Below are 54,635 nucleotides of genomic sequence, written 5' to 3' on the forward strand. Positions count from 1 at the left end.
CGTGCTCGATCACCGCGTCTTCGTCGTTGCTCGTACAGAGCCGGCATCGTCCCGCCATATCGAATCCTTGCAAGTTTGTTCCCGTTGCGTTCCATAAGCAGATGCACCGGCAAACGCGAATCACAGTCGACTTGGCGGTCCAGATCCTGCGGGATACGCTGGCGGAAACGTCGAACGGTCGCGTCGACACTGTTCCGGTGCGTTTGGCACTGCGATGCCTATGGACACACTGCCCTGAGCGCTGGCCTCTCGTGATGTTCTGGGAGGGCGCGCAGCAGGATAATCAGATAGGACGAAGCCAGAGCGTGACCGCCTCGTTCAACGGGATCATCCGCCAACTGAGACGATCCGGCGCCTACTCCGAGACAAGTACGTAATTACTGAAGAGGAGCGTCGACGATCGCGTCTACCGCTGAGGCAATCCGGCGCCAGTCTTCTACAGCCATGTTATCGTCGATGACATCGCCCAGCTGCGAGATGATGTACTTCGCGGTCAGTGTGCCATGCTCGGCAACAATCGCCCCGGCCTTCACCCATATATCTCGGTCGCTCATCATATGTCGAGGTTGCGTCCAGCGATCTTGGCAAGCAACGCGTTGGCGACCATGTCATTCGCCCGCCCCGTTGTCTGCTGGTATGCCCGAAGCAGTTCGGCGTCTGCCATCTCGCTAGGCTTTGATGTCGGTTCGTCCATTTGCGAAGCCTATGCGCGGTCGACCGATTCGGGCAACCGCTCAGCCGGCCTTCATGTTCGACGACGCATTGTTGAACGTCTTGTTGAGGCTGCTACCCAAGCCCTGCATTGCAGCGATCGCAGCAACAGCGATAAGCGCGGCGATTAGGCCGTACTCGATGGCGGTGGCCCCGCGGGAGTTCCTAAGAAGTGCAGTGATATAGTGGCGCATATTCGTTCCTTCCTTGGCGGGAGTGGACGACAAGTGTTAAAATCGGATTTGCGCGGATTGCTCCTATCTCCCTCGCAGCGGTTTGGTACGGAATGAGATGGACGAACTCACCACCTCGCGGCCGTTACGAGCGGCCTTTGCTCAGGAGTTCGGCACGCTCAGCATGCTCGGCGAGTTCGTCTAGCTTCGCAGCTGACGCCAATAACGAGGCCTTCTTTTTAGCCAGCGGCTCCTCTTCCGCAGCTGCGCGATCAACGGCCGCACGGTTGCGAAAATCCTGGCTCACTATGCTCATACTGGAGGGCTACCTTTTCAGATTATCTCGACGGGCTATGTAGTGCGCATGGACGAGCTCACCACCTCCATCGTCGGCATAGACTTCCCGAACGAGGATAAGTCGAAGAGTAACAGGCGCATGGAGTGCATGCTCTGCGCCCCGGGTGACGTCGTTGAGCTACGCCTCGAGCCGAAGAACCCGTTCGACGCGAACGCCGTTGCCATCTTCAGCGATCGCGGCACGCAGCTGGGCTACGTCAGCGCCGAGCGTGCACCCCTAATCGGCAAGAGGATGAAGGAAGACGACGCGACCGCGGTCTTTCAGGCGATGCACGGCAGCGGGGCCTATATCAGGATCAGGTTCGGAGGCGGGTTACCTACCCTGCCCGACCCGGTCCCTGATGTTCCGAAGCCCCAGCCTCCCCGCCAGATGCGGCCAGCTCAGCGACCGGTGTACGATCCCCACGCCTTCTACCCTGACGAGGAGGGGCCAGAATGGGGAGCATGAGCGATTTAGATCGGGCGCTTCAGAAGGAGTACTTGCAACTTTCGGCAGTCTGGGACGACTTTGACCGTCGTATCCTGACGATCAAAGGTTGGACTTCTGTAGGCAGCATCGCGGCAATGTTCGCATGGGCATCGAAGGCAGAGGCGAGCATGGGTTTCGCAGTCGGGCTCGCTCTGCTGATCATATCGATGTGGGTTCTAGAAGCTCAGTGGAAGGTGTTCCAGCACTCGAACGGGCCGCGGATCGACGCCCTGGAAGCTCATTTTGCGGGCACAGATGTAGTTAGGCATCCGTTCCAAAGTCATCTCAAATCCCGACGGATCCAGGAGGGGTGGGGACCGGGAGCGCTTCTCAAGTGGTTTTGGAAGCCGTTCGTTTGGATTCCCTACCTCCCCCTTTTGATAATGATCCTACTGACGATCTACGTTCGGTAATGAGGAAGACCGCGAGTTCGGCGGTTAGCAGCCGTAATAAGTCTCTTCTTCGTAAAGGGTCGGCGTGCCGTTCTTGAAGAACGTCCCATCACAGAACCGGATCGATTGCCCAGAGATCTGAGTATAACTTTCGTCCGTATACCGGACGACCCGCGACTCCTGCTTCTTCCCCTGTGCTTGAACGGGCGCGGTAACCCCGACGGCACAAAACGCTGCAAGGGCGGCTGCCGTCAGAACTTTATTGAACATGACTATCTCCCGAGTCGTGAGAGCGACATGAGAACTTTCTTACAAAGCGCTGTCAACCTCGTCAGCTCTACCATCGTACGATTTGCCTATTGCCTACCTTTCATCAGGGTGAGGAGGACCCTGCGTTCGGCGCCTGGCCGACCGCAGCATGCTGCTGCAACCGTGCTGACCCGCACGCCGCAAGCAGTCGGTCTGAAAACAAAGAGGCTGCGTCGATATCAAGCGTGGCGACGATACCGGGTGCCTCGACCAGCACCCTCCCCTCGAAAGCTGTGATCTCGAACTCATTCGGTCTCAGTACGTCAGCCATTCTGTTTCTCCCGTTGCCGGGGAACGGTCATCGACCCGAAACGGTCCCGCATGATGTTAAGACGGCGTAGTATGTTTGACAGCGGGTGCTGATCGCAACGGGTCATGTTCCGTAAAGGTCGCAGAACTATTTTAGCCGCATGACCAAGACACCGGAGCAGATGCGCCAACAGGCACAGGAATACCGTGACCTTCACTCGCACATGACAGGAACCGTGCTGAGCGAGGCGATTGAGCAGGTTGCTCTTGCGCTCGACCGGTCCGCTGACGCCCTCGAGGCGGAACTAGCTGGCACTGCCTAACTGGCTTCGCTGCGATCAGCATTGCGATGCGCAGTGGGTCGGGCCAAGCTGAAGTATCAATCGCCCGGAGAGCTTGAATGTCCGATTTCTCGTGGACCCAGACCTGCACGATGCACGATCCCTCGCGTGACGTAGGCATCAAGACGACCCTGAACGCCGTTCCTGCTGCTTATAAAGCGCTGTCGGCATCGGATAAGACCCGAGCTTCTGTGACGATCGATGACCCGATTGACCTTGGTGATGGCCGCGGCAACGTCACTGAGATCGAAGGCGACGCCCTCAACCGGCTTTCCGACCTGTTCAGGCGATACCAGGCATCACTAGCACGGTAATTGAGGCGGCCGGGGCGGCATTTGCTCGAGGTGAGTCCATCTTCCGGCCGCGATCCCCACGCGTTCTATCCTGATGAGGAGGGTCCGGAGTGGGGTGCCTAATTACGGGTAATTACGACCATCCCAGGTAGTGAGCGATGCCGTCTCCCCCTACTCCGACAAGCAATGCGCCCGCCCCGCCCAATATATAGGAGAAAGGCGCGCGCTCGTACCAGGGCGGTCGCGTCTGACGTATCGCTTCGGCTACGAGGCGAATGATTGCTGCATCGTCTAATGTGACGACATCCATGCCATTGACCGTGATGCTCATGACGAACGATTGTCCTACGATCGCCGGGATCGCAACCGCGTTCTATCCTGATGAGGAAAGGCCGGAGTATGCCGCCTAGTCTGATATTCCGCGCCGCAACGCACAGCTGAGAATTTTGACCTAGCAAGGGACGGTTGGGCGCCGCAGCCTCAGCTGAGACGCCCCGCCTCATGATATCGTCTAGTTAGCTAAAAGAGTTGTGGGAAACGAAAGAGTCCGCTCCGCCTTGAATTGAGCGGCATCGATCGGCCCCCCATTCTCACATACAGCGCGCTCGACCTGATAACATTGAGCACGCGAGCTGTAGCCGAGCCCTTGCCATTTATCGCCGGCGCATGTCGTAACGGCATAATACTGGCATCCCTTCTCGTACTGAGCGGTGGCAGCCGTACTTTGGATGGATGTTAGCGCAACGGTAGCAAAAATTGCCGCTGCGGTCCGACTTGAACGCTTGTTCATCATCTTCACACTCCCATGCCAACGAGTCGTTGGTAGGTCATTCTTGTTGTCTAATTCGCGCTTGGCAAGGCCGACGGACTAAACCCAGAAATTCGCTGCAAGACGAGTGCGGTACGTCTGACCAGTGGGCGAATAACCCAACGCTGACGGGCTTGTTTTATGCGGCTGCTCAACTTTCCGGAACCCCGAACCCATTCCGACAAATGAAGCCACCCCTCGGTAGGGTAGCATGGTACGGATGCGGAATATGTCGGAGACGGCATTGAAAACATTGGAAAAACGGCTGACTCTTAATCAGCGGGTCCTTGGTTCGAGCCCAAGTGCGTCCACCATTTTCTTATAGCGCTAGATACTGGCACCGATTGGTCGCATCGGCGAGTGGCCTGCGTCAGGCAACTTCCGCAGAGCGGCGCGTCGCGCTATCGGTTGGCATGGCGCGTGTCCAGAAGTTGAAGGTGTACCGGACCGTAGCGGGTTTCTACGATGCGTATGTCGCTGCGCCGAGTCAGAAGGCGGCACTGGAGGCGTGGGGTAGCGACCGCGACTTGTTCGCGCGGGGCATTGCCGAGCAGGTCACAGATCCCGCGTTGATGGCGGAACCACTGGTCTCCCCTGGTACGGTCGTGAAGCATTCGCGTGGGACGACCGCTGAACAGATTGCGGCGCTGCCCGAACAGCGGGCGCCTGCCGCGCCGCGCGATGCCGATGCCGATGCCGATCCGAAACCTGCCGCGAAACCTCAGGCTAAACCCAAACCCAAGCCGCGGCCGAAACGCGACGAGCTTGATGCGGCTGAGGAGGCTTTGACGTCGTTACAAGCAGATTTTGACCGGAAGAAGAAAGATCTCGCCGAACGCGAGGCTGCGCTTGCGCGGGATCGTCGCGCTTTGGAGCAGGTTCGGTCCTCCAGCATCGAGGCTGCGAAGGACGCGCTGCGCGGGCAAAAGCAGGCGTATGAGGAAGCCGTGCGTCGGTGGCGCGCGTCCCAAGAGTGACACCTGCTCTCGGATATCGGGCGAAGGGCGTCGGTAGTTCCGTATGTTCCGTCCGGGGGACGCCCTAGGGGGCGAATGTCCTTGTCGGGTCGACGTCGCTACCGCGATGCCGGTTCACGCTTCAGAGGTCTTGTGTAGAGCGCGCGCATTGCCGCCTCCATCTTCTCACGGTCGACGCGAAGTACGACGGTCTGCGCGCGTTCGCCGAGATGTGGGCGGTATGCGTCGTGCCACGACAGGGTATCGCCGTATCCGGCGGTCTGGCTCGTGTCGAAATCGATGTAGAGCGTCTCGGCGCGCGTGACGATGGCCGGCTCCAGCCAGGCCATCGCCGCGATCTCGTCCCACATCGGAAACCCCGGTTCGAGCCCGGTCTGTAGTGCATCGGTGAGCGCCGTGCGGGCCGGCTTGAGGCTGTCGAGGAAACCCCGCGTCCACTGCGTGCCCGTCGACGGGTCGATCGGGACCATCGTCACCTTCGGCCACGCGCCGTGCGCCATGATCCGTGCGGCTTCGGGATCCCAGCGGATGTTGAACTCGCGCCGGGGCGTATTGACGAACTCGCGCGCGAACTCTGCGGCGGCGGGCGTGTCGAGACACTGCTGCGGATTGAGGCTGCCGCCCATGTAGACGAGTTCCTTCACGTTCGCGGCGAAGCTCGGGTCGAGGCTTTGCGCGAGCGCGATGTTGGTCATCGGACCGGTGGCGAACAGCGTGATCTGGTGCGGGTGCGCGCGGACCATGCGGACGAGGAACGCGGCGGCGATCTCGCCGGACGGCTTGGTGACGGGATCGCCGATCGGCAGGCTGGGCACGACCGAAGGCGACGGTGTCCCGGGGGTGGACTGGCCCGCGCCGGCGGACGCGGGCTCCGTCCAAGGTCCCTTGAACTCGAGCCGCCCGTAGAGCCCCTCCCACCGCTCGGTCGCAGCCTCGCTGTTCACCAGCGGATAGGTTGCGCCCGGCACCACCGGTACGTCGGTCCGCCCGAGGATTTCGACGGTCCGCAACGCATAGGCCGTAGCGGTATCGCGCCAGACCGAACCACTGGTCGTGGTGATCCCCAGTACCTCGACGCCCGGTGCCTGGAGCAGCAACGCGGGCGCGCCGTTCAGACCGACGACATCGTCATCGATCAGGACGAGCCGCTTGGCTGGCGCTCCCTTCGCCGCGATGGCGACGGGCATCGCGAAAGCCAGCAGACCGAGGCCGACCGTAGAGAAGAAACGAAAGGCCATCGCGCAATTCCCTGCCTGACCGGCTAGCCCGTCGCCTCATGTAAAGGCCGCGCGGAACCGACCGGTCACGCTCTCCGATCAGATCAGCACCTTGTCCAGCGTGATCGGCAGGTCGCGCACGCGCTTGCCGGTGGCGTTGTAGATCGCGTTCGCCACCGCCGCGGCAACGCCGGTGATGCCGATCTCGCCCACGCCGTGCGCGCCCATCGGCGTGTGCGGGTCGGCGATGTCGGTCCAGATCACGTCGATCTCAGGCACGTCGAGGTGCACGGGCACGTGATATTCGGCGAGGCTCGGGTTCATGATGCGGCCATTGCGCTCGTCGAACTGCGTCTCCTCCATCAGTGCCATGCCGAGGCCCATGACGATCCCGCCGCGGAACTGGCTGCGCGCGGTCTTGGGATTGAGGATACGCCCGCAATCGAATGCGCCCAGGAAGCGGCTGACGCGCGTCTCGCCGGTGACCGCGTTGACGCGGACCTCGCAGAACAGCGCGCTGTGCGAATGCATCGACCAGTGCATCAGTTCGAGCGGCTGCGACGCTTCTTCGCTGACGACGACGCTCTCGCGCTGCGCCCGTTCGAGGATCGAGACATAGCTCTCGCGGCGGGTCGGATCGTCGAGCTTGGTCAGTCCGCCATCCTCGCTGCCGACCTCGTCGGGCGACAGGCCTGCGAGTGGCGAATCATTGCCCGCGAGCTTCAGCAGTTCGGCGACCAGCGCATGATGCGCGGCGATCACGGCGGCGCCGATCGCCGCGGTCTGCTGCGATCCACCGGCCAGGATCGCGCCGGGAATGATCGAATCGCCATAGCCGACCGACACCCGGTCCAGCGGTAGCCCGAGGCGATCGGCGGCGACCATCGCGGTCGTCGTGGACGTCCCCATGCCCATCTCATGCGCGGCGATCTCGACAAGGGCATGCCCGTCACGACTCAGCGTGATCCGTGCGGCAGCGCCTGGCATACGGTAATAGGGATAGGTCCCGGTCGCGCAGCCCATGCCGATCAGCCACTCGCCGTCGCGACGTGTTCCCGGCTCAGCACGACGGTCGCTCCAGCCGAACCGCTCAGCACCACTCCGCCACGCCTGGACGATGTGGCGTGACGAGAATGGCAAGCCCGTGGTCGGATCCCTGTCCGGCTCGTTGCGGATGCGTAGCGCGATCGGGTCCATGTCGAGTTCGACCGCCAGCTCGTCGATCGCCGACTCCAGTGCGAACGTGCCGACCGCCTCGCCGGGTGCGCGCATGAAGGTGTTGGCGAGCATGTTCATCGTGACCGTCTCGACGGACAGCTTGAAGCTGTCCGCCGCATAGCCGCCGCGCGTGCCGAGGATGAACGGTTCGGGCATGTTGTTGTGCGGGGTCATCGCGGCGATGCCGGTGTGGACCAGCGCCTTGAAGCGACCATCCGCGTCCGCGCCGATCGCGACCCGCTGCTCGGTCAGCGTACGGCCGCCGACGACGCGGTACACGCCCTCGCGCGACAGAGCGATGCGGACCGGGCGCCCAGCGAGCTTGGCCGCCGCGGCGCCGAGGATCTGATGATCCCACAGGCATTTCCCACCGAACCCGCCGCCGACGAACGGCGATGTGACGCGCACCTGTGCCGCCTTTAAGTCGAACACGTCGGCGATCGTCTGCGCCTCTGCGGTGACGAGCTGCGTCGCGTCGTGGACGACCAATTCGTCGCCGATCCACGCGATCGTCGCGGCATGCGGCTCGATCGCGTTGTGATTGTGACGCGGCGTGCGATAGACCTGATCGACCTTGTGCGGCGCCGCTGCCAGCATCGCATCCGCGTCGCCGATCTCGTTGAGCAACGGCTGGCCCATGAACAGGCCCTGCTTGGGTCCTTCAGCCTTGGCTGCAGCGAGCGACGTCGTCGAAGGCTCGGCCGCGTAGGTCGCGACGATCAGCGACTTGGCATGATCGGCCTGCTCCTGCGTCTCGGCGAGCACGACCGCGATCGGCTGGCCGTTCCAGTGAACGCGGTCGTCCTGCATGACCGGCAGGTCCGCCGGTCCCGCCGCTGTGGGGGAAGAGCCGAACACCGCGGGCGGGTTCATCCGGGGCGCGTTCAGGTGCGTCATCACTACCACGACGCCCGGCGCCGCCTCCGCAGCCGCGGTATCGATCGCCGCGATCCGCCCGCGCGGAATCGTGGCATAGGCGAGCGCAGCGTAGACCATGTTCTCCAGCGGAAACTCGGCCGCGAAGGTTGCCGCACCGCGCACCTTGAGCGGGCCATCGAGCCGCGAGACCGACGTACCGATCAGCCCGTGCTGCTGGCGGATCAGCGGATCGGGCACGCCGCCCGGAACCCAGCTGTCGGGAGCGAGCGGCACCAGCTTGCTTATTGCGCCCTGGACCAGGCCCTGCGCGGTTTCCTTGACCGTATCGACGATGCTCATGCTGCTGCTCCGGCAAGGTCGCCAAGGACGGCGACGAGGGTGCGCTTGGTCAGTGCGATCTTGAAACCGTTGTCGCGCAGCGGCACGGCGTCCGCCATCTCGGCGACGGCAGCGGCGAGGAACGCCTCCTCGGTCGCGGGGCCGCCTCGCAAGGCCGCCTCAGCCTTCGACGCGCGCCACGGCTTGTGCGCGACCCCGCCGAGCGCGATCCGTACGTCCTTGATGACGCCGCCATCGATCTCCAGCGCGGCTGCGATCGAGACCAGCGCGAAGGCGTAACTCGCCCGGTCGCGCACCTTGCGATAGGTCGAGTTGGCCGCGAAATTCAGCGGCGGCAGTTCGATCGCGGTGATGAGTTCGCCCGGCTCGAGCACGGTATCGAACTCGGGATGATCGCCCGGCAGCCGATGAAGCTCGGTGAAGGGCAAGGTCCGTGCCCCACCCCGCCCGTGCAGATGTACGGTCGCATCGAGTGCAGCGAGCGCCACGCACATGTCCGACGGGTGCGTCGCGACGCACGCCGACGACGCGCCGAGAATGGCGTGTCCCCGCGTGAAACCCTCGATCGCGTCGCAGCCCGACCCCGGCGCGCGCTTGTTGCAGCGCGATCCGTCGGTGTCGTAGAAATAGGTGCACCGGGTCCGCTGGAGCAGGTTGCCGCCGACCGTCGCCATGTTCCGGATCTGTGCCGACGCTCCCGCCAGGATCGCGCGCGACAGTACCGGATAGCGCGTCCGCACCGCCAGATGCTCGGCCAGCGCGGTGTTGCGGACCGCCGCGCCGATCATCAGCCCACCGCCCTCGGTCTCCTCGATCTCGTTCGACAGTCCGGTCACGTCGACCAGCGCGCTTGGCTTGGCGACAGTCTCGCGGATCAGGTCGACCAAATTGGTGCCGCCGCCGAGATAGGCCGTCGCATTCGCCTGCCCGAGCCGGAGCGCGTCGGCCGCGTCTTCGGCCCGTGCATAGGTGAAGGGGGTCATGCCGCCATCTCCGCTGCCACGGTTTCGCGGATCGCGTCGATGATCCCGTTGTGCGCGCCGCAGCGGCACAGATTGCCGCTCATCCGCTCCTGCAATTCCTCGCGGGTCAGCGTCACGTCGGCGGTGAGATCGGCGCTGACATGGCTCGGCACGCCGCGCTTCGCCTCCGCCGCCATGCCGACCGCCGAACAGATCTGGCCGGGCGTGCAATAGCCGCACTGGAAGCCGTCGTGATCGATGAACGCCTGCTGCAACGGATGCAGCGCATCGCCGTCGGCCAGCCCCTCAATCGTCGTTACCTTGCGCCCGTCATACTGCACCGCGAGCGCGAGGCAGGACACGATCCGCTCGCCATCGACGAGCACGGTACAGGCGCCGCACGCGCCCTGGTTGCAGCCCTTCTTGGTACCGGCCAGATGCAGCCCCTCGCGCAACAGATCGAGCAGCGAGACACGGGGATCGTCGGGCAGCGCCACCGCTGACCCGTTGATAAGTATCGACATCGCCACTCTCCTGTTGAGCCGGCGGTGTCGTTGCAACCGCCGAGTCCGTATTTCAGTACCGAGCGGTATAGTCGCGCCCGGCGGGGTCTGCCAAGCGCCTGGCGGTGCGATCGTGAAGATAGATCGATGCCCTCTTGCCGCCGCGTCGCGCATCGGCGAGCATCACGCATCAAAGGGGGAGAATGTGATGATCAAGGCATGGATGATCGGGCTGACGGCAATCGTCGCGGCACCGGTAATGGCGCAGGGCAAGCCGTCGACCACGACCTATATCCAGGCGGGCACTGTGCTCGACCGGCCCGGCCAGGCACCGCGCGGCAACACCACGATCATCGTCCGCGACGGGAAGATCGTCGAGCTGCGCGATGGCTTCGTCACGCCGGAACAGGGGGCAAGGCTGATCGACCTGCGTACCGCGTTCGTACTGCCCGGGATGGTCGACATGCACGTCCATCTCTGGGGCATCGGCGGCGATCCGATGCGCGCGCGGCTGGAAGCGCTCAACCGCGATCGGTTCGACGACGAGATGACCGCGGTTGCCAACGCCCGCACGACGCTGGCGGCAGGCTTCACCTCGGTTCGCGACCTGGGCGGCGATCCGCGCGGTATCCGGGCGCTGCGCGATGCGATCGATGCCGGTACCGTCGAAGGGCCGAGCATCACCAATGCCGGCGAGATGATCTCGGTGACGGGCGGGCACGGCGACGGCGGCAACGGGCTGGCGGAGGAGTTCGCGGACATGGTGCACGCGAAAGAAATGAACCTGTGCGACGGCCCCGACGATTGCCGCCGCGCCGTGCGCGCGCAGGTCGCGTTGGGCGCGCGAGTCATCAAGTTCGCGGCGACCGGCGGCGTGCTGTCGAACGTCAGCGGCGGCCTCGGCCGTGCGATGACGCCGGAGGAGATGCGCGCGATCATCGAGACTGCGCATGCGCTCGGCCGCAAGGTCGCTGCGCACAGCCATGCCGCCGAGGGCACGAAGGCCGCGCTGGAAGCCGGTGTGGACTCGATCGAGCACGGCACGTTCCTCGACGACGAGACGATCCGGCTGTTCAAGACCAAGGGCGCCTATCTGGTGCCGACCGAGATCGCACCCGTCGCGGCACTGGCCCAGGCACGCGGCGGTGCATTGCCGCCGGCGACGATCGTCAAGGCCGAGGCGGCGGCCGCGGCGATGGCGGCCAGCCACCGCCGCGCCTATGCTGCGGGGGTCAAGGTCGCGTTCGGCACCGATACCGGCGTGTCGAAGCACGGCGACAACGCCACCGAGTTCGCGCTGATGGTCAGGAACGGGCTCACCCCGACCCAGGCGATCGCCGCCGCCACGGTGGGGGCCGCAGACCTGCTCGGGCGCGACGACATCGGCACGCTCGCACCTGGCAAGACCGCGGACATCATCGCCGTTGCGGGGTCTCCGCTGCAGGACGTCACGCGGCTGGAACACGTCGAGTTCGTCATGCACCGTGGGACGGTCGCCAAGACGCCTGCGACCGGCATCTGATTGGCCGCCGCTCAGCGCGCGCTCAGCCGATTAGCATGCGCGCGCCGAGAGCGGCGAACAGCGCTGGCGGCATCACCACCGCGCCGACCTTCAGGAATCGCCAGAAGCCGACGTCCTCGCCCTCGCGGCGGATCGCGGTCAGCCAGAGGATGGTGGCTAGCGAGCCGGTGATCGACAGGTTCGGGCCGAGATCGACGCCGATCAGCAGGCCGTCGGTGACGATCTGCGGAACGTGGGCCTGTTGCAACGTGGTGCTGGCGATCAGTCCAGCCGGAAGGTTGTTCATCAGGTTCGAACCGAATGCCAGGATCGTCCCCGCAACGCCTGCGGTCGTCGACGGCGTTTGCGCCGCACCCGCCGCAAGCCAGCGCGCCAGCATCGTGATAACGCCGGTGCTCGCCAGTGCCTCGACAAGCACGAACAGGCCCGCGATCAGCGGCAGCACCGCCCAGGATACCGAGCCTAGCGTCGTAAACGGCGACTTGCGCTCCCCGATGCAGATCGCGGCCATCGTCGCGATACCAGCAAGGCAGGTCGGCAGTCCTAACTCATACCCCTGCGCCGACGCGGCGATCAGCAGAACTGCGGTCGCGACGATCCCGCCGAGCGCGATCTTGCCGCCACGCGGCAGCGTGCCGGTCTCGACGACTGTCTCGCACTGCCCGGTAAGCCGCTCGCGCTCGACCCAGCGCAGCATGAGGAAGGTAACGCCGATCGACACCAACGACGGCAGCGCGAACGACGCCATCCACGCCCCGAGCGACGGCATTTCGCCACCGTACAGCACGAGGTTCGCCGGGTTGGAGATCGGCAGCACGAAGCTCGCCGCATTGGCGATCAGCGCGCAGGCGAACAGCATCGGCAGCGGGTCGGCCTTCGCCTTCTTCGCCGCGGCGTAGACGGCGGGGGTCAGCACCACTGCGGTCGCGTCGTTCGAGAGGAAGGTCGTGACGACGATGCCGACGCCGAAAACCAGCGCGAACAGGCGGCTGGTCGATCCCTTTGCAAGCCGCACCGCGTGCTCGGCGACCCAGTCGAACAGCCCCTGCTCGCGGGCGACCTCGGATAGCAGCATCATGCCGATCAGGAACAAATAGACGTCGCCACCCTTCAGCACCGCCGCCCATGCAGCAGCGGGCGACATCAGCCCGAACACGAGCAGCACCGCAGCGCCCGCGACCGCCCAAACCGCTTCGGGCAGCTTGAACGGACGCGTGATAACGCCGAACGTCGCGACGAAGCAGATCGCCCAGATCGCGTAGGTGTGGAGCGTCATGCCGCGGGCATCCGCGAGTTGAGACGCGGGACCATCGTCATCGTTGCCGTATTCACCAATCGAGTCCGTTCTTGTTCGGGCCGCGTTGCGCGCCGTCGATACCACGATCGAGCCAAGCACCGATCGCGTTCACGTCGCGGCCTAGCGCTACGGGAGGATTGCGCTTCGGTCGTGGTCCTGTGTTGCGGACGAGGATCTCGATCCGGTCCTCGGTCCCGTCACAACGGACGGCGAGACGGTGGAGGCCATCGGCTATGCCGTCGACCGAGGCGTTCCAGAGCGAGGGCACTCCGTCGACGCGCGTAATCTGGATGGCTTGGCCGTCATCGACGTGCAGCGATACTGTATCTGCGGCGCCGAATATCTTCGCGCGGACCGTGAAGGCGCTGCCGGGCACGTTGTCGGCGCGCGCTGGGTCGGTGATCAGGCGGCGGTCGGCGGGGCTGGTGATCTGGACGAGCGGCCAGGGATCGTCGATCGCCTGGAACCGCCAGCTCGGCACGCCGTCGTCGAGCGTGACGATCGAGAAACCAGGTGCGCCCTCCTCGATCTGGCCGGTCGAGCGGGTCGCGCCGTAGATCACGCGGCCGTCGTTGAGCAGCTCGTTGTAATGCGTGTGCCCGGTGTCGACGAACGCGACGCGGTGCGCGGCGAACAGCCCGGCGATACCGTCGGGATCATCGCGCAGGTCGCCGGGATAGGCATGCATGAACACCGCGACCGGTTCGCCAGCCACCGCAGCGGTGCTCAGTTCGCGTTCTATCCAGGCACGCTGGGCCGGGTCGATCCGGAAGTCGGGACCGCCCTTCCCCGCCGAGACGATATCGAGGAACAGGCAGCGATAACCCGCGATCGTCTCTGCATAGGGCGCCATCTTCGCGGTGATCGCGCGAATCGCGGTCAGGTCGCCGGGTTCGAAATCATGATCGCCTGCCAGCACGTGCCACGGCAGCGACAGCCCCGTCATCGCGTCCGCAATCCGCGCATATTGGTCGTCGGTACCGTGATTGGCATTGTCGCCGGGCAACAGTGCGAAGTCGACCGCGTCGCCCAGATGGGCCTCGGCGCTAGCGATCAGCGTGCGAAACCGAGACAGTCCTTCATACCCATCGGCCTCGTCGACATGCAGATCGCCAAAGTGAATCCAGGTCAGGCATCCTGTCATTAAAGCTCTTTCAAGTCGTGTGGCAGATGATCCGCCGATGCAGCCCATAGCGAGGCTAAGGGTTCATCGTTCCGTGACAATAACTTCATGATTTGAGACTTAACGGGCTCGTTCAGTTTCGGTTTAGCTTTTGACTTCACTGGATAATATCAGGCCGAACAATATTTCCGCGGCGTGGAAACTTTGCCCGGTGCCGCAGCTTTAGCGATCCGACGGCGCGCAGGTTTCCCGCAGGGCACCGCGTTCGACTACACCGATATTCAGGGAATTCTCATGGCCACGACGGACACGGCATCCGCCAACAGCGGCAAGGCCAAGGGCGGGTCGGACGCTACATCCGCACCCAAGAAGACGCTCGACGCGCTGAACTTCTTCCTTGCCGACGTTCGCGATGGGCTCGGGCCGTACCTCGCCATCTACCTAGTCGCAGTGCGTGGGCCTGCGCATGGCTGGAACGAAGCGACGGTGGGGATGATCCTGACGATCGCCGGGATTGTCGGCCTGATCTCGCAGACGCCCGCGGGCGGCCTCATCGATCGCAGCCGGAACAAGCCGCGGATCGTGATGATCGCCGCGCTGCTCGTGACGCTCAGCAGCGTCTCGTTGCCGATCGTCAGCGGGTTCACAGCCGTCGCGGTAACCCAGTCGATCGCAGCGGTCGCTGGTGCTGTATTCGCGCCGGCGATCTCCGCCATCACGCTGGGGCTGGTCGGCCCGAAACTGTTCGCCAAGCGCGTCGGTCGCAACGAGGCGTTCAACCACGCGGGCAACGCCGTGTCGGCGGCGCTGGCTGGCGTGCTCGCGTGGAGGTTCGGACCGGTCGTCGTCTTCTACCTGATGGGCGCGCTGACGGTTGCGAGCATCGTGACCGCGTCGCGGATCAAGAACGACGACATCGACAACGCGGTCGCGCGCGGTCTCGATTGCGAGCCGGAGGACGATTGCGAGGAGCCGAGCGGGTGGAAGGCGCTGGTCGAGAACAAGCCGCTGATGATCTTCGCGGCGACGGCGTTCCTGTTCCATCTCGCCAACGCGGCGATGCTGACGTCGGTCAGCCAGTTGCTCGCGCGCACCGTCGGCAAGGACCAGGCGACGTCGCTGACCGCCGCGTGCATCGTCGCGGCGCAGCTTGTGATGGTACCGGTCGCAATCGTGGTCGGCCGCAACACCGAGAAATGGGGCACCAAGCCGCTGTTCCTCGTCGCCTTCGGGTTCCTCGCAGCGCGCGGCGCTTTGTATACCGTGTCGGACAACCCGTGGTGGCTGGTCGGCGTGCAGGCACTGGACGGCATCGGCGCGGGCATCTTCGGCGCGCTGTTCCCGGTCGTGATCGCCGACCTGACCAAGGGGACAGGGCGCTTCAACGTCAGCCAGGGCGCGGTGGCGAGTGCGCAGGGCCTGGGTGCGGCCTTGTCCGCGACACTGGCCGGCGCGATCATCGTCTGGGCGGGCTACAGCGTGAGCTTCCTGACCCTGGCCGTCGTGGCTGGCGCTGGATTCATGCTCTATTTCTTCGCGATGCCCGAGACGAAGCAGAAGGCGGGGTAAGCCCCCTTCGCCTCACCGGTCGACGGCGATGGTCGGTAAATACCGCGGCGCCGACCGGGCCTTGGCACGCTGTTCATAGGCATAGCCGGCACGCAGCACGGTCTGATCGGCGTACTTTGTGGCGATGAACGACAGGCCGACCGGCAACCCCCGCACGAGACCCATCGGTACGGTCAGATGCGGATAACCGGCGACCGCGGGCAACGTCGCGGCGGAGGGTCCAGCGTAGGTATCGCCGTAGACTGGGTCGCTCAGCCATGCCGCATCATAGGTCGGCTCGACTAGGATCTGCGCACCCGCCGCACGCAGCATCGCGTCGATTCCTTGCGCGCCCGCCAGCCGAAGCGATGTCGCGCGCGCGGCCTTGTACGCGGGATCGTCGAGCCCCTTGGTCTTGTCCGCATCCTCGAACAATTCCTGCGCGAAGAACGGCATCTCGGTCGCGGCGTTCGCGCGGTTGAAGTTGATCACCGCGCCCAGCGTCTTCGTCTGTACTGCCGCTGGCGTGGTCGCGAGATAGGTGTTCAGGTCCGCCTTGAGTTCGGTTTTTAGGACCATCAGTTCCGCTTCGCCCAGTCCGTCGAGCTTCGGCGTCTTTACCTCGACCAGCACGGCACCCGCTGCGCGCAGCACGTTCAGCGCCGCCGCGTAGCGACTGGTTAGATCCGCGGACATGCCGTCGGGCCGGACGACGCCGACCCGCATGCCGGACAACGCGCTGGCTGAGAGTCCCGCGGCATAATCCCTGGTCACCGCCGCCGCCGTCACGCGGTCCGCGGGATCCGCACCGACCATGCCCGACAACAGGAGCGCGACGTCGGTGACGCTGCGCGCCATCGGCCCCGGCGTATCCTGGCTGTGGCTGATCGGCACGACATGCGTACGACTGACCAGACCGATCGAAGGCTTGAACCCGACCAGACCGTTCAGCGACGACGGGCACACGACCGAACCGTCGGTCTCGGTACCGATTGCCGCCGCGGCGAAACTCGCGGCGACCGCTGCTCCCGATCCCGACGAAGACCCACACGCGGTCCGATCCAGCGCATAGGGGTTGCGCACCAGCCCGCCGACCGCGCTCCAACCGCTCATCGAATGGGTCGAGCGGATGTTCGCCCATTCCGACAAGTTGGTCTTGCCGAGGATCACCGCACCCGCGCGGCGCAGATAGGCGACCAGCGGCGCGTCCCGGCGCGTCATGTTGTCGCGCAATGCGAGGCTGCCCGCGGTCGTCGGCAGCAGATCCGCGGTCTCGATATTGTCCTTTATGAGGATCGGAATGCCGTGCAGCGGACCGCGCACATGCCCCGCCTTGCGTTCGGCATCGAGCGCCTTGGCCTGCGCGATCGCATCGGGATTGACCGCGAGGACGCTGTGCAGCGCCGGTCCCTTGCGATCCATCGCGGCGATCCGCGCGAGATAGGCCCGGGTGATGTCGACGCTGCCCGCCGCGCCGTCGTTCATCAGCGTCCTCAACCGATCGAGCGACACTTCTTCGACGACCACCGTCTTGGCGAGAACGGGCGTGGCGACGCAGGCAAGCAGTACCGCAGTGATGAGACGACGCATGAGACCCCCGTAGACAATGTCGCAGGATGGTCCCGAGCCGTGCACCGATGCAAGCGGCATCTGCTCGACGCGTATCCCGCTGACGGCAGGCGATAAACTGCCGCCAGCGGGATGCCCGGTCAGGCTGCGACTAGGCCCGGCGCATAGTCCATCGCTTCCAGATCGGCGATCAATCCCGGACCGGTCGGGTTCCAGTCGAGTTGCGCGCGCGTCCAGTCGCTGGAGGCGAGCATGTCGAGCGAGGCGAACATCCCGAACCAGCCGAAATGATCGTTCGCCTGCTCCTGGGTCAACGATAGCGTGGGCAGGCCCAACCCTGCCGCAACCACCTCGGCGATCGCCCGGGCGCTGACGCCCTCCTCCGCAACGGCATTGTACCGCGCGCCCTTCTCGCCCTTGTCGAGGACGAGCGCGTAGAGTTTCGCCACGTCCAGCACGTGCGCAGCGGGCCAGCGATTGGCGCCGTCACCGACATAGGCGACCACGCCCTTCTCGCGCGCGATATCGATGTAGGGCGTGATCAGCCCCTGCTTGACGGTATCGTGGACCTGCGGGAGCCGCATGACACGGACGTCAAGGCCTGCCTCCAACAGCGCCTGCCCCGCCTTTTCCGACGCGATCCGCGGGTTGGGATAATCGGGATTGAACGCGGACTCGAGCGCAGGCTTGCCCGGGCCGGTATCGCCGATCCCGGTACCCGACGTGATGATCAAGGGACGATCGCTCCCCTTGAGCACATCCCCCATCGCGCCGATCACGCGGCGGTCCTTTTCGCAGTTCGCGACGAAGTTGGTGAACTCGTGGTCGAACGCCGTGTGGATCACCGCATCGGCCTGCTCCGCTCCGCTGCGCAGGCTGTCGAGATCGACGAGATCACCGCGATGTACGTCGGCGCCAGCCTCTACCAGCGACCGCGCGCCGGCATCCGACCGGGTAAGACCCAAGACCTCATGTCCGGCGCTCAGCAGTTCCGGCACGATACGCGACCCGATGAAGCCCGTCGCACCCGTCAAAAATACACGCATCCAAACTCTCCGATATTGTCCGGAGGAAGACTTGGGCGTACTTCAACACCTGTAAAAGTAGTGACCTTATCATGGTATAATCTTCAACAGGATGTCGATGTCTATCGAGACTGACAATGCGCTCGGCACGTTCCTGCGCGATCGCCGGGCACGCATGGACGCCGCGGCGTTCGGGTTCAGTGGCGGCCGGCGCCGGACGCCCGGCCTGCGCCGCGAGGAAGTCGCCCAGCGCGCTAACATCTCGGCGACCTGGTACACCTGGCTCGAACAGGGCCGCGGTGGCGCGCCGTCGGCCGACGTCCTCAACCGCATCGCCGGCGGCCTGATGCTGACCGAGCCGGAGCGCGAGCACCTGTTCGTCCTCGGTCTCGGCCATCCGCCCGAAGCGACCTATCGCGCCTCCGACGAAGTCACACCCCGGCTTCAGCGCGTACTGGATGCGCTCGAATTCAGCCCGGCGATCGTTAAGACGCCGACCTGGGACGTGGTCGCGTGGAACGCGGCGGCGGCGACGCTGCTGACGGACTATGCGACGTTGCCCCGCGACCAGCGCAACATCCTGCGCCTGATGTTCACCAATGCGAGCATCAAGGCAGCGCAGGAGGACTGGCTCAACGTCGCCCGCTATGTCGTCGGTACGTTTCGCGCAGATGCCGCGCGTGCTGGCGCGGGCGCGGAGATCAGCCAACTGGTCGAGGAACTGTCGCGGCTCAGTCCCGAGTTCGACGCATTGTGGCGCGACAACAACGTTGCCCGGCATGCTGACGGCCTGAAGCGGCTTCACCACCCGGTACACGGCCTGCTCGAGCTCGAATTCTCGGCGTTTGCGGTCGACGGTCGGCCGGACCTCGGGATGATCGTCTACAATCCGGCAACCCCGGAAACGGCGCGGCGTATCCGGTCGTTGACGGCGCCGACCGCCTGAGCCTTTCGCGCGCGGATCGGCAGCCGCTTCTTTATTTCGACGTGCCGTCCGAACTTCTGTCGGCGCTTCCCCAGCCCGCCGCCTTGCGCAACACGCGCGACAGTTGCTCGACCGAATACGGCTTGTGGAGCAGTTCGAACCCGTGCGTGCCGTCCTGCGCGAGGATATTGCTGTATCCCGACGTCAGCACGACCGGCAGGCTCGGATGATCGGCGCGGATCGCCTTGCCGAGTTCGATGCCGTTCATCCCCGGCATCACCACGTCCGAGAACACGATATCGAAGCGCGAGGCATCCTTGCCCAGCTCCGCCAGAGCCTCCTGCGCATTGGCCGCCCACACCGTCACATAGCCAAGCTCGGCCAGCGACTGCGTGGTGAACGTCCCGACTTCCCTGTTATCCTCGACGACCAGCACACAGGTTCCGTGACCGTCGGCCAGCGTCTGGACGTTGTCGTCCTCGACGGGACGGTCGCTCTCGTCGACTTGCGGCAGATACAAGGTGAAGGTCGCGCCCTCGCCCGGCGGGCTTTCGACCACGATGTCGCCCTCGGACTGTTTGGCGAACCCGAACACCTGGCTGAGACCGAGACCGGTGCCCTGCCCGACGCCCTTGGTCGTGAAGAACGGCTCGAAGATCCGCTCCAGTTTCTCGGGTTCGATGCCGGTACCGCTGTCGGTCATCGAGATCGCGACATAGCGCCCCGGCACGGCCGGGTGCGAGCGAACGGCGGGGATGAACGACGCCGACCGCACCGCGATCAGGATATGGCCCGCGCCGTCCATCGCGTCGCGCGCGTTGACCGCCATGTTCACGAGTGCGGTATCGAGCTGGCTCGGATCGACGTTGGTGAACAGCGGCGTCTCGGGCACGTCGATGTCGATGACGATTCGCGAGCCCGTCAACGTGCCCAGCATATCGGCGATGACGCGCAGGCTATGCCCGACGTCGATCACCTCGGGCTGGAGCGCCTGTCGCCGCGCGAAGGCGAGCAGCTGCCCCGTCAGTTTCGCGGCACGATCGGCGGTATCGGAGATCGCGTCGATATAGCGTTCGCGCCGTTCCGCGCTGAGGTCCGGACGCTTCAGCAGGTCGGTCGCCGAGCGAATGACGGTCAACAGGTTGTTGAAATCATGCGCGACGCCGCCGGTGAGCTGGCCGACCGCTTCCATCTTCTGCGATTGGCGCAGCGCGTCCTCGGCATGCTGGAGCTCGCCGGTCCGCGCCGCGACCTGCTGTTCGAGCGACGCGGCCAGAGCTGCAAGCTCCTGCTCCGTGCGCCGCCGCTCGGTTGCGATCCGGGTGCGCTCGGCCACTTCGCGAACGAACGCCACCTCGTCCGCACGCCACTGCCGCGCACGGCCGCTGCCGAGGTAGAGCATCGCGACCAGCCGTCCGTTTTCCATGATCGGCATGTTGACGATCGCGCGCACGGAAATCGCCTCGAGCGCGGCGACCGTCGACCGCGTTCGCGGATCGGTGTGCGCGTCTTCGATACACACTTCGTCGCCATTTTTCAGATCGTCGATGTACGTTCCGAAGCTGCGTAGATCGAAGCTGCCGAAAAGGGGCGCGACGCGCGGCGCACTCCAGTCGCGCATGATCGTGAGCGTGTCGGCGTCGATCTCGCCATAGCCCGCTCGGTCCGCCCCAACCGTTTGGCCAATGATCCGCGCCGCCGCGAACGAGATATCATCCGGTTCGTCCGTGTCACGAAACACGTCGCCCAGTTCGACGAGCGCCGCGCGCATGATCTCGCTGCGACGCTGGTCGGTGATGTCGGTCGAGACGCCGGCGATCCGCAACGCCTCGCCCTCGGTGTTAAAGAAGGGCTGGCCGCGCGAGGCGAGCCAGCGCAGTTCTCCATCCCGGCGATAGATGCGGTAGATCACGTCATAGTCGGTGCCCTCCGCGACGCAGCGACGGACTTCGGCAACGCTTTTCGCTCTATCCTCGGGATGGATCGCCTCGAGCCGGTCCTCGTAGGTGAAGGGCTCGTGGCTAGGGCGGCCGAAGATTTCCTTGCACGTATCGGAGGCAGTCAGCTGCTTGCTGGCGATCTCCAGGCTCCAGGTTCCGAAGCGGGCAGCCTTCAGCGTGAAGGCCAGCTCGCGCTCCTGCTCCTGCTGCATCCGCAATCGGTCGGTCAGCTCGGCCAGAAGCGCGGCATTGCTCGATTCCAGGCCTTGCAGCCGTTCGCGCTCGAGCGTCACATCGACCTGGCTCGCGAAGAAATAGGCGAGCACGCCTTCGGTATCGTAGACCGGCGCCAGCAACAGGCGGTTCCAGAACAGCTCGCCGTCCTTGCGGTGGTTCTGGATGTCGATCTCGATCGGCCGGACCTGCCGCACCGCCTCGCGAATCTTGACAACGGTCGCGGGATCGGTTTCCGGCCCCTGCAGGAAGCGACAATTGTGGCCGAGTATCTCCGCCCGGCTATAGCCGCTCAACCGGCAGAACGCGTCGTTGGTGAAAACGACCGGATTGTCGGGCAACCGGGGATTGGTGATGATCATCGGCATCCGCGTGGCCCGCACGGCCGCGACGAACGGATCGGTGCCGACGTCCTGCGCGATAATCTCGGCCGCGATCCGCTCGGCATCCGCCGTCATTTTCGGGGCGCTTTCGACGGCGCTGTCGATGATATCAGTCAAAACAGTCTACTCATCGATGATCACCAATCCCGATATCTAGGGTAGCAACCAAATCATCGCAACGCCGACCATCAGATACTGAGCCAAATCAGCTGCATAGGTGGCAATCGAAATTCCGGTTTTACCTTTTCGACAGGGCTCGAAGCGAGGTTTGGCACGTTCGATCCGGTAGGGAATTCGAGAGGATGACATGCTTTTCAAATATTCGGCCGCAATCCTGGCTCTCTCGCTGGTCGCCGCGCCCGTCGCGGCACGGACGCCGCCGCCCGCCGGGATCTGGGCCAACCCGCACAACACCGTCCACGTGACTTTCAAGCGCTGTCGCGATGCGATCTGCGGGACGGTCGTGTGGGCGAGCCGCACTGCGATCGAGGACGCGCAGCGCGGCGGCGTCGACCAGCTCGTCGGCGAGGAACTGTTCCGCGATTTCGTCGAGGACGAGCCTGGGCGATGGAGCGGCGAGGTCTTCATTCCCGATGTCGGCCAGACCGTGTCCGGTACGATCACGCAGATCGATGCCCGCACGTTGGTCGGCGAAGGCTGCATGTTCGCAGGGTTCGGCTGCAAAACGCAGTCGTGGAAGCGCATCAAGTAGCGGATCGCAGCCGCTCGCGACCGGTGTAAAAAATTTCGCTCGGCAATCTTGACGACCTCGGACGCGAAATTATTTCCCCGGTCGCCGGACGCGTCGATCGGTCCGGCGACTGAGGGCACCGGCTTTACCGGTGCTCCTCGTGCTCAGATTGCTCATGAGGAGGATTTGGATATGAGGACGAACTTCGACTTTACGCCTTACCGTCGTTCCACGGTCGGTTTCGACCGGCTGTTCGACTTGCTGGAAGCGACCGCACGGACCGATACGGTCGATGGCTACCCGCCGTTCGATATCGAACGCGAGAGCGAGGACAGCTATCAGATCACGCTCGCCGTCGCCGGGTTTCGCCCCGACGACATCGAGATCGTCGCGCAGAACAACCAGTTGACGGTCAGCGGGCGCAAGCCCGACGAACGCGACGATGGCCGCTTCGTCCACCGCGGGATCGCCACCCGTGCGTTCGAGCGCCGCTTCCAGCTTGCCGACTTCGTGCAGGTCCAGAATGCGAGCTTCGACAACGGCCTGCTGCGCATCGCGCTGAAACGCGAAATTCCCGAGGCGATGAAGCCGCGCCGGATCGAGATCACCGGCGCCGCAGCCAATGATCGCAGCGGCGATCGTCTCGAAGACAAGCAGGCGGAACGCTCCGCTGCGTAACGGGAATGACGACTGCCAGCCCAAATGCTGGCAGTCGCTATTTTGTTCGGGCGCTATGTATTCAAGGCGCCCGGCTTAACGCGGCGGCGGCATCTGGACGTGAATATCGGCCGCCGAGGGCACGACATGGTTCGGTCGAGCGGTCATCCGCAGCCATCCGCCGCGGACCATGACGAGTGCTACGCCCGCGGCGATAACCGCCAGACCGAACTCGATCTTGCGGAGCGTATCGCGGTTGCGATCGTCGGTATTCCAGACCTTGTCCCAGTCGTCGTCGGATCGCTGATCGCGGTGTCCCACGACGAGGTTGGAATCGTAATCGGTTTCGTAATCCGTATGATCCGTCATGCGGGTCTCCTCTCCGAAGTCCGATCGACATAGTTCTTCGGCAGCGCGACCGTGGATCACGGTCCGCACTTGCAGCGAATTGGTGTTGCGTGGTTCGCGATAAGGTCGCCGGATATTCGATCGACCAGCCGCGGATTATTTATCGGTAGCGCAACGATCGAGTGCGCTTGGCGTCGTACGTCTTCGGTAACGCGAGTAACGGTATAGCGGCGGGAGCGATCATGCGCCCCCGCCGCGACACGCCGTGGCTTACTTGCCGCGGAGCGTGTTGATCAGGGCGATACCCAGTACACCGGCAACCGCTGCGGCGGTGAACGGACGCTCCTTCGAGAACTGGCGGACATAGTCGACCAGCGGACGGATGTTCTCTTCGACGACGTCCTTGGCTTGGCCGACCGTCTTCTGGACGGTACCGGTCAGCTGATCCGCTGCGCCTTCGCTCTGCAGCGACTTGTCGCCGATCGCGCCGCCGAGGGTTTCCTTGACCTTGCCGCTGACGTCGGTTGCTGCGCCGCTGAGGGTGTCGGTGTTCATGAATGATCTCCTTCGATACGTGGATGATGTGGCTTCAAACGACGAAGCCGGCGGGAATATCCCGCGCTGCTCCGCGCTGGTGAAAACGATGGGGTCGCACGGGCAAAGGAGTTCGCGCTCCGGCAGACCCGAAACTCATATTGCCCAGAGACATAACCCATCGGACCGCGGATGTTTCCGCAGTATTCCTGCACCTGAATCAGGTACTAAACTACTATCCCGGTGATGACGGCCGGGCGTGGGAGGCCGATCAGGACGAAAGCCGATCCCGCCGCATCGTCAGCGTGATGATCACCCCGCCCGTCGACCATTCATAGGCGATCGAGCCCCCAAGCTGCCCGGCAACGGTACGGCGAACGAGCTTGCTGCCGAAGCCTTCCCCGGCATTCGGGCTTTCGACTTCCGGACCGCCGCGTTCGAGCCAGGTCAGGATCACTTCGTCGTCGGTCGCGGTGCTGGACAGGTCGAGCGTTCCGGTCGGTGCCGACAAAGCGCCGTATTTCATCGAATTGGTCGCGAGCTCGTGGATGATCAGCCCCAGCCCGGTCGCGGCGTTTTCCCCGACGCCCATGCGCTCGACCGCGACGCGGATGCGGCCCTTGAAGGCGCCCATGTCGTCATACGGGGCCAGCAACACCGAAAGCAGGTCGCCGAGCAACGCCGCGTCGCCCTGCCCGCCCGGCAACGGTCGGACGAGATCGTGCGCCCGCCCCAGCGCGCTCAACCGTTCGGTCAGTTCGCGTGCCATGTCCTGCGTATTGGGTGCGGTGCGCGAGGTTATCGTGGTCAAACCGCTCGCGATCGCCAGCAAATTCTTGACGCGGTGGCTCATCTCGCCGGCGAGCAGTTCGTTGCCCTCCTCCGCCTGCTTGCGGCCGGTGACGTCGAGGAAGATGCCGAACATCGTCCGTCCGACGATCCCGACATCCTCGCCCTGGCCGCGTGCGGAGATCCAGCGGACCTCCTCGCCGATCATGATCCGGAAGTCGGTCTCGTAGCTGCCAAGCACCGCGCGGGTGGCGGCGAAGGCGGAGTGGACGCGGTCGCGATCGGACGGATGAATATGCGCCGACAATTCCTCGAACGTGACTTCGGCGCGCCACGGGAGGCCCCAAAGCTCGAAGCCCCGCTCGTCCATCGTGAAGGCGTCGGTGTCGACGTTCCATGCCCACAGGGCAACGCCCGCGGCGGTGACCGCAAGCCGCAGATGGTCGGGGTCCCACGCATGCGCCTTGGGTATTTCGGCAGTTCCGTCCGCAATCACTTCGGCAATCCCCCGTCCGAGCGCAGAGCCCGGCCACCATGCCTAATACACACCGCGCGCGCTTTACGTTAACTTCGCGCAAGTGGCGGTGTTCGCCGCACTTACGGGTCCGCGGCCGCAGTTGAGGTCATCCGACATCGCCAATAGAAATGCGGACCACGATGGCAGATCGGCGTGCTACTCGACCGGGCACCAAGTGAACGAGGGTAGCGAAATGGACAGCATGACAGGCGATGCGCCGCGGGACACGCCGGTGTTCGCCGATGTCGTCATCGTCGGCGGCGGGCACGGCGGAGCGGCGTGTGCGATCGCGCTGCGCAAGATCGGCTTCGAGGGATCGATCCTGCTCGTCGGCAAGGAGGCCGAGCTTCCCTATGAACGGCCGCCCTTGTCGAAAGAATATCTGTCGGGCGAGAAGATCTTCGGCCGTATCCTGATCCGACAGGCGACGTTCTGGACCGAGCAGCGCATCGATCTGCGACTGGGATCGCGCATCGTATCGGTCGATCCGGTCGAGCACAGCGCGACGACGGAGGACGGTACGACGATCGGCTATGGGCGGCTGGTCTGGGCGACGGGCGGGACGCCGAGACGACTGGCCTGCGCTGGCCATCATCTCACCGGCGTCCACACCGTGCGCGACCGCGCCGACGCCGACCGGATGCTCGCCGAACTGCCGGATGTCGGAACCGCGGTCGTGATCGGCGGCGGGTATATCGGGCTCGAAGCCGCAGCGGTGCTGCGCAAGTTCGGCAAGTCCGTCATCCTGATCGAGGCGCTCGACCGGGTACTCGCGCGGGTGGCGGGCGAAGACCTGTCGCGGTTCTTCGAGGCGGAGCACCGCGCGCACGGCGTCGACGTGCGGCTGGGGCAGTCGGTCGACTGCATTCTGGGCGATGACCGCGTCACCGGGGTCCGGCTGGGGGACGGCACCGTCATCGCCGCCGACATGGTGATCGTCGGCATCGGCATCCTTCCCGAAGTCGCGCCCCTGATCGACGCTGGTGCGGCGGGTGGCAACGGCGTGGCCGTCGATGGCGTATGCCGGACGAGCGTGCCGGACGTGTATGCGATCGGCGACTGCGCGTTGCACGCCAACCGGTTTGCCGGTGGGGCGGCGGTGCGCGTCGAATCGGTGCAGAACGCGAACGACCAGGCGACCGTCGTGGCGAAGGACATCGTTGGCCAGCCGGCGGTGTATGACGCGGTGCCGTGGTTCTGGTCGAACCAGTATGACCTGAAGCTGCAGACCGTCGGATTGTCGACCAGCTATGACGACACGGTCCTGCGCGGCGATCCGGCGACGCGCAAATTCTCGGTCGTGTACCTGCGCGACGGCCGCGTGATCGCGCTCGACTGCGTGGGTGCGGTCAAGGATTACGTCCAAGGGCGCAAGCTGGTTGAAGCCGGCGCGGTGATCGACCGGGCCATCCTCGCCGACCCCGACATCATGCTGAAGGACATGATGCCGCTGGAGCCGCCGACGCTTTCTTGACTCCGGTTCGGCATCGGTCGCACCTTGCGGCCGAACAGCGCGGATATCGGATCGCATGGCAATGATGAGTATCGGCGCATGACTGCGCTGGCGGGCCTGCGGGTCGTCGAGTTCGCCAGCATCGGGCCGGGCCCGCATGCGGCGATGCTGTTGTCGGATCTCGGTGCGGAGGTGCTGCGGATCGAGCGGGTCGGCGGTGGATTTCGCAATCCCGTGCTGGACCGTGGCCGCGCGCGGCTCGCGCTCGACATTCGCACGCTTGAGGGGCGCGAGCAGGCGCTTGCGATCACGGACCGCGCCGATGTCGTGATCGAGGGGCTGCGACCGGGCGTGATGGAGCGGCTCGGCCTCAGTCCGGAGGTGATGCTCGAACGCAACCCGCGGCTCGTTTATGGGCGGATGACCGGTTGGGGACAGACCGGGCCGCTCGCGCAGGTGGCGGGCCACGATCTCAATTACATTGCCCTCAGCGGAGTGCTCGCGGCGATCGGCGCGCCGGGAACGCCGCCGCCGGCGCCGCTCAACCTGATCGGCGATTTCGGCGGCGGGTCGCTGTATCTCGTTACCGGTATCCTCGCGGCGCTGCTCGAACGCGCACGATCGGGACTGGGCCAAGTCGTCGATGCGGCGATCGTCGACGGGGTCTCTTCAATGATGGCGCTGTTCGCGGGAATGGTCCCGGCCGGCGTCATGTCGATGGACCGCGACCGCAATTTGCTCGGCGGCGCAGCGCCGTTCTACCGCTGTTACACCTGCGCCGATGGGCGGTACGTCTCGGTCGGCGCGATCGAGCCGAAATTCTATGCCGAGCTGCTCGGTCGGCTGGGGCTCTCCGCCGACCTCGCGGCGGAGCAGATGGTCGTCGAGCGCTGGCCCGAAACCACGCGACGCTTCGCCGCGGTGTTCGTGACCAGATCGAGGGACGACTGGTGCGCCGCGCTCGAAGGCACCGACACATGCTTTGCGCCCGTGCTGGAACTCGACGAGGTGCCGACGCACCACCACATGGCCGATCGCGGTGTCGTCGTCGACGGCATCTGGCAGGCGGCCCCTGCCCCGCGCCTGTCCCGCACGCCGGGCCGGATCGCCCCCAGCTCCGATGGCACGGCGCTGCTGGCGGAATGGGGCGTTGGCTAAGACGACCGGATCACGCGCGCCCGACTTGCCGCAACAGATGCTCCGCGCGCGACAGATACGGTCGGTCGAGCATGCCGCCCTTGTAGCCGATCGTGCCGACGCCGGGGTTGGCCGCGAACAGATCGACGATCGCCTGCGCCTCGGCGATCTCCGCCTCGGTCGGCGTGAAGGCGGCGTTGATCACGTCGACCTGCGCCGGATGGATCGCAAGCATCCCGCGGTAACCGTCACGCCGGACCTGCTCCGCGCGCGTTTTCAACGTGTCGAGATCGCGGAAGTCGCCCTGGATCGTCTCGATCGCGGTCACGTCCGCCGCCGCGGCACCCAGCAGGCACATCGACCGCGCGAGTTCGTAGGTGAAGCGATAGCTGCCATCCGGATTGCAGTTCGCGCTCGCGCCGATCGAGTCCGCCAGATCCTCCGCGCCCCAAGTCAGTGCGACCACGCGAGGCGCGCCCTTATAGTCGCCCGTATGGAACATCGCTTCCGCCGTCTCGGTGATCAGCACGATTACCGGGGTCGACCCGATCGCGATGCCGTTCGCCGCCTCGAACGCGGAGAGGTAGTGGTCGAGCCGTTCGACATCCTGCCGTCCGGCGACCTTCGGCAGCATGATCCCGCCCGGCCGCGCCGGCATGATCGCAGCGAGATCGGTCAGCGTATATGGTCCGTCGAGCGGATTGACCCTCACCCACATTCGCGCGCGATGTGCGACATTTGCGGTCAGCACGTCGTGGACGGCCTGGCGGGCGAGCGGCTTGTTCTCGGTGGTCACCGCGTCTTCGAGATCGAACAGGACGATGTCGGCGCTGCCCTCGACCGCCTTGGTCATCTTGCGTTCGCTGTCCCCCGGCGCGAACAACCAGGAGCGCATTTTCAACGAAGCAACGGACATGGCGGCATGGTCCCAGACGGATCGAAACAGGTGCGTTGCGTACGGCGTCGATCGCGAGCGGGCAACTGCGGCGCAGGGTTCGCCGCGAAATCGTGCATGGTGCGCGGTGCCGTCATTGGCGGCATGAGATAGCGAAGCGTTCCCCGACCGAAGAATGCATTGATTGCCGACACCGCCCTGCGCCGGGCAAACGGCGCCGCGGAGACACATCATGGCGAAGACACTCACCCATCTGGAACGGCTCGAGGCGGAGGCGATCCACATCCTGCGCGAAGTCGTCGCCGAGGCCGACAAGCCGGTGATGCTGTATTCGGTCGGCAAGGATTCGGCGGTGATGCTGCACCTCGCGCGCAAGGCGTTCTACCCGTCGCCCCCGCCCTTCCCGCTGCTGCACGTCGACACGACCTGGAAATTCCAGGAAATGTACAAGTTGCGCGACCGGATGGCGGCGGAAAGCGGCATGGAACTGCTGGTCTACCAGAACCCCGAAGCTGCCGAACGCGGGATCAATCCGTTCGATCACGGTGCGCTCCACACCGACATGTGGAAGACGGAGGGCTTGAAGCAGGCGCTCAACCTGCACGGCTTCGACGCGGCGTTCGGTGGCGCGAGGCGCGACGAGGAGAAGTCGCGTGCGAAGGAACGCATCATCTCGTTCCGCACCGCGACGCATGGCTGGGATCCGAAGAACCAGCGCCCCGAATTGTGGAACCTCTACAATGCCCGGAAATCGAAGGGCGAGAGCATCCGCGTGTTCCCGATCTCGAACTGGACCGAGCTCGACGTCTGGCAATATATCCAGCTCAACGACGTGCCGATCGTGCCGCTCTATTACGCGGGCGTCCGCCCCACGGTCGAGCGCGACGGCATGCTGCTGATGGTCGACGATGATCGCTTCCGCCTCGAACCCGGCGAAGTCCCGGTCGATCGATCGATCCGTTTCCGCACGCTCGGCTGCTATCCGCTGACGGGCGCGGTCGAGAGCACGGCCTCGACGCTGTCCGAGATCATCCAGGAAACGCTGCTGACGACCACCAGCGAGCGCCAGGGCCGCGCGATCGACAAGGATGCCGGCGGCGCGGGCATGGAAAAGAAGAAGCAGGAGGGGTATTTCTGATGAGCGACATCGCAATCCAGGAATCGGCCTACCAGACCGACGCGCTGATCGCCGAAGATATCGACGCGTATCTCGACCAGCATCGCAACAAGACGATGCTGCGGTTCATCACCTGCGGATCGGTCGACGATGGCAAGTCGACGCTGATCGGCCGGCTGCTGTATGATTCCAAGATGATCTTCGAGGATCAGCTCGCCGCCCTCGAAGCGGACAGCAAGCGCGTGGGCACGCAGGGCGGCGAAATCGACTTCGCGCTGCTCGTCGACGGGCTCGCCGCCGAGCGCGAACAGGGCATCACGATCGACGTCGCCTATCGCTTTTTCTCGACTGAAAAGCGCAAGTTCATCGTCGCGGATACGCCGGGTCACGAGCAATACACCCGCAACATGGTGACCGGTGCCTCGACCGCCGACCTCGCCGTGATCCTGGTCGATGCGCGCAAGGGCGTGCTGACGCAGACCAAGCGCCACAGCTATCTCGCGCACCTGATCGGCATCCGGAACCTCGTGCTCGCCGTCAACAAGATGGACCTGATCGGCTACGATCAGGCGCGCTATGACGAGATCGTCGGGGACTATGCGGCGTTCGCGAAGAGCATCGGCATCACCGCGTTCACGCCGATGCCGATCTCGGGGTTCAAGGGCGACAACATCTCCCTCAGGTCCGAAACCATGCCGTGGTACGATGGCCCGACGCTGATGGAGCATCTCGAAGCGGTCGATGTCGATGTCGACGACGACCAGGCCAAGCCGTTCCGGATGAGCGTGCAGTGGGTCAACCGCCCCAACCTCGATTTCCGCGGTTTCTCGGGCCAGATCGCAGCGGGCACGATCAAGCCCGGCGATGCGATCCGTGTGCTGCCCGGCGGCAAGACCTCGACGATCAGCCGGATCACGACGCTCGACGGCGATCTCGACGAGGCGGTCGCGGGCCAGTCCGTCACGCTGTCGTTCGCCGACGAGATCGATTGCTCGCGCGGCAACGTCATCGCCGCGTCGGACGCGCCGCCCGAGACCGCCGACCAGTTCGAGACGACGATCGTCTGGATGGACGACGAGCCGCTGATCGTAGGTCGCTCCTACTGGCTGAAGCTCGGTACGCAGATGGTGTCGGCCACCGTTCGCGAGCCGAAATACCAGGTCAACGTCAACACGATGGAGCGGCTCGCGACCAAGACGCTCGAACTCAACGCGATCGGCGTGGCGGAGATCACCACCGATCGCGCGATCGTGTTCGAGGCTTATGCGCAGGAGGGTGCTGCGCCGAACAAGGTGCTCGGCGGGTTCATCCTCATCGACAAGATCACAAATGCGACGGTCGCGGCGGGGATGGTCCATTTCAGCCTGCGCCGCTCGCAGAACGTCCATTGGCAGGCGACCGATATCGGCCGCGAGGCGCATGCCGGGCTGAAGAACCAGAAACAGGCGGTGCTGTGGTTCACCGGGCTGTCGGGCGCGGGCAAGTCGACGATCGCCAACGAGGTCGAGAAACAGCTCAACCTGATGAACCGGCACACCTTCCTGCTCGACGGCGACAACATCCGCCACGGGCTGAACAAGGATTTGGGCTTCACCGAGGCGGATCGGATCGAGAATATCCGGCGCGTCGGCGAGGTCGCCAAGCTGATGGCGGACGCCGGGCTGATCGTGCTCACCGCGTTCATCTCGCCGTTCCGTGCCGAGCGCGACATGGTGCGCGCGATGCTGCCGGCGGGCGAGTTCATCGAGATCTTCGTCGACACGCCGCTCGATGTGGCGGAAGGTCGCGACGTGAAGGGCCTCTACAAGAAAGCACGGGCGGGCGATTTGAAGAACTTTACCGGGATCGACAGCCCTTACGAGGCGCCACTCAACGCGGAAATCCGCGTCAACACGGTCGAGATGACGCCGGTCGAGGCGGCCGCGTTTATCGTCCGCCAGATCATGCCGCTCAAGTGACGGTCATAGAAAGCGACGTCCGCCTTGCCGAACGCCTCGCCACCGAGGCGGGGGAGATATTACTCGCGTTGCAGAAAAGCAGTGGGCTGACCGGCAAGGATCTCGGCAAGGCGGGCGACGAGCAGGCCAACAGGTTCCTCATGCGGATGCTGCGCGCGGCGCGGCCCGACGATGCGATTTTGTCCGAGGAAGAGAAGGATACGGGCGATCGGTGTTCGGTACGCCGCGCTTGGATCGTCGATCCGCTCGACGGCACGCGGGAATATGGCGAGGGGCGGACCGACTGGGCGGTACACGTCGCGCTTGCGATCGACGGCGTGGCCGTCGTGGGCGCGGTCGCACTGCCGGGGCTCGGGATGACGCTGACGTCGGGTTCGCCGAAGCCGCTGGAACCGGCGGGCGATCCGCTCCGCATGCTGGTCAGCCGCAGCCGTCCGGCGCGCGAGGCGGTCGCGGTCGCCGAGACGTTGGGGGCGACGCTTGTGCCGATGGGCTCGGCGGGCGCGAAGGCGATGGCCGTGGTCCGCGGCCAGGCGGACATCTACCTCCACACCGGCGGGCAGTATGAGTGGGACAATTGCGCACCGATCGCGGTCGCGCAGGCGGCCGGGCTCCACGTCAGCCGCGTCGACGGATCGCCGCTCGTCTATAATTGCGCGGATCCGTATCTGCCCGACCTGCTGATCTGTCGGATGGAACTGGCGACGCGCGTGCTCGACCTAGTGAAGGCGCTGCCACCCGCCTGAGGGGGCGGGCGGTATCAGCCGTCGGAGGCCGCCAACTCAACGAACTCGAAGTCGTAGCGCTGCCACCCGCGTTGCGCTGCGGCCTCGGCAAGTGCGTTGCGCTTCTTCTTTGCCTCGACGAGCGACTTGGTGTGGCCCCAGAATATCTCGGTCTTGCCGTTGGCCAGCACCGCGACGATCCGCCAGTAATGCGTGAACGGTGTCGCGGTCGGGCCGATCGTCTTCACGTAACCGTCGGGCAGCGTCGCGGTGAGGTAGCGTTTCTTGGCCATGACGCTGCCGTTAGCCCTCTGCCGCCCGGACGGAAATGCTTAGTCGCTGGCGGCGTCCTTCCCGATACGATCGAGTGTCGCGATCGCGTCGGCCGGCAGCACGATGTCCCCCGCCGCAACGTTCTCGCGCAGATGACCGACCGACGCCGTGCCGGGGATCAGCAAGATGTTCGGCGAACGCTGCAACAGCCAGGCGAGCGCGACCTGCATCGGCGTCGCGTCCAGATTGCGTGCTACGTCCGACAGAGCGGTCGACTGCAATGGCGAGAACCCACCGAGCGGGAAGAACGGCACATACGCGATCCCCGCCTCCGCCAGATCGTCGATCAGCGCGTCGTCGTCGCGGTGCGCGAGGTTATACTGGTTCTGCACGCAGGCGATCGTCGCCATCGACCGCCCTTCTCTGATCTGCGTCGGCGTGACGTTGCTGAGCCCGATATGGCGGACCAGACCCTGCCGCTGGAGATCGACGAGCGTCGCGAGCGGCTCGGCGATCGAGCCCTCGGCGGGGCCATGCGCATCGAACATCGCGCGCAGATTGACGACGTCGAGCGTCTCCAACCCGAGATTGCGCAGATTGTCGTGGACCGCGCTGGTCAGGTCCGCCGCCGAGAAGGCAGGATCCCAGGAGCCCTCAGGTCCCCGCCGCGCACCGATCTTGGTGACGATCACGAGGTCGTCGGAATACGGGTGCAACGCCTCGCGGATCAGGCGATTGGTGACGTGAGGTCCGTAGAAATCGCTCGTGTCGATATGGTTCACGCCGGCCGCGACCGCCGCCCGCAGAACCGCAATCGCCCCGTCGTGATCCTTGGGCGGCCCGAACACGCCGGGGCCGGTAAGCTGCATCGCGCCGTAGCCGAGACGGTTGACGGTGCGCCCTGCGAGCGGGGCGGTGGTGGTGATACCGTGCGTGGTCATGATCCGGTCCTTTCGAAGTGTGACCTTCATATGGACCGCGTTGGCTGTTACGATAATGCGGCAGTATCGGCACGGGCTGTACGGGAGCACGCACAATGGCAGTGAATGCAGGCGATCTCTCCGCGTTCGTAACGGTCGCGCGGGCGGGCGGCTTCAGGGACGGCGCACGGATCAGCGGCGGCAGCGCGTCGGGGCTGAGCGAAGCGGTACGCCGACTGGAGGCGCGGCTCGGTATGCGGTTGCTCAACCGGACGACGCGGAGCGTGGCGCCGACCGAAGCCGGTGCGCGGCTGCTCGACCGGCTCGGCCCCGCGCTCGCCGAGATCGAGGCGGCGCTGGACGTCGTCAACGGCTATCGCGATTTGCCCGCGGGACCGTTGCGGCTGAACGTGCCGGTCAGCGCCGCGCGGCTGGTCCTGCCCGCGATCGTCCCGGCGTTCCTTGCCGCCTATCCCGATATCCGGCTGGAGGTGATCGCGGAGGATAGCTTCGTCGACATGCTCGCCGCGGGGTGCGACGCCGGTATCCGCTACGACGAGCGGCTGGAACTGGACATGATCGCGATACCGATCGGTCCGCGCGAGCAACGGTTCGCGACGGCGGCGTCGCCCGACTATCTCGCCCGCCGGGGCACGCCCCTACACCCCCGCGACCTGCTCGACCATGCCTGCATCCGCGGCCAGTTCTCCAGCGGCTCGATGATGCCCTGGGAATTCGAGCGCGACGGCGAGATCGTCAAGGTGGAGCCCGGCGGTCCGCTGATCGTCCGCGTCGGCGCGGCCACCGACCTTGCGGTCGATGCGGCGCTGGCGGGAACCGGCATCATCCACCTGTTCGAGGACTGGCTGCGGCCGCATCTCGACAGCGGTGCGCTGGTGCCCGTGCTTGAGCCGTGGTGGCAGCGCTTCTCGGGTCCGTTCCTTTATTATTCGGGACGTCGTTATCTGCCGGCCCCGCTGCGCGCGTTCATCGATTTCGTCGCAGCCAGGCGCGGGCAGCCATGAGCGGCCTCGATCGACCAACGGAAATATGCCGAACACACTTGCCTTGCAGGACGGCGGCATGATCCCTGCTTCCGTACCCGACCTTGCGAAACCCGTGCTGCTGGTGGTCGATGACGACCACATGATCCGCACGCTGCTGGCGCAGAGCCTGGGCATGCACGGCTATCAGGTCGAGACCGCGATCAATGCGCAGGAAATGGACGGCGTGCTCGCACGGTGCGCGGTGTCGCTGATCCTGCTCGACGTGATGATGCCCGGCGAGGACGGTCTGTCAGCGTGCCGTCGCTTGGCGCGGACGGGTGCGCCGCCGGTGGTGATGCTGAGCGCGCTGGGCGATGAACCCGACCGGATCCTGGGGCTGGAGATCGGCGCGAGCCATTATTTGTCCAAGCCGTGCAGCCCGCGCGAGATCCTGGCGACGGTTCGTGCCGCGCTGCGTGCACGCGAGATGCAGGATGCGGGCGACAGCCGCGCGTTCGGGTTCCTCGGCTGGCGCGTCGATTTCGCGGCGCACGAGCTGTTCGATCCCGACGGCACGCTGATCGACCTGACCGACGGCGAGTTCGCGGTGTTGCGCGCGTTCGTCGAGCGACCACGGCGCGTGCTGGCACGCGATGCGTTGCTGGAAGCGGCGCGAGGCCCCGACACCGACGCCTTCGATCGCGCGATCGACGTGCAGGTCAGCCGCTTGCGCCGCAAGCTGCGCTCGCACGACGACGAGATCATCCGGACGATCCGCAACGAGGGCTATTTCTTCGTTCCCCGCGTGGTGCGCCTGTGATGCGCCAACAGGCAGCGACAGCCGGCAAGATCGACCAGCCGATACGGCGTAACCCGCAGCGGTCCTGGCCGATGTTCCTGCGCATCTTCGTGCTGGGGCTGACGACCGTGCTGCTGGTCCAGATCCTGAACTTTGCGATCGTGCTGCTGATGCCGCCGCCTCGGCCGCAGATCTTCACGGCCAACCGCGTCGCTGCGGTGGCGCGGACTGGGCGAGACCCGACCGGTCAGCTCAAAGTCGAGATTGCGACCGGCCCACCCCGCCCGACCGACAATCCGCGCGACGCTCGGCTCGCCGAATCGATCGCCGCCGATCTCGGACTGGTGCGGACCAAGGTGACCGTCGAAACCGAGCGGTCGGCGATGCCGCTGTTCGCAGGCGCACTCCGGCCGCCGCTGCCGCTCGGCATGGGTCGTTCGGCGCACCTGCCGCAATCGTTCGACAATGCGCTGTTCGGCCCGTTCGTCGTGTCGATCGAGACGCCGAACGGGCGGTGGCACGTGATCCGGCCGACGCACACCACGATCGGCCCCTGGCGTATGCGGATCGTCCTGTGGTTCCTGGTCGCGATGGTGGTCGCCGCCGCGGTTGCCTGGGTGATGGCACGGCGCGTGGTGAAGCCCATCGCGCTGTTCGCCGCCGCCGCCGAGCGTCTCGGTCGCGACCCTCGCGCCGAACCGCTGCCGATCGTCGGTCCGCCCGAGATCGCCGAAGCGGCCACCGCGTTCAACCTGATGCAGGAGCGATTGAACCGCTATGTCGAGGATCGGACGACCCTGATCGCCGCGGTTGCGCATGATCTACGGACGCCATTGATGCGGCTGTCGCTGCGGCTCGAAAAGGCGCCCGACGATATCCGTGCAGCAAGCGAAGGCGACATCCAGGAGATGAGCGAGCGGATCGGTTCGGCGATGGCGTTCGTCCGCGACATGACCCGCCACGTCCGCCGCCAGCGGCTCGATCTCCGGTCGCTCGCCGAGAGCGTCGCGGATGACTTTGCTGATCGCGGCGATGCGGTGGCGTTGCATCCGGGCGACCCACTCGCACTGGAGGGCGATGCGCCATCGTTGAAGGCGCTGATCGCGAACCTGGTCGGCAACGCGGTCAAATATGCCGGCCATGCCGAAGTGGAGGTGCGCCGCGAGGACGGGGTCGCGATAGTCGAGATTTGCGACTCCGGACCGGGCATGGCGCCAGCGGATCTCGCCCGCGCGTTCGAGCCGTTCTTCCGCGCCGAGCAATCGCGCAACCGCGACACGGGCGGCAGCGGGCTTGGCCTCGCCAGCGTCCGCGCGGTGGCGCGCGCGCATGGTGGAGATGCGACGATCGAGAACCGCCCGGGCGTCGGGTTGCTTGCGCGCGTGACGTTGCCGATCTGAGCTGGGCCACGGTCAGCCAAAACATAGCGGCAACGACCGCCGTGTCAGACGAATATCACGACATTTCGGGAGATTGCATGCGTATTCTTTACCTCGGCATCGCCGCCGCGCTGGCCGGATGCTCGGCTCAGACGCCGCACCCTCAGGGCGGACACGGTCCGGCGCACGGCCGCGGTCAGTTGTTCATCAGCCCGATGGGCGAACCGTTCCGCGCGTCGCTGAAGCCGGGCGCCGCACAAGACTTGTGGTTCGCGGGCGCCGATACCGATGGCAACGGGCGGATCACGATGGCCGAATTCCAGCATGATGCCGCGCGCTTCTTCGCGGTGCTCGATCGCGGCAAGGATGGCGAGATCGATCCCGACGACATCGCCTATTACGAGAACGTGCTGGTTCCGGAGATCCGCGTGGCGTCCGGCGGCCGTGGGCCAAGGTCCGAAGGTGGCGAGCGCGGCCGTGGCGGACGCGGACGAGGTGGCGGCGGGTCAGGCGGCCAGGGCATGCAGTTCGGCAACGGCGACAGCAAGAAGGGCGCCACCGTCGTCCACGAACGCATCGGCGCCGCGCGCTACGGCTTTTTCGACTTGCCAGAGCCGGTGATCGCAGCCGACGCGAACCTCAATCGCGGTATCGATTCAGGCGAGTTTGCCAAGGCTGCGGTAACGCGCTTCGCCGCGCTCGACCGTAACCATGACGGCGCGCTGACCCGCGGCGAACTCCCACGCGCTGGCGGGGAGACGTGGCGGAACGGCTCGGACGAACCGGCCGTCCCGCCACCGGAACGCGCCGAGCCCTGACGCCATCGTCGCGGCATTCGGTTCAGCCAAGCATGCCCGACACGATCCAACGACGACTGACCGCGGACTTGACGATGGCCACGCCGCAGCACCGACAGGCGGAGCGCTGGATCGGCTCGCCCTTCACGTCGCGGTGCCGGGATCGCGGCATGTGGCGGCCGATTGCACAATTGCCGGGTCGTGATGGTCGAGCCTGCATACCGCTTCCTTCGTGCACCGGTCGTCGAATGATCGAGCTGATGGTGTGACAGGCGAAGTTTTCCGCGGTGTTTCGGCAGCCGCGCGTGACGGGGAATTCATGTAGCCAACGCGGCGGTTTCGGCGTTCAGTGCCGGGCACCCCTCGCAGTGTCGTGGCGTCCATTTCGACGCGACGACAGCGCGTCACCTGGAGCCGACCATGGCCGAAGCCGAACTCGTCGCCTTTTCCAATATCCAGTTGCGGCCCGACCCATCGCGGACCGTCATCCGGCCGTTCAACATCGAATATCCCGGCGCGTTCAAGGTCGAGGGCCATCCCCGCGCCGTCCGCGTGATCGACCGCGTTCTGTCGCTCTCGCCCGACGAACTCCGCGCCGAACGTCGTCGCGTGATGGAGTCGCTCGACGAACGCCACCGCGATGTCGACGAGCTTCTCCTGCACCGGTTCGGCGAGATCATGGCAGTGCTGAAGGACCCGCGCGAGATCGACCCCGACCAGAAACTGCTGATCGGCGCCTATCTCAGCGGTGAATATTCGTTCGAGGCGGCTGCGCTGTTCAACCCGAGCATGGTCCTCGACCCCGACCAGTCAAATGCACCCGAAGGCGGCCTGCGCTTCATCCTGTCGCTGCGCGGGATCGGCGAAGGTCATGTCTCGTCGGTGACGTTCCGCACCGGGAGTTGGTCGCCCGACGACGGTTTCTCGGTCGACCCGTCGAGCCAGACCGCGGTGCCGCCGCGCGTCACGCCGACCGACCAGGGCGCGACCGATGGCGGTCCCACCCGACTGGAATGTGGAGGCAGTCGCGAATTGTCGGAGACGGTGATCTTTCCGATCCTGCCGAGCCAGCATCAGGGGATCGAGGACCTGCGGCTCGTTCGGTTCGAGGACGATGGCGAGGTGCATTACTTGGGCACCTATACCGCGTTCAGCGGCTCGGAAGCGCGCTGCGAACTGCTGCGCGGCGAGGACTTCAAGACGTTCGAGATGCAGCCGATGCGCGGCGCGGTATCAGCAACCAAGGGCATGGCGCTGTTCCCGCGTAAGATTGGCGGACAGTATGCGATGCTCGGACGGCAGGACAATGAGAACATCTGGTACCTGACCTCGGACGACCTGCTGACCTGGGACGGCGGCACCAAGATCGTCGAGCCGAAATGGCCGTGGGAGTTCATCCAGATGGGCAATTGCGGATCCCCGATCGAGATCGACGAGGGCTGGCTGGTGATGACCCACGGCGTCGGCAGCGTCCGTAATTACTGCATCGGTGCATGCCTGCTCGACAAGGCCGACCCGACCAAATTGCTCGCGCGAATGACCGATCCGCTGATCGTACCGAGCCCAGCCGAACGCGACGGTTATGTGCCGAACGTCGTGTATAGCTGCGGCGGAATCGTCCATGATCGCACGCTGTTGCTGCCGTTCGGGGTGGCGGACAATTTCGCCTCGTTCGCGACGGTGGATGTCGGGCGGCTGCTTGCGGCGATGGCGTGAGGCGAACCAACTGGCAGTCGACACTAGCATGTTTCCCCGCGAAGGCGGGGACCCAGTCTGGGCTCCCGCCTTCGCGGGAGAACAATCTTACGGTGCGTTCGGCGTACTGGCCCGTTCGACGAGCAGCCCCGCCCCTGCAAAATCTTCCGCGGCAACCGCGTCGATCTGTCGCTCGATACCGCGCGTAAGCCCGGCCGGCACGGTCACCGCGAAGCCGTGTGCGATGAGTCCATCGACGGCCCAACGGACGCAGTAATCCGCCGCAACCCCAATTACCGTGACATCGGTGACGCTCCTCGCCGCCAAGTCCGCGAAAAACGCCTCGCGCTCAATAGTCGGCCGCTCGGCATCCCGCGCATCCTCGATTGCAAGCCCTGGCTCGGCCCACATGTCGAACACACCCTTCTCGATCCGCCACGCCGGGATCGCCGGGTCGACGAGCGCGACGTCGAGCATGTTGCCCCACCCCCGCGTCCCCCGCACGCAGTGGATCGGAAACATCTGCGCCTCGGGCGACCCGGCGTAGGTCTCGACGAAATGCGTGTCGAACGTGAACAGGACGCCGGCAACCTCGTCAGACGTGAGAGCCGACAGCCACGCCTGCATCGGCGCGACCAGTGCGTCGGCCCCCGCTACGCTCAGCGCGCCCTCGCCCGCCATGAAATCCCACTGCGTATCCACCACGACCACGAACCGCGCCATCGCCCATCTCCTTTGGCTGCTGCTTGACACAAACGCGTCTTCTCGGACACCCGGCCCCTACGCAACGCAGGAGCCCATGTGCATGGCCGTGACCGATATCGCCACCCGGACGTACAATCACAATTTCCGGCTCGATCCGATCGTCCGCAGCCTGCTCGATACCGATTTCTACAAGCTGTTGATGTTGCAGATGATCCGGCAGGTCTATCCCGACGTCAGCGCCACCTTCGCGCTGATCAACCGGACCAAGACCGTGCGGCTCGCGGAGATCGTCGACGAGGACGAGCTGCGCGCGCAGCTCGATCACGCGCGGACGCTGCGGTTCGCAAAGAAGGAGTTGATCTGGCTCGCGGGCAACAGCTTCTACGGCAAACAGAAGATGTTCGGGCCCGAGTTCCTCGCATGGCTCGCCGAGTTTCAATTGCCTTCGTACGACCTACGCAAGGTCGACGGGCAATATGAACTGCATTTCGAAGGGCCGTGGAGCCACACGACGATGTGGGAGATACCCGCGCTGACGATCATCAACGAGCTGAAGTCGCGTGCGGCCCTGCGCGATCGCGGTCGGTTCGCACTCGACATCGTCTACGCGCGCGCCAAGGCCAAGCTGTGGGAGAAGGTCGAGCGGTTGCGCGAACTGCCCGACCTCGTGCTGTCGGACTTCGGCACGCGGCGCCGGCACGGATTCCTGTGGCAGCGCTGGTGCGTCGAGGCGCTGAAGGAAGGGCTTGGCGACCGGTTCATCGGTACGTCCAATGTGCTGCTGGCGATGGACGCCGACCTGGAGGCAATCGGCACGAACGCGCACGAACTGCCGATGGTGACCGCCGCGCTGGCGAACAGCGACGCAGACCTCGCCGAAGCCCCGTACCGCGTGCTCGAGCATTGGCGGCAACATTATAACGGCAATCTCCTGATCGCCCTCCCCGATGCGTTCGGGACGACCGCGTTCCTGCGCAACGCGCCGCACTGGCTGGCGGAGTGGACCGGCTTCCGTCCCGACAGCGCGCCGCCGATCGCGGGCGGCGAGCAGATCATCCGCTGGTGGGAGGAGCAGGGCGTCGATCCCAAGACCAAGCTGCTGATCTTCTCCGATGGGATGGACATCGACACGATCGAGCAGACCTATCGCCATTTCCACGGCCGCGTGCGGATGAGTTTTGGCTGGGGGACCAACCTGACCAACGACTTCCGCGGCTGCGATCCCGATGGCGCGGCGGCGCTGGAGCCGATCTCGCTGGTCTGCAAGGTGATCGCTGCGAATGGCCGCCCGGCGGTAAAACTGTCCGACAATCCGGCGAAGGCGACGGGCGAACCCACGGAGATCGCGCGGTATCTGCGTGTGTTTGGGGAAGCGGATCGCGCCGCGGCACCCGTTTTAGTCTGATCACCTGCGTGTCCTGCGCGCAACACGCAGGACACATATCGCAACAAAATTGTCGCATCACGCAATCTTCCCTTGCTTCGTTACGCCCCTGAGCCATCATTCGCACACATAAGATAAGAGAGCGGATGTTTGCTGGGGCGCGGACAAGGGGAAAAATGTTGAAGCGTGGGTTCAAGACGTTCACGGGCGCGAGCAAATATGCCGGCGCCAGCGGGTTGGCATTGGTGGCGATGCTCGCAGCGATGCCGGCCTTCGCACAATCGGTGACGACACCGGCCGCGGAGGGCGTGCAGGCTGCCGACCCATCCGTAGACCAGGCTGGCGGAGACGAGATCGTCGTGACCGGATCGCGCATCCGCCGTAGTCCGCTCGACCAGCCCTCCCCCGTCGTCACGGTCGATGCACAGTCGATCCAGCGCACCGGGCTTTCGTCGGTCGCCGACGTTCTCCAGCGGCTGCCGAGCGCGGCGGGCGGGCTCAATTCGAAGGTCAACAATTCGGGTAATATCGGCAATCCGCCCGACGGCGGTGGCGTCGGTGCAGGGTCGGCCGAGATCGACCTCCGCTATCTCACCGCCAAGCGGACGCTGGTGCTGGTCGACGGTCTTCGCTTCGTCAACGGCGCATCGGCGAGCGGCATCCCCTCGACCGTCGATCTGAACACGATCCAGGTCGGCTCGATCGAGCGGATCGAAATCCTCCAGTCGGGCCAGTCGCCGCTTTACGGATCGGACGCGCTGGCCGGCGTCGTCAACATCATCACCAAATCGCAGCAAAAGGGCCTCAAGGCGTCCGCGCAGTTCGGCACGTTCCGCCAGGGCGACGGCCATACGCAGGACTATAACGTCAGCTACGGCATCCAGGCGCCGCGCACGAGCGTGGTGTTCGGCGGCAGCTACGTGAAGCAGGAGGCGGTCAGCACGCGCGATCGAAAGATTTCGCAGTTCCCCAACCCTGGCCAGACAAGTTGCTCGGACGTCATTGGTGGCTGTTCGGGCGCTACCCCCAACGGATTCTTCCAGGTCGGTGGCCGGAACCTGACGTTGAAGTCGGCGCCTATCCTCGGGCGGCCACGCTACGACGCCGCCAATCCGACCGGCCCGAACAGCGATTTCAAGGAATTCACGTCCGCCGACCGCTTCAACTTCTCGCCGTTCAACTATTTCCTGACCCCGTCGGAGCGCTACGGCTTCTTCGTCAGCGCCAAGCAGGAACTCACCGACAACGTGAACCTGCGCGTGAAGATGAACTACACGCGACGCAATTCGCAGAACCAGGCGGCGTTCCTGCCGCTCGTGATCGGGCCGGACGCTGGCAACGGCAACCTGCTCGACACGATCTCGGTCGATGCGACCAACCCCTTCAATCCGTTCGGCTACACGCTGTCGGCGGGCGGCGCGGGCAATGGTCCGGCGAACTATTCGACGGTGCGTCGACGCCTCGTCGAGGCTGGGCAGCGGACCTATTCGCAGACCGTCGACACGATGTCGGCGACCGCGACGCTCGACGGTTCGTTCAACGTCGGCAGCCACAAATTCTACTGGGACGTCAACGCCGTCCTCGGCTTCAACGATGCCAAGCAGCTGTTCACGGGCAACATCAACGCGGCCAATCTGGCCCAGGCACTAGGCCCGGTCGCGAACTGCACCGGGGCATGCGTACCGTTCAACATCTTCGGCGGTGCAGGCTCGGTTACGCCCGCGATGCTGGGCTTCATCGCGTTCGACGAGCGTGCGCGCAGTTCGCAGAGCCTGGAAGACTATACCGCCAATATCTCGGGCGACCTGTTCGACCTTCCCGCCGGCGCCGTGGGTCTCGCCGCGGGCTATGAGCACCGCGTCCAATATGGCAGCTTCACGCCCGATCCGCTGATCACCGCAGGGCTCGGTGCGGATATCCCGGCCCAACCGGCACGTGGACACTTCAACTCGGACGAAGTCTATGCCGAGCTGCGGGTACCCCTGATCCACAACACGCCGCTCATCCAGTCGCTCGAGATCGGCGGCGCGGTGCGGCATTCGAACTATTCGATCAGCGGCAGCAACACGACCTATACCGGCAGCGGCCTGTGGAAGCCGTTCAGCGACCTGCTGTTGCGCGCCTCCTATGCGCAGGGCTTCCGCGCACCGAGCATCGGCGAACTGTTCGGCGCGGCATCGCGGTCCGACGCCGCGATCGACGATCCTTGCACCAACGTCGCCGGATCGCCGTTCCAGTCGTCCGCGACCGTCCGCGCCAACTGCATCGCCAACGGCGTGCCCGCGAACGGCAGCTATCAGGAACCGAATGGCGGGCAGCTGAGCGTACTGACCGGCGGCAATGAGGCGTTGAAGCCCGAGACGTCGCGCACCTGGCTGTTCGGCGCGGTGTATGCGCCGAGCTGGGCACGGACCAGCGGGATCGCCAGCCAGTTGAGCATCGAAGGTAATTATTACGACATCAAGGTCGACGACGCGATCGCGGCGACCGACGCGACGCTGACGCTCAGCCGCTGTTCGCAGGCGGCGGACGCCCTCAGCTGTGCAGCGATCTCCCGCACGCCCAACGGGATCATCTCGCGCATCAACGCGCAATTGCAGAACATCGGCGGGATCCGCACCCGCGGCGTCGACGTCACCGCAGTCTATCGCTCGCCGCAGACGTCGGCGGGGACGTTCGGGCTATCGCTCAACGGCAACATCCTGCTGAAATACGCCGAGAGCTTCCCGGCGACGGTCGGCTTCACCACCACCAATTACCAGGGTACGACGCGTGGGTCGCCCGAGCAGTCCTATCCGAAGTTCAAGGGCAATGCGGTCGTCGACTGGGACATCGGCATGGCGCGCGCCTCGTTCACCGGCCGCTACATCAAGAGCGTGAAGGAAGCGGACGGCAAGACACTCGACAACACCTTCTACGGCGATGTCCAGGTTACCCTGTCGCCGGGCTGGCTGGAGAACCGGCTGGGGCTGACGATCGGCGTGAACAACGTCTTCAACCAGGATCCGCCGGCGTGCTTCAGCTGCACCGGGCCAAACTATGATCCGAGCACGTATGACGTGCCGGGGCAGTTCGGGTATATCCGTCTGTCGTGGGGGCTTTAATCTTATGAGATGCCTGTCCGCTCATTGTGAATGGGCAGGCTAGTCGATCCTCCCCCGCCAGGGGGAGGTGGCGCGAAGCGACGGAGGGGGAGGATACGGAACAGCGGTTTCCCTTTCCTCCCCCTCCGTCTCGCTACGCGATCCACCTCCCCCTGGCGGGGGAGGATCACAAAGTTCGGCCTAGTCTTCGACCAACTTCATGAAACGGCGCTCGACCGGGGCCAGCACTGGCCCTAGCTCATGCCCGCGTTTCACCACCGCGCCGCCCTCGCCAATCAGCGCCCACATCCCCTGCTTGTTACGCAGCGACGGGCGTTTCTCGATTCTGAACTCCGGCCGTTCGGCGGCACGTCGGAAGGCGGCAAAGACGGCCGCGTCCTTGCCCAAGTCGATCGCATAGTCGCGCCAGTGGCCCGCTGCGACCATCCGGCCGTAAAGGTCCAGGATCCGGTTCAGTTCGAGGCGTTCGAAGCCGATCTGCGTCGCCTTGGACGGTGTGGGAAAAGGTACGACGCCCATCAGTTACTCACCATCATGCGCGGTCGCGGCGGTCCTCTGGATGCTCGTCGGCAAGCAGCGCGTCGAGCCGCTTGCGCATCGTCTCCAGCTCACAGCGCATGATCTCCATCTTCTGCGTGGCGGGATCGAACATCTCGCTGCACGGCGTACCGTAAGGCACGAAGCGGGGTACCTCGGGCGCGTTGCCGCCCTCGATCGTCGTCGCGCGCGCGGGGATGCCGACCACCGTCGTGCCCGCCGGCACGTCGCGCGTGACGACTGCGTTGGCGCCGACGCGCGAGCGCTTGCCGAGCGTAATCGGGCCCAGCACCTGTGCGCCCGAGCCGATGATCGCGCCGTCGGAGATGGTCGGGTGGCGCTTGCCCTGGACGCCGTTGTCGGGGCTGGTGCCGCCGAGCGTGACGCACTGGTAGATCGTCACGTCATCGCCGATCTCCGCGGTCTCGCCGATCACCACGAAGCCGTGGTCGATGAAGAAATTGCGGCCGATCGTTGCACCCGGATGGATGTCGATCGCCGTCGTGAACCGCGACCAATGGTTGACGCAGCGCGCGAGGAAATAGAGTTTCGCCTTGTACAGGCGATGCGCGATGCGGTGATAGCCGAGCGCCCAGACGCCGGGATACAGCATGATCTCGGCGCGCGAATGCGGTGCGGGATCGCGGGCGCGGATCGAATCCAGATAGGCCAGTAATCCGCTCGACATCCGCAGTCCCCTTCGCGATTTCCGTATCTAGGGTATCGAACGACCGATTTCCAGAACCGCACGCAAGGGCCGCCTCAACGCATCGGGATCGGGGTAAAGCCTATCTTTGTTGTGGGATAAGCCCGCGCGTTGCACTCTGCGCGCGATATTGAGGGGATGCCGATGTTCGACCTGACGACCTTGAGCTTCGAGACGCTGTTGCCGTTCATCCTGGTCGGGTTCGCCGCGCAGATCGTCGATGGCGCGCTGGGGATGGCGTTCGGGGTGATTTCGAACACGCTGCTGCTGTGGGTCGGCGTGCCACCGGCCGCGGCGTCGGCGGGCGTGCATACCGTCGAGACCTTCACCACCGCGGTGTCGGGGATCAGCCATGTGCTGCACAAGAACGTCAACTGGACGCTGTTCCTGCGGCTGATGATCCCGGGCGTGATCGGCGGCGTGCTGGGCGCGTACGTGCTGTCGAACATCGATGCGAGCACGGCGAAACCGTTCATTCTTGCGTATCTGACGTCGATCGGCGTGTACCTGCTGTACAGGGGCTTGCGCTATCCGCCGAAGCAGAAGGAGCCGAAGATCGTCGAGCCGCTCGGACTGGTCGGCGGGTTCCTCGACGCGGCGGGCGGGGGCGGCTGGGGCCCGGTGGTGACGTCGAATCTGCTGGTACAGGGCGCATCGCCGCGGACCACGATCGGGACGGTGAATACGGCGGAGTTTTTCCTGACCGCGACGATCTCGGCGACGTTCATCACGCAGCTCGGCTGGGCGGCGTTCACGCAGGCCACCGTGGGGCTGTTGATTGGCGGCGTGTTGGCGGCACCTTTCGGAGCGATGCTGGCGAAGCGCGTGCCGGCGAAGACACTGATGGTGCTGGTTGGGGTGATCCTGACGATCACGAGCCTCTTCGGGCTATACCGCGCGATCTGGCACTAACGGAACTCCCCTCCCGCTTGCGGGAGGGGTCGGGGGAGGGCGTGCCAAATACGACGCCGTACTTGAGGCCGGCCCCTCCCCTAACCCCTCCCGCAAGCGGGAGGGGGACAGAGGGTCACAGCGTGGCGTGGACCGTCGCGACCGCGGCCATCACCGCGCCGATCCGCACCGATGTCTGGATCGCCTCCGCGGTCACACCGGCCTTCTTCAGAATCTGCTCGTGGCTGTCGATGCACATGCCGCAGCCGTTCATCGCCGACACGGCAAGGCTGAACAGCTCGAAATCGACCTTGTCGATACCCGGCTGGCCGATCACGTTCATCCGCAGCTTGGCAGGCATGTTGCGGTATTCCTGGTTTCCGGCGAGATGCGTGAACCGGTAATAGACGTTGTTCATCGCCATCACCGCAGCGGCTGCACGCGCTGCGTTCGCGGCCTCGGGCGAGAGTTTCGGCGCGCATTCGGCCTCGGCGGCTTCGACCAGCGGCTTGTAGCCCGAGCCGTGCGCGCAGGTCAGCAGCAGGCCGTATTTGCGCTGGTCGGTGAGATGCGTCTCGTTCAGCAGCGAGCCGACGTTGAGGCGGATGTCCTTGGCGTAGTCGGGCAGCTGCCCTGCGAATTCCTTGAGCGACATGATAATTCCTTCTGCTCCCCTTCCGCCTGCGGGAGGGGTCGGGGGAGGGACTGGAGACAAAAAGAGAGGGCGGCCCGTATGGACACGCCCTCCCCCAACCCCTCCCGCGAACGGGAGGGGAGTTTCAGTTACGCAGCGAGCTGGAGGACGTCGTCGCCCTTGTTCCAGTTGCACGGGCAGAGCTCGTCGGTCTGCAGCGCGTCGAGTACGCGGAGCGTCTCGGCGGGGTTGCGGCCGACGTTCAGGCCGTTGACCTGGACCGCCTGGATGACGTTGTCCGGATCGATGATGAAGGTCGCACGGAACGCGACATGCTCGTTCTTGTCGACGATGCCGAGCGCGTCGGCGAGCTTCGCACCGTTATCCGCGAGCCACGGGAAGTCCGCAGCGGCCAGGTCCGCATCCGACTTGCGCCAGGCGAGGTGGACGTGCGCGGTGTCGGTCGACGCGCCGATCAGCACGGCGTCGCGGTCCTCGAAATCGCCGCGGATGTCGCTGTAGCCGACGATCTCGGTCGGGCACACGAACGTGAAGTCCTTCGGCCAATAGAACAGCACCTTCCACTTGCCGGGATAGGCCGTCGTGAGGTCGAGCGTCTCGCCGGCGGGCAGCGCTGCGGTGCCCTGCTGGACGGGAATGGTCATCGATGGGAACTGGTCGCCGATGGTCAACATGATGGAAGCCTCCTGGAAATAAACTTGGCTCCAGGCATCCTCAAAGGCGGCGGTTGGCCCGCTCGGGTGTTGTGCATTGCGGTATAGGGGGCTGGTGTAATCGATCCAACGCTCTATTTATCATCTGATGATCGATAGAGGCGATTAATGGCTGCGACCTACCTACCCACGTTGAAACAGTTGCAATATCTTGTTGCGCTGAAGGACCACGGCCATTTCGGACGCGCCGCGGAGGCGTGTTTCGTCACGCAATCGACGCTGTCGGCGGGCCTTCGCGAGTTGGAAACGCTGATCGGCGTGGTGCTGGTCGAGCGTACCCGGCGAGTCGTGCGGTTCACGCCGTTGGGCGACGGAATCGCCGACAAAGCGCGGCGCGTGCTGCGCGAGGCGGAGGAACTGGGCGACATGGCGCGCGCCGCCGGCCAGCCGCTGTCGGGTGACATGCGGATGAGCGTCATCCCGACGATCGCGCCGTTCATGCTGCCGAGAATCCTGCCGCGGTTGCGGAAGGACTATCCCGACCTGAAGCTGTTCCTCCGAGAGGAGCCAAGTGGTCCGGCGTGCGAGGGACTGCACAATGGCCGCACCGACTGCGTGCTGCTGGCGCTACCCTACGCATGTGGCGAAGTGACGTCCGAGACGCTGTTCGAGGATCGACTGTTCGTCGCCTATCCGTCGGGCGAGGAGCCAACCGCACTGCCCGCGATCCCCGCGTCGGCGATCGACGAGACGCGGCTACTGCTGCTCGAGGACGGGCATTGCCTGAAGGACCATGCGCTCGGCGCGTGCAACCGGCCGGAGTTGCGTGCGGAGGCGACGATGCTGGGAACGTCGCTGCACACGATCGTCCAGATGGTCGACAATGGCCTTGGCATCACGATGCTGCCGGAAATGGCGCTGAAGGCGGGGATCCTCGACAACACCAACATCACGGCGAGGCCGCTCGACGAGAAGAATGCGGTGCGGCGGATCGCGCTCGTCTGGCGCCGCGCCAGTCCGCGCGAAAAGGACTTCCGTTTGATGGCAAAGGCGCTGGCAGACGTTCAATAGACTCACTTCTGCCCCCATCCCTGAAAGGGAGGGGTTGGGGGTGGGTAGGCCGGCTCGTGTCGCCGACGTTCTCCGATGCGGAAGCCGACCCACCCCCTGCCCCTCCCTTTCAGGGATGGGAGGCCGTTGCGAACTGGGCGCGCTCGGTCTTCGCCCCATCCCGAGATCGACACGCTTGCGCAACCAACTCGGCCTTCGATCGTATGTTTCCCAGTTCCCGCTGGAGACCGAACGATGTCGAAGACGCTTCCACTGCTGCTGATGACCAGCGCGCTGGCACTCGCCGCGTGCAGCGGCAAATCCAAGGACGACGTGGCCAGCGCCTCGACGACGCCCGCCAATCCCGCACTGGCGGTACCGAACGGGCCGCCCGCAGTCGCCAATCCGACCGTCGGCGGCGTGACGATGATGGCGACGCGGACGATAGTCGATAACGCGTCCGCCGCGCCGAACCTGTCGACCCTGGTTGCCGCGGTGAAGGCCGCAGACCTGGTCGGCACGTTGTCCGGCCCCGGCCCCTTCACCGTATTCGCCCCGACCAACGATGCGTTCGGACGGCTCGCGCCCGGCATGGTCGACACCTTGCTGAAGCCCGAGAACAAGGCCTCGTTGACCAAGGTGTTGACGTATCACGTCGTGCCGGGCGTCATCACTGCCGACGATCTGCGCCAGCGCATCGCGGCCGGTGGCGGTACCGCGACGTTGACCACGGTCGAGGGTGACCCGATCACTGCGACAATGGTAGGCGCGGTCATCGCGTTGACCGACGTCAACGGTAACAAGAGTTATGTCGAGACAGCAGATGTCCGCCAGTCGAACGGCGTCGTTCACGTCGTGAATGGCGTGATCGTCCCTAAACTGAGCTAAATATGAGTTAGACAGGCTCGGTTCATCGTACCGATGCTACATCCTGTCGGTGAAATAGTTGAGATCGCCGCCTCTATCCCCAAATTCCATCGTTCGAGTTTCATCCGTCCCAATCACAATCTCTGGAGTTGCAGATGACTGTTAAGACCCACCTTATGATTGCTGCGGCAACGAGCCTGTTTACTGCCACTGGTGCGACTGCCCAGACGGCAGCGCCAATCGCGCCGCGGACTGCGGCACCGGCCGCACCACAGACGGCGATGCCAGCGACGCCATCCACTCCGGCGGCACTTGGCACGGCGGTTGCTCCGCAACAGCCCGGCGCGCCTGTCGCCCCGACTGCTGCAGCAACGACGACCATCGCCGCTGCACTGCCAACGCTGCCGAACCGCGCGACGCTGGCAAAGCTGGTGACCGCCGCGAAGTTGCAGGCGACGCTCGCAGGCCCTGGCCCGTACACGCTGTTCGCACCGAGCGACGAGGCCTTCACGCGCCTGCCCGCCGGTGCGCTCGACACGCTATTGAAGCCTGAGTCGGCACCGACGCTGGCGACGATCATCAAGTATCACGTCGTTGCCGGTGCGCTGACCGCGGACCAGTTGAAGGCGCAGATCACCGCGGGCGGTGGCAAGGCAACGCTGACGACGCTGGCAGGCCAGCCGTTGATCGCAGGGCTTGGGCCGAACGGGAACATCGAGTTGACCGACACGGCCGGTATCAAGTCGTACGTCGATACGGCGGACATCAAGGAGACGAACGGCGTCGTTCATCTCACCAACGGCATGAGCGTTCCGAAGCTCGGCTGATGCGACTGCGGGCCGCGATCCCATCCGGGAGCGCGGCCCGCACTACTTTGTTTCCCAGCGAAGGCGGGGATCCAGTCTGGGCTCCCGCCTTCGCGGGAGAACATTCTCTGGGTTAGCCCTTCGACATATCCCAGCGTGCCGCGGCGGCATGGTCTCCATCACGCGCTTCGACCCAGCTAGCTTCGACTCCGCGCGTCTCGCGCTTCCAGAACGGAGCGTCGGTCTTCAACCGATCGATCAGGTACGCGCAGGCCTCCAGTGCCGCGCCACGGTGCGCCGCCGTCGCCGCAACGAACACGATCCGCTCGCCCGGATGCATCGGTCCGACGCGGTGCACGATGATCGCCGCACTCAGCGACCAGCGCTCGATCGCACCCTCGGCAACCTTCATCAACGCAGCCTCGGTCGCGCCGGGATAATGTTCGAGTTCGAGCGTCCCCACGCCGTCGTCAGCACGCACCAGCCCAGTGAACGTCGCCACCGCGCCCGCCCCTGCCGCTTCCGCGCGCATCATCTCGGCCGCGATATCGATCGCAGACTGCTGGACCGAGATGTGGATCATCCGCCGGTCACCGGTGGGAAGATCGCGATCTCCTGCGCGCGGCCGATCGGCGTATCGAGCGGCACGAAATCCTGATCGATCGCCGCGCGCAACCGCGATCGGTTCTCGAAAGCTCCCGCATGCGCCGGGCTCGTCTCGGCCAGCCAATCGACCAGGTCCGCCACCGTCACGACGCTCGCCGGCGGCTCGACCGACTCTTCACCCGTGCCGATGCGCTCGCGCACCCAGGCGAAATACACCATTCGTAACGTCATTTTCAGTCCATGTGCTTCAGGCCGACGCGGAGATAATCCCACCCGGTCAGCAACGTAAGGACGGCTGCGCCCCACAACGCGACGATGCCGACGGTATGCACCCAGACCATCTCGGGCACCGACCCGCCAAGGATGATCCCGCCGAGCGATACGAGCTGCAACGTCGTCTTCCACTTGGCGAGCTGCGATACCGGCACCGAAACCTGTACCTGCGCCAAGAACTCGCGCAATCCCGACACCGCGATCTCACGCAGCAGGATCACCAGCGCGGCGATGACATGGATGCCGGCGATATCGCGCGTGCCGACCAAGATCAGGATCACCGCGGCGACCATGATCTTGTCGGCAATCGGATCGAGGAAGATCCCCAGCCGCGACACGGCGCCGCTCGACCGCGCGAGATACCCGTCGAAATAATCGGTGATGCCCATCAGGCAGTACAGCACGAAGGCGATGCCGTACCCAGCCTCCCAGTCGGGCCACCACAGGAACCAGACCAGCAGGGGCACCGCGACGATCCGCGACAATGTCAGGAGGTTAGGCAAGCTCAGCACCAACCACCCCTATACCGGTCGGTCGCGGGGCGAAACCGGTTTAACGTTGGCGTGCGGATGACGCTCGGCTAAGGGTTCGACACATTACCGCAACGATCAGGGCTATTTCCCGTCATGCTCAATGCCCTTGGGTTGCTGAAGCAACGTCGCTTCCTGCCCCTGTTCACCACGCAGTTTCTCGGCGCGTTCAACGATAATTTGTTCAAGACCTCGATGGTCCTGTTCGCGACCTATGCCGTCTTCAACGATCCGAAGATGGAGGCGAACTTCAACGCGCTGGCGACGGGACTCGGCATCCTGCCGTTCTTCCTGCTGTCCGCGCTCGCCGGGCAGTTAGCGGACAGCGAAGACAAGGCGCGGATCATCCGGATCGTCAAGACGGTCGAGATCGGCATCATGCTTCTGGGTGCGACCGGCTTGATGGTCGCGCGCGCGGGGCATCCGTCGCTGGGGATCGGGCTGATGCTCGGCGCGGTGCTGTGCCTCGGCGTGCATTCGACGTTCTTCGGGCCGATCAAATACGCGATCCTGCCGCAGCATCTGAAACCGTGCGACGTGCTCGGCGGCACGGGCCTCGTCGAGGCCGGGACGTATCTTGCGATCCTGCTCGGCACGGTCACCGCAGGCTGGATCCCGATCGAGGGCGCCGCCGCCAGCGTCTTGATCGTCGCGGTGATCGGCTGGTTTTCCGGCCGACAGGTACCCCCAGCCCCGCGCGAGGGACCGCCTCTCAAACTCGACTATAACCCGTTCACGGCATCGTGGCGGTTGATCAGCGCGACGCTACACATCCCCCGCCTGTTCCTGGCGATCGTCGCGATCAGCTTCTTCTGGACGATCGGCGCGGTGCTGATCATCGTCTTCCCGCCACTGGTGAAGAACGTGCTGACCGCCGACGAGCGAGTGGCGAGCTTCGTGATCGCGGTGTTCTCGGTCGGGGTGGCGATCGGCTCGGTCGTGATCAACTCGATGCTGCGCGGGCGGATTTCCGCGAAGTTCTCGCCCGCGTCGGTGATCGCGATGGGCGGCTTCGTCGTGCTGTTCTCGTTCCTGGCACGGAACTGGACGCCCGCGGCTCCGGGGCATTATTACGATTGGGCCGGCTTCATCCATCAGCCGGGTGCGATCCCCGTGCTGGCGACGCTACTGGCGATCGCGATCACCGGCGGGATGTTCGTCGTGCCGCTCTATGCGTTCCTGACGACCACCGTCGAGAAGGACCAGACTGCGCGCACCGTGGCGGCGAACAACGTCGTCAATTCGGGCGCGATGACGATCGGCTCGATCCTCGTCATCGGCATCACCGCCATGGGCGTGACGCCCGAGGACATGCTGTTCCTCGTCGCGGCGATGTGCCTCGTCTCGGCATGGCTCGCGCAGAAGCTGCACCGGGCCTGCGACGACGACGCGATCGGCTGTTTGCCGACGCCTCGAGGTTAAGTATCCTTCCCCGCTAAGGGGAGTATTACGCTGGGCTCTCTCAGAAAATGAAGCTGTAAAAGCACGTGAAGAACGCGGCGAAGCTGAGCAGGAACAGCTTCACGTCCTGATCGTCGTTCCTCGCGCTCGCGATGACCGGTGGCGGCAGCGAACGGCGCATCGGATGGCGGGCGGCTTCGTTGGTGAGGACTAGGCGTCTGGTCATGATGCAAACGTTAACGTCGCGTTTACCAATTCGACCAGTGACAAAGGTGGTTAAGGTAGCGGCGTCCGGCAATGGGACAGAAATGGACCCGCGATGACGGTCCGAAAACTCTCCGCTGCGCCGCTATCCTTACGTAAAAACCGGGTATAAGCTCCCGACTTTCCCCGCGATTTTGCGGGTGCGAGGACCCGGACCATCGAGCAGATCGGCGCCCTTCCCTATGTGATCGACGAAGCCGGCCACGCCCGCGTGATGCTGATCACCTCGCGCGATACCGGGCGCTGGGTGATCCCCAAAGGCAATCCGATCGTCGGCCTCGCCAGCCACGAGGCCGCCGCGCAGGAGGCGTACGAAGAAGCCGGTATCCGCGGCATCCCCTGCCCCTCGCCGGTCGGACAGTTCGCGTATCGCAAACGCCGCCGCACCGGCCGTTACCGCGACATGATCGTCACCGTGTTTCCGCTAGCATTCGTCGAGCAGGTCGAGGACTGGCCCGAGCGTCATCAACGCGACACACGCTGGTTTACGCTTGATCGTGCGGCGGAGGCTGTCAATGAGCCCGGCCTGAAGGCGCTGATCGCTGCTTTCCGTGAGCCGCCGATCCCGGCGTCGCTCGCGCAACGTATCTTACCCGTCGTACGCACGAGTGCGAAAAGGAGAATTCCGATGCTGGGCTGGTTCCAGTCGCTGATGCCGAAGCAGGGGCGGTTCTTCGAACTGTTCGACGCGCATGCCGCGACCCTGGTCGCCGGTGCCGATGCGCTTGCACGGCTGCTCCACGGCGAAGGCTCGATCGAGGGTCAGATTG

At 65.0% G+C, this 54,635-nt stretch carries 59 protein-coding genes (1 of these 59 running past the window's edge); 28 read left to right on the top strand and 31 right to left on the bottom strand.

Annotation, left to right across the window (positions count from 1 at the left end):
• Window positions 1-377: 377 nt before the first annotated feature.
• The 4 genes from J4O76_RS07875 to J4O76_RS07890 form a co-directional block, all read right to left on the bottom strand.
• A complete protein-coding gene (locus tag J4O76_RS07875) occupies window positions 378-557 on the bottom strand; it encodes a hypothetical protein (protein WP_426281197.1) in 180 nt (59 codons plus the stop codon).
• Window positions 554-694 carry a hypothetical protein gene (locus tag J4O76_RS07880; RefSeq protein WP_426281199.1) on the bottom strand — a complete coding sequence of 47 codons (141 nt, stop codon included), beginning with the start codon at window positions 692-694 and terminating at the stop codon, window positions 554-556. Before J4O76_RS07880 ends, J4O76_RS07875 begins: the two co-directional genes overlap by 4 nt.
• A 40-nt stretch (window positions 695-734) precedes the next feature.
• Entirely contained in the window at window positions 735-905 is a 171-nt protein-coding gene (locus J4O76_RS07885) for a Flp family type IVb pilin (protein WP_426281201.1), read from the bottom strand.
• Window positions 906-1,029: 124 nt separating this feature from the next.
• A complete protein-coding gene (locus J4O76_RS07890; protein ID WP_426281202.1) occupies window positions 1,030-1,200 on the bottom strand; it encodes a hypothetical protein in 171 nt (56 codons plus the stop codon).
• A 48-nt stretch (window positions 1,201-1,248) separates the two neighbouring features.
• Here J4O76_RS07890 and J4O76_RS07895 point away from each other — a divergent pair, with 48 nt between their 5' ends.
• Entirely contained in the window at window positions 1,249-1,689 is a 441-nt protein-coding gene (locus J4O76_RS07895) for an HIRAN domain-containing protein (protein ID WP_426281203.1), read from the top strand.
• On the top strand, window positions 1,686-2,123 hold the full coding sequence (locus J4O76_RS07900; protein WP_426281205.1) for a hypothetical protein: 438 nt from the start codon (window positions 1,686-1,688) through the stop codon (window positions 2,121-2,123). The genes J4O76_RS07895 and J4O76_RS07900 overlap by 4 nt, the downstream gene beginning before the upstream one ends.
• Window positions 2,124-2,147: 24 nt before the next feature.
• On the opposite strand, the gene J4O76_RS07905 is transcribed toward J4O76_RS07900, so the two are convergent.
• Window positions 2,148-2,372, bottom strand: coding sequence for a hypothetical protein (locus J4O76_RS07905; protein ID WP_426281206.1), 225 nt, complete (start codon window positions 2,370-2,372; stop codon window positions 2,148-2,150).
• A gap of 103 nt (window positions 2,373-2,475) precedes the next feature.
• Window positions 2,476-2,682 carry a hypothetical protein gene (locus tag J4O76_RS07910; protein ID WP_426281207.1) on the bottom strand — a complete coding sequence of 69 codons (207 nt, stop codon included), beginning with the start codon at window positions 2,680-2,682 and terminating at the stop codon, window positions 2,476-2,478.
• Window positions 2,683-2,821: 139 nt separating this feature from the next.
• On the opposite strand from J4O76_RS07910, the gene J4O76_RS07915 reads away from it, so the two are divergent.
• From J4O76_RS07915 to J4O76_RS07925, 3 genes are all read left to right on the top strand, one after another.
• Window positions 2,822-2,983, top strand: coding sequence for a hypothetical protein (locus tag J4O76_RS07915; protein WP_426281208.1), 162 nt, complete (start codon window positions 2,822-2,824; stop codon window positions 2,981-2,983).
• A 77-nt stretch (window positions 2,984-3,060) separates the two neighbouring features.
• The gene (locus J4O76_RS07920) at window positions 3,061-3,315 is read left to right on the top strand and encodes a hypothetical protein (protein ID WP_426281209.1); all 255 of its coding nucleotides are present in this window, start codon (window positions 3,061-3,063) and stop codon (window positions 3,313-3,315) included.
• Window positions 3,316-4,515: 1,200 nt separating this feature from the next.
• Window positions 4,516-5,079 (top strand): hypothetical protein, encoded by a 564-nt coding sequence (locus tag J4O76_RS07925; protein ID WP_426281210.1) that lies wholly within the window; start codon window positions 4,516-4,518, stop codon window positions 5,077-5,079.
• A gap of 98 nt (window positions 5,080-5,177) precedes the next feature.
• Here the strand turns inward: J4O76_RS07925 and J4O76_RS07930 are convergent, their stop codons facing one another.
• From J4O76_RS07930 to J4O76_RS07945, 4 genes are all read right to left on the bottom strand, one after another.
• Window positions 5,178-6,317, bottom strand: coding sequence for a nucleoside hydrolase (locus J4O76_RS07930; protein WP_426281211.1), 1,140 nt, complete (start codon window positions 6,315-6,317; stop codon window positions 5,178-5,180).
• Window positions 6,318-6,395: 78 nt separating this feature from the next.
• Window positions 6,396-8,732, bottom strand: a complete 2,337-nt coding sequence (locus J4O76_RS07935) for a xanthine dehydrogenase family protein molybdopterin-binding subunit (protein WP_426281213.1) — start codon at window positions 8,730-8,732, stop codon at window positions 6,396-6,398.
• Window positions 8,729-9,715, bottom strand: a complete 987-nt coding sequence (locus J4O76_RS07940) for an FAD binding domain-containing protein (protein WP_426281214.1) — start codon at window positions 9,713-9,715, stop codon at window positions 8,729-8,731. Before J4O76_RS07940 ends, J4O76_RS07935 begins: the two co-directional genes overlap by 4 nt.
• Window positions 9,712-10,218, bottom strand: a complete 507-nt coding sequence (locus J4O76_RS07945) for a 2Fe-2S iron-sulfur cluster-binding protein (RefSeq protein WP_426281215.1) — start codon at window positions 10,216-10,218, stop codon at window positions 9,712-9,714. The genes J4O76_RS07940 and J4O76_RS07945 overlap by 4 nt, the downstream gene beginning before the upstream one ends.
• Before the next feature lie 187 nt (window positions 10,219-10,405).
• Here J4O76_RS07945 and J4O76_RS07950 point away from each other — a divergent pair, with 187 nt between their 5' ends.
• Window positions 10,406-11,719: an amidohydrolase family protein gene (locus J4O76_RS07950; protein ID WP_426281217.1), complete on the top strand. Its 1,314-nt coding sequence runs from the start codon at window positions 10,406-10,408 to the stop codon at window positions 11,717-11,719.
• 22 nt (window positions 11,720-11,741) lie between these two features.
• Here J4O76_RS07950 and J4O76_RS07955 read toward each other — a convergent pair whose 3' ends face one another.
• Window positions 11,742-12,995 carry an arsenic transporter gene (locus J4O76_RS07955; RefSeq protein WP_426281218.1) on the bottom strand — a complete coding sequence of 418 codons (1,254 nt, stop codon included), beginning with the start codon at window positions 12,993-12,995 and terminating at the stop codon, window positions 11,742-11,744.
• Between the two features lie 52 nt (window positions 12,996-13,047).
• Window positions 13,048-14,160, bottom strand: coding sequence for a metallophosphoesterase family protein (locus J4O76_RS07960; protein WP_426281219.1), 1,113 nt, complete (start codon window positions 14,158-14,160; stop codon window positions 13,048-13,050).
• A 273-nt stretch (window positions 14,161-14,433) separates the two neighbouring features.
• Between J4O76_RS07960 and J4O76_RS07965 the strand changes: the two genes are divergently transcribed.
• Window positions 14,434-15,708, top strand: coding sequence for an MFS transporter (locus tag J4O76_RS07965; protein WP_426281220.1), 1,275 nt, complete (start codon window positions 14,434-14,436; stop codon window positions 15,706-15,708).
• A 12-nt stretch (window positions 15,709-15,720) separates the two neighbouring features.
• On the opposite strand, the gene J4O76_RS07970 is transcribed toward J4O76_RS07965, so the two are convergent.
• Window positions 15,721-17,277 (bottom strand): amidase, encoded by a 1,557-nt coding sequence (locus J4O76_RS07970; protein ID WP_426281221.1) that lies wholly within the window; start codon window positions 17,275-17,277, stop codon window positions 15,721-15,723.
• Window positions 17,278-17,396: 119 nt separating this feature from the next.
• Window positions 17,397-18,302 (bottom strand): SDR family oxidoreductase, encoded by a 906-nt coding sequence (locus J4O76_RS07975; RefSeq protein WP_426281222.1) that lies wholly within the window; start codon window positions 18,300-18,302, stop codon window positions 17,397-17,399.
• 97 nt (window positions 18,303-18,399) lie between these two features.
• Between J4O76_RS07975 and J4O76_RS07980 the strand changes: the two genes are divergently transcribed.
• The gene (locus J4O76_RS07980) at window positions 18,400-19,227 is read left to right on the top strand and encodes a helix-turn-helix transcriptional regulator (protein ID WP_426281223.1); all 828 of its coding nucleotides are present in this window, start codon (window positions 18,400-18,402) and stop codon (window positions 19,225-19,227) included.
• A 31-nt stretch (window positions 19,228-19,258) separates the two neighbouring features.
• Here the strand turns inward: J4O76_RS07980 and J4O76_RS07985 are convergent, their stop codons facing one another.
• Entirely contained in the window at window positions 19,259-21,880 is a 2,622-nt protein-coding gene (locus J4O76_RS07985; protein WP_426281224.1) for a PAS domain-containing protein, read from the bottom strand.
• Window positions 21,881-22,070: 190 nt separating this feature from the next.
• Between J4O76_RS07985 and J4O76_RS07990 the strand changes: the two genes are divergently transcribed.
• Both J4O76_RS07990 and J4O76_RS07995 read left to right on the top strand, forming a co-directional pair.
• Window positions 22,071-22,475 carry a DUF2147 domain-containing protein gene (locus tag J4O76_RS07990; RefSeq protein WP_207897080.1) on the top strand — a complete coding sequence of 135 codons (405 nt, stop codon included), beginning with the start codon at window positions 22,071-22,073 and terminating at the stop codon, window positions 22,473-22,475.
• Window positions 22,476-22,646: 171 nt separating this feature from the next.
• Window positions 22,647-23,132, top strand: coding sequence for an Hsp20 family protein (locus tag J4O76_RS07995; protein ID WP_056489325.1), 486 nt, complete (start codon window positions 22,647-22,649; stop codon window positions 23,130-23,132).
• 75 nt (window positions 23,133-23,207) lie between these two features.
• Here the strand turns inward: J4O76_RS07995 and J4O76_RS08000 are convergent, their stop codons facing one another.
• The 3 genes from J4O76_RS08000 to J4O76_RS08010 form a co-directional block, all read right to left on the bottom strand.
• Complete coding sequence (locus tag J4O76_RS08000) at window positions 23,208-23,480, bottom strand: hypothetical protein (protein ID WP_426281225.1); 273 nt, start codon at window positions 23,478-23,480, stop codon at window positions 23,208-23,210.
• Window positions 23,481-23,729: 249 nt separating this feature from the next.
• Entirely contained in the window at window positions 23,730-24,014 is a 285-nt protein-coding gene (locus tag J4O76_RS08005; RefSeq protein ID WP_056057800.1) for a CsbD family protein, read from the bottom strand.
• Window positions 24,015-24,264: 250 nt separating this feature from the next.
• Entirely contained in the window at window positions 24,265-25,278 is a 1,014-nt protein-coding gene (locus tag J4O76_RS08010) for a sensor histidine kinase (protein ID WP_426281226.1), read from the bottom strand.
• A gap of 214 nt (window positions 25,279-25,492) precedes the next feature.
• Here J4O76_RS08010 and J4O76_RS08015 point away from each other — a divergent pair, with 214 nt between their 5' ends.
• Both J4O76_RS08015 and J4O76_RS08020 read left to right on the top strand, forming a co-directional pair.
• Window positions 25,493-26,773 (top strand): NAD(P)/FAD-dependent oxidoreductase, encoded by a 1,281-nt coding sequence (locus J4O76_RS08015; protein WP_426281227.1) that lies wholly within the window; start codon window positions 25,493-25,495, stop codon window positions 26,771-26,773.
• Between the two features lie 78 nt (window positions 26,774-26,851).
• Window positions 26,852-27,910, top strand: coding sequence for a CaiB/BaiF CoA transferase family protein (locus tag J4O76_RS08020; protein ID WP_426281228.1), 1,059 nt, complete (start codon window positions 26,852-26,854; stop codon window positions 27,908-27,910).
• 10 nt (window positions 27,911-27,920) lie between these two features.
• Here the strand turns inward: J4O76_RS08020 and J4O76_RS08025 are convergent, their stop codons facing one another.
• Window positions 27,921-28,784 (bottom strand): HpcH/HpaI aldolase/citrate lyase family protein, encoded by an 864-nt coding sequence (locus J4O76_RS08025; RefSeq protein ID WP_426281229.1) that lies wholly within the window; start codon window positions 28,782-28,784, stop codon window positions 27,921-27,923.
• A 232-nt stretch (window positions 28,785-29,016) separates the two neighbouring features.
• Between J4O76_RS08025 and cysD the strand changes: the two genes are divergently transcribed.
• Genes cysD through J4O76_RS08040 form a run of 3 tightly spaced genes read left to right on the top strand, consistent with a single transcriptional unit; the run spans window position 29,017 to window position 32,605 of the window.
• Window positions 29,017-29,922: a sulfate adenylyltransferase subunit CysD gene (cysD, locus tag J4O76_RS08030; RefSeq protein ID WP_192974743.1), complete on the top strand. Its 906-nt coding sequence runs from the start codon at window positions 29,017-29,019 to the stop codon at window positions 29,920-29,922.
• The gene (gene cysN / locus J4O76_RS08035; RefSeq protein ID WP_426281230.1) at window positions 29,922-31,859 is read left to right on the top strand and encodes a sulfate adenylyltransferase subunit CysN; all 1,938 of its coding nucleotides are present in this window, start codon (window positions 29,922-29,924) and stop codon (window positions 31,857-31,859) included. Before cysD ends, cysN begins: the two co-directional genes overlap by 1 nt.
• On the top strand, window positions 31,856-32,605 hold the full coding sequence (locus J4O76_RS08040; protein WP_426281231.1) for a 3'(2'),5'-bisphosphate nucleotidase CysQ: 750 nt from the start codon (window positions 31,856-31,858) through the stop codon (window positions 32,603-32,605). Before cysN ends, J4O76_RS08040 begins: the two co-directional genes overlap by 4 nt.
• A gap of 14 nt (window positions 32,606-32,619) precedes the next feature.
• On the opposite strand, the gene J4O76_RS08045 is transcribed toward J4O76_RS08040, so the two are convergent.
• Entirely contained in the window at window positions 32,620-32,877 is a 258-nt protein-coding gene (locus tag J4O76_RS08045) for a hypothetical protein (RefSeq protein ID WP_426281233.1), read from the bottom strand.
• 39 nt (window positions 32,878-32,916) lie between these two features.
• A complete protein-coding gene (locus J4O76_RS08050; RefSeq protein ID WP_426281234.1) occupies window positions 32,917-33,798 on the bottom strand; it encodes an aldo/keto reductase family oxidoreductase in 882 nt (293 codons plus the stop codon).
• A gap of 95 nt (window positions 33,799-33,893) precedes the next feature.
• On the opposite strand from J4O76_RS08050, the gene J4O76_RS08055 reads away from it, so the two are divergent.
• From J4O76_RS08055 to J4O76_RS08070, 4 genes are all read left to right on the top strand, one after another.
• Entirely contained in the window at window positions 33,894-34,802 is a 909-nt protein-coding gene (locus J4O76_RS08055) for a LysR family transcriptional regulator (protein WP_426281236.1), read from the top strand.
• Window positions 34,803-34,860: 58 nt separating this feature from the next.
• Entirely contained in the window at window positions 34,861-35,583 is a 723-nt protein-coding gene (locus J4O76_RS08060; RefSeq protein ID WP_426281838.1) for a response regulator, read from the top strand.
• Window positions 35,583-36,962: a sensor histidine kinase gene (locus J4O76_RS08065; protein ID WP_426281238.1), complete on the top strand. Its 1,380-nt coding sequence runs from the start codon at window positions 35,583-35,585 to the stop codon at window positions 36,960-36,962. Before J4O76_RS08060 ends, J4O76_RS08065 begins: the two co-directional genes overlap by 1 nt.
• 77 nt (window positions 36,963-37,039) lie before the next feature.
• Window positions 37,040-37,759, top strand: a complete 720-nt coding sequence (locus J4O76_RS08070; protein WP_426281240.1) for an EF-hand domain-containing protein — start codon at window positions 37,040-37,042, stop codon at window positions 37,757-37,759.
• A 22-nt stretch (window positions 37,760-37,781) separates the two neighbouring features.
• Here the strand turns inward: J4O76_RS08070 and J4O76_RS08075 are convergent, their stop codons facing one another.
• Window positions 37,782-37,910, bottom strand: coding sequence for a hypothetical protein (locus J4O76_RS08075; RefSeq protein ID WP_426281242.1), 129 nt, complete (start codon window positions 37,908-37,910; stop codon window positions 37,782-37,784).
• A 248-nt stretch (window positions 37,911-38,158) separates the two neighbouring features.
• On the opposite strand from J4O76_RS08075, the gene J4O76_RS08080 reads away from it, so the two are divergent.
• Window positions 38,159-39,454, top strand: a complete 1,296-nt coding sequence (locus J4O76_RS08080; RefSeq protein WP_426281244.1) for a glycosidase — start codon at window positions 38,159-38,161, stop codon at window positions 39,452-39,454.
• 87 nt (window positions 39,455-39,541) lie between these two features.
• On the opposite strand, the gene J4O76_RS08085 is transcribed toward J4O76_RS08080, so the two are convergent.
• Window positions 39,542-40,156 (bottom strand): isochorismatase family protein, encoded by a 615-nt coding sequence (locus J4O76_RS08085; protein ID WP_426281246.1) that lies wholly within the window; start codon window positions 40,154-40,156, stop codon window positions 39,542-39,544.
• A gap of 82 nt (window positions 40,157-40,238) precedes the next feature.
• On the opposite strand from J4O76_RS08085, the gene pncB reads away from it, so the two are divergent.
• Both pncB and J4O76_RS08095 read left to right on the top strand, forming a co-directional pair.
• Window positions 40,239-41,543 (top strand): nicotinate phosphoribosyltransferase, encoded by a 1,305-nt coding sequence (gene pncB, locus J4O76_RS08090; protein WP_426281247.1) that lies wholly within the window; start codon window positions 40,239-40,241, stop codon window positions 41,541-41,543.
• A 155-nt stretch (window positions 41,544-41,698) separates the two neighbouring features.
• Entirely contained in the window at window positions 41,699-44,626 is a 2,928-nt protein-coding gene (locus tag J4O76_RS08095; protein ID WP_426281248.1) for a TonB-dependent receptor plug domain-containing protein, read from the top strand.
• Between the two features lie 180 nt (window positions 44,627-44,806).
• On the opposite strand, the gene J4O76_RS08100 is transcribed toward J4O76_RS08095, so the two are convergent.
• Both J4O76_RS08100 and epsC read right to left on the bottom strand, forming a co-directional pair.
• Complete coding sequence (locus J4O76_RS08100; RefSeq protein ID WP_426281249.1) at window positions 44,807-45,145, bottom strand: DUF2794 domain-containing protein; 339 nt, start codon at window positions 45,143-45,145, stop codon at window positions 44,807-44,809.
• Between the two features lie 13 nt (window positions 45,146-45,158).
• Window positions 45,159-45,851: a serine O-acetyltransferase EpsC gene (epsC, locus tag J4O76_RS08105; RefSeq protein WP_056057758.1), complete on the bottom strand. Its 693-nt coding sequence runs from the start codon at window positions 45,849-45,851 to the stop codon at window positions 45,159-45,161.
• Window positions 45,852-46,013: 162 nt separating this feature from the next.
• Between epsC and J4O76_RS08110 the strand changes: the two genes are divergently transcribed.
• Complete coding sequence (locus J4O76_RS08110) at window positions 46,014-46,781, top strand: sulfite exporter TauE/SafE family protein (protein ID WP_056052944.1); 768 nt, start codon at window positions 46,014-46,016, stop codon at window positions 46,779-46,781.
• Window positions 46,782-46,896: 115 nt separating this feature from the next.
• On the opposite strand, the gene J4O76_RS08115 is transcribed toward J4O76_RS08110, so the two are convergent.
• Window positions 46,897-47,415: a carboxymuconolactone decarboxylase family protein gene (locus J4O76_RS08115; protein ID WP_056051403.1), complete on the bottom strand. Its 519-nt coding sequence runs from the start codon at window positions 47,413-47,415 to the stop codon at window positions 46,897-46,899.
• A gap of 128 nt (window positions 47,416-47,543) precedes the next feature.
• Window positions 47,544-48,089: a peroxiredoxin gene (locus J4O76_RS08120; RefSeq protein ID WP_055879693.1), complete on the bottom strand. Its 546-nt coding sequence runs from the start codon at window positions 48,087-48,089 to the stop codon at window positions 47,544-47,546.
• A 147-nt stretch (window positions 48,090-48,236) separates the two neighbouring features.
• On the opposite strand from J4O76_RS08120, the gene J4O76_RS08125 reads away from it, so the two are divergent.
• The 3 genes from J4O76_RS08125 (at window position 48,237) to J4O76_RS08135 (ending at window position 50,812) form a co-directional block, all read left to right on the top strand.
• Entirely contained in the window at window positions 48,237-49,139 is a 903-nt protein-coding gene (locus tag J4O76_RS08125) for a hydrogen peroxide-inducible genes activator (protein ID WP_056057748.1), read from the top strand.
• A gap of 234 nt (window positions 49,140-49,373) precedes the next feature.
• Entirely contained in the window at window positions 49,374-50,006 is a 633-nt protein-coding gene (locus J4O76_RS08130) for a fasciclin domain-containing protein (protein WP_426281250.1), read from the top strand.
• A 134-nt stretch (window positions 50,007-50,140) separates the two neighbouring features.
• Complete coding sequence (locus tag J4O76_RS08135; protein ID WP_426281251.1) at window positions 50,141-50,812, top strand: fasciclin domain-containing protein; 672 nt, start codon at window positions 50,141-50,143, stop codon at window positions 50,810-50,812.
• Window positions 50,813-50,924: 112 nt separating this feature from the next.
• On the opposite strand, the gene J4O76_RS08140 is transcribed toward J4O76_RS08135, so the two are convergent.
• From J4O76_RS08140 to pgsA, 3 genes are read right to left on the bottom strand one after another with little or no spacing between them, the layout of a single operon-like run.
• Window positions 50,925-51,374, bottom strand: a complete 450-nt coding sequence (locus J4O76_RS08140; RefSeq protein ID WP_426281252.1) for a molybdenum cofactor biosynthesis protein MoaE — start codon at window positions 51,372-51,374, stop codon at window positions 50,925-50,927.
• Window positions 51,371-51,628 carry a molybdopterin converting factor subunit 1 gene (moaD, locus tag J4O76_RS08145; RefSeq protein ID WP_426281253.1) on the bottom strand — a complete coding sequence of 86 codons (258 nt, stop codon included), beginning with the start codon at window positions 51,626-51,628 and terminating at the stop codon, window positions 51,371-51,373. The genes J4O76_RS08140 and moaD overlap by 4 nt, the downstream gene beginning before the upstream one ends.
• A 2-nt stretch (window positions 51,629-51,630) precedes the next feature.
• A complete protein-coding gene (gene pgsA / locus J4O76_RS08150; RefSeq protein WP_056489286.1) occupies window positions 51,631-52,182 on the bottom strand; it encodes a CDP-diacylglycerol--glycerol-3-phosphate 3-phosphatidyltransferase in 552 nt (183 codons plus the stop codon).
• A 114-nt stretch (window positions 52,183-52,296) separates the two neighbouring features.
• Here pgsA and J4O76_RS08155 point away from each other — a divergent pair, with 114 nt between their 5' ends.
• Complete coding sequence (locus J4O76_RS08155; RefSeq protein ID WP_426281254.1) at window positions 52,297-53,622, top strand: MFS transporter; 1,326 nt, start codon at window positions 52,297-52,299, stop codon at window positions 53,620-53,622.
• Window positions 53,623-53,662: 40 nt separating this feature from the next.
• Here the strand turns inward: J4O76_RS08155 and J4O76_RS08160 are convergent, their stop codons facing one another.
• Window positions 53,663-53,827 carry a hypothetical protein gene (locus J4O76_RS08160; protein WP_165895150.1) on the bottom strand — a complete coding sequence of 55 codons (165 nt, stop codon included), beginning with the start codon at window positions 53,825-53,827 and terminating at the stop codon, window positions 53,663-53,665.
• A 195-nt stretch (window positions 53,828-54,022) separates the two neighbouring features.
• Here J4O76_RS08160 and J4O76_RS08165 point away from each other — a divergent pair, with 195 nt between their 5' ends.
• Window positions 54,023-54,635, top strand: the 5' portion of a protein-coding gene (locus tag J4O76_RS08165) for a DUF47 family protein (protein WP_056057730.1). 506 nt of this gene lie beyond the right edge of the window; 613 of the gene's 1,119 nt are visible here — the first part of the coding sequence; its start codon is at window positions 54,023-54,025; its stop codon lies beyond the right edge, outside the window.

The sequence above is a fragment of the Sphingomonas sp. NFX23 genome (genome assembly GCF_049887795.1).
Classification (GTDB): Bacteria; Pseudomonadota; Alphaproteobacteria; order Sphingomonadales; family Sphingomonadaceae; genus Sphingomonas.

What these genes read in the sequence shown, in the direction of transcription:
- J4O76_RS08160 (WP_165895150.1), bottom strand. Translation starts at nt 53,827, where the DNA reads ATGACCAGACGCCTAGTCCTCACCAACGAAGCCGCCCGCCATCCGATG.
- J4O76_RS07970 (WP_426281221.1), bottom strand. Translation starts at nt 17,277, where the DNA reads ATGCGTCGTCTCATCACTGCGGTACTGCTTGCCTGCGTCGCCACGCCC.
- J4O76_RS07990 (WP_207897080.1), top strand. Translation starts at nt 22,071, where the DNA reads ATGCTTTTCAAATATTCGGCCGCAATCCTGGCTCTCTCGCTGGTCGCC.
- J4O76_RS08070 (WP_426281240.1), top strand. Translation starts at nt 37,040, where the DNA reads ATGCGTATTCTTTACCTCGGCATCGCCGCCGCGCTGGCCGGATGCTCG.
- J4O76_RS07950 (WP_426281217.1), top strand. Translation starts at nt 10,406, where the DNA reads ATGATCAAGGCATGGATGATCGGGCTGACGGCAATCGTCGCGGCACCG.
- J4O76_RS07960 (WP_426281219.1), bottom strand. Translation starts at nt 14,160, where the DNA reads ATGACAGGATGCCTGACCTGGATTCACTTTGGCGATCTGCATGTCGAC.
- J4O76_RS07965 (WP_426281220.1), top strand. Translation starts at nt 14,434, where the DNA reads ATGGCCACGACGGACACGGCATCCGCCAACAGCGGCAAGGCCAAGGGC.
- J4O76_RS07905 (WP_426281206.1), bottom strand. Translation starts at nt 2,372, where the DNA reads ATGTTCAATAAAGTTCTGACGGCAGCCGCCCTTGCAGCGTTTTGTGCC.
- J4O76_RS07895 (WP_426281203.1), top strand. Translation starts at nt 1,249, where the DNA reads ATGGACGAGCTCACCACCTCCATCGTCGGCATAGACTTCCCGAACGAG.
- J4O76_RS08140 (WP_426281252.1), bottom strand. Translation starts at nt 51,374, where the DNA reads ATGATCCACATCTCGGTCCAGCAGTCTGCGATCGATATCGCGGCCGAG.
- J4O76_RS07945 (WP_426281215.1), bottom strand. Translation starts at nt 10,218, where the DNA reads ATGTCGATACTTATCAACGGGTCAGCGGTGGCGCTGCCCGACGATCCC.
- J4O76_RS08155 (WP_426281254.1), top strand. Translation starts at nt 52,297, where the DNA reads ATGCTCAATGCCCTTGGGTTGCTGAAGCAACGTCGCTTCCTGCCCCTG.
- J4O76_RS07885 (WP_426281201.1), bottom strand. Translation starts at nt 905, where the DNA reads ATGCGCCACTATATCACTGCACTTCTTAGGAACTCCCGCGGGGCCACC.
- J4O76_RS08045 (WP_426281233.1), bottom strand. Translation starts at nt 32,877, where the DNA reads ATGGCCAAGAAACGCTACCTCACCGCGACGCTGCCCGACGGTTACGTG.
- J4O76_RS08020 (WP_426281228.1), top strand. Translation starts at nt 26,852, where the DNA reads ATGACTGCGCTGGCGGGCCTGCGGGTCGTCGAGTTCGCCAGCATCGGG.
- J4O76_RS08025 (WP_426281229.1), bottom strand. Translation starts at nt 28,784, where the DNA reads ATGCGCTCCTGGTTGTTCGCGCCGGGGGACAGCGAACGCAAGATGACC.
- epsC (WP_056057758.1), bottom strand. Translation starts at nt 45,851, where the DNA reads ATGTCGAGCGGATTACTGGCCTATCTGGATTCGATCCGCGCCCGCGAT.
- J4O76_RS08115 (WP_056051403.1), bottom strand. Translation starts at nt 47,415, where the DNA reads ATGTCGCTCAAGGAATTCGCAGGGCAGCTGCCCGACTACGCCAAGGAC.
- J4O76_RS07975 (WP_426281222.1), bottom strand. Translation starts at nt 18,302, where the DNA reads ATGCGTGTATTTTTGACGGGTGCGACGGGCTTCATCGGGTCGCGTATC.
- J4O76_RS08050 (WP_426281234.1), bottom strand. Translation starts at nt 33,798, where the DNA reads ATGACCACGCACGGTATCACCACCACCGCCCCGCTCGCAGGGCGCACC.
- J4O76_RS08125 (WP_056057748.1), top strand. Translation starts at nt 48,237, where the DNA reads ATGGCTGCGACCTACCTACCCACGTTGAAACAGTTGCAATATCTTGTT.
- pncB (WP_426281247.1), top strand. Translation starts at nt 40,239, where the DNA reads ATGGCCGTGACCGATATCGCCACCCGGACGTACAATCACAATTTCCGG.
- J4O76_RS07925 (WP_426281210.1), top strand. Translation starts at nt 4,516, where the DNA reads ATGGCGCGTGTCCAGAAGTTGAAGGTGTACCGGACCGTAGCGGGTTTC.
- J4O76_RS08095 (WP_426281248.1), top strand. Translation starts at nt 41,699, where the DNA reads ATGTTGAAGCGTGGGTTCAAGACGTTCACGGGCGCGAGCAAATATGCC.
- J4O76_RS08015 (WP_426281227.1), top strand. Translation starts at nt 25,493, where the DNA reads ATGGACAGCATGACAGGCGATGCGCCGCGGGACACGCCGGTGTTCGCC.
- J4O76_RS07890 (WP_426281202.1), bottom strand. Translation starts at nt 1,200, where the DNA reads ATGAGCATAGTGAGCCAGGATTTTCGCAACCGTGCGGCCGTTGATCGC.
- J4O76_RS07915 (WP_426281208.1), top strand. Translation starts at nt 2,822, where the DNA reads ATGACCAAGACACCGGAGCAGATGCGCCAACAGGCACAGGAATACCGT.
- J4O76_RS07920 (WP_426281209.1), top strand. Translation starts at nt 3,061, where the DNA reads ATGTCCGATTTCTCGTGGACCCAGACCTGCACGATGCACGATCCCTCG.
- J4O76_RS08110 (WP_056052944.1), top strand. Translation starts at nt 46,014, where the DNA reads ATGTTCGACCTGACGACCTTGAGCTTCGAGACGCTGTTGCCGTTCATC.
- J4O76_RS08100 (WP_426281249.1), bottom strand. Translation starts at nt 45,145, where the DNA reads ATGGGCGTCGTACCTTTTCCCACACCGTCCAAGGCGACGCAGATCGGC.
- J4O76_RS07880 (WP_426281199.1), bottom strand. Translation starts at nt 694, where the DNA reads ATGGACGAACCGACATCAAAGCCTAGCGAGATGGCAGACGCCGAACTG.
- J4O76_RS08005 (WP_056057800.1), bottom strand. Translation starts at nt 24,014, where the DNA reads ATGAACACCGACACCCTCAGCGGCGCAGCAACCGACGTCAGCGGCAAG.
- J4O76_RS07980 (WP_426281223.1), top strand. Translation starts at nt 18,400, where the DNA reads ATGTCTATCGAGACTGACAATGCGCTCGGCACGTTCCTGCGCGATCGC.
- J4O76_RS08130 (WP_426281250.1), top strand. Translation starts at nt 49,374, where the DNA reads ATGTCGAAGACGCTTCCACTGCTGCTGATGACCAGCGCGCTGGCACTC.
- J4O76_RS07955 (WP_426281218.1), bottom strand. Translation starts at nt 12,995, where the DNA reads ATGACGCTCCACACCTACGCGATCTGGGCGATCTGCTTCGTCGCGACG.
- J4O76_RS08060 (WP_426281838.1), top strand. Translation starts at nt 34,861, where the DNA reads ATGATCCCTGCTTCCGTACCCGACCTTGCGAAACCCGTGCTGCTGGTG.
- J4O76_RS07940 (WP_426281214.1), bottom strand. Translation starts at nt 9,715, where the DNA reads ATGACCCCCTTCACCTATGCACGGGCCGAAGACGCGGCCGACGCGCTC.
- J4O76_RS08080 (WP_426281244.1), top strand. Translation starts at nt 38,159, where the DNA reads ATGGCCGAAGCCGAACTCGTCGCCTTTTCCAATATCCAGTTGCGGCCC.
- J4O76_RS07930 (WP_426281211.1), bottom strand. Translation starts at nt 6,317, where the DNA reads ATGGCCTTTCGTTTCTTCTCTACGGTCGGCCTCGGTCTGCTGGCTTTC.
- J4O76_RS07875 (WP_426281197.1), bottom strand. Translation starts at nt 557, where the DNA reads ATGATGAGCGACCGAGATATATGGGTGAAGGCCGGGGCGATTGTTGCC.
- J4O76_RS08135 (WP_426281251.1), top strand. Translation starts at nt 50,141, where the DNA reads ATGACTGTTAAGACCCACCTTATGATTGCTGCGGCAACGAGCCTGTTT.
- J4O76_RS08000 (WP_426281225.1), bottom strand. Translation starts at nt 23,480, where the DNA reads ATGACGGATCATACGGATTACGAAACCGATTACGATTCCAACCTCGTC.
- J4O76_RS08075 (WP_426281242.1), bottom strand. Translation starts at nt 37,910, where the DNA reads ATGCCGCGATCCCGGCACCGCGACGTGAAGGGCGAGCCGATCCAGCGC.
- J4O76_RS07900 (WP_426281205.1), top strand. Translation starts at nt 1,686, where the DNA reads ATGAGCGATTTAGATCGGGCGCTTCAGAAGGAGTACTTGCAACTTTCG.
- J4O76_RS07910 (WP_426281207.1), bottom strand. Translation starts at nt 2,682, where the DNA reads ATGGCTGACGTACTGAGACCGAATGAGTTCGAGATCACAGCTTTCGAG.
- J4O76_RS07995 (WP_056489325.1), top strand. Translation starts at nt 22,647, where the DNA reads ATGAGGACGAACTTCGACTTTACGCCTTACCGTCGTTCCACGGTCGGT.
- J4O76_RS08120 (WP_055879693.1), bottom strand. Translation starts at nt 48,089, where the DNA reads ATGTTGACCATCGGCGACCAGTTCCCATCGATGACCATTCCCGTCCAG.
- J4O76_RS08085 (WP_426281246.1), bottom strand. Translation starts at nt 40,156, where the DNA reads ATGGCGCGGTTCGTGGTCGTGGTGGATACGCAGTGGGATTTCATGGCG.
- J4O76_RS07935 (WP_426281213.1), bottom strand. Translation starts at nt 8,732, where the DNA reads ATGAGCATCGTCGATACGGTCAAGGAAACCGCGCAGGGCCTGGTCCAG.
- J4O76_RS08055 (WP_426281236.1), top strand. Translation starts at nt 33,894, where the DNA reads ATGGCAGTGAATGCAGGCGATCTCTCCGCGTTCGTAACGGTCGCGCGG.
- moaD (WP_426281253.1), bottom strand. Translation starts at nt 51,628, where the DNA reads ATGACGTTACGAATGGTGTATTTCGCCTGGGTGCGCGAGCGCATCGGC.
- cysN (WP_426281230.1), top strand. Translation starts at nt 29,922, where the DNA reads ATGAGCGACATCGCAATCCAGGAATCGGCCTACCAGACCGACGCGCTG.
- J4O76_RS08065 (WP_426281238.1), top strand. Translation starts at nt 35,583, where the DNA reads ATGCGCCAACAGGCAGCGACAGCCGGCAAGATCGACCAGCCGATACGG.
- cysD (WP_192974743.1), top strand. Translation starts at nt 29,017, where the DNA reads ATGGCGAAGACACTCACCCATCTGGAACGGCTCGAGGCGGAGGCGATC.